Origin of the sequence: Cedecea selenatireducens (genome assembly GCF_042138895.1) — a bacterium.
GTDB classification, from domain to species: domain Bacteria; phylum Pseudomonadota; class Gammaproteobacteria; order Enterobacterales; family Enterobacteriaceae; genus Cedecea; species Cedecea selenatireducens.
Genome location: NZ_JBHIKW010000004.1, coordinates 229,282 through 284,758 on the forward strand (window position 1 = coordinate 229,282; position 55,477 = coordinate 284,758).

Here is a 55,477-nt window from a genome sequence, read left to right on the forward strand (position 1 = left end):
GGTAGATACGTTCGGCTACGGCTTCTGGTCGCTTTGGCATAGGCCTACACCGCCTCCAGCCACAGCAGCGCATCCCCCGGCCCCACCGGTCTGCCCTGCTGGCACTGAATGCGCACGACTTTGCCGTCGCACGGCGCGCTGACTAATAGCTCCATCTTCATCGCCTCCACGACGATCAGCGGTTCGCCCTGCTTTACGCTCTGGCCCGGCTCAACGAGTATTTTCCAGATATTGCCGTTCAGATCGGCGCTGACGAGCTGGCCGGCCTGTTCTTCCTCCGGCATAACCGTCGCCATCAGCGCGCTCTCCACCGCCGCGCTTTCCTGTTCCTTCCAGTGCGCCACTTCGCTCAGGAAGGCCTCCTGCTGGCGGCTACGGAAAGCGGTAATATCGTCGGCATTGTCCGCAAGGAAGCGGCTATATTCGGCAAAATCGAACTCAACCTCTTCGATCTCCACCTGTGCACGCCCTTCACGAAATGCCGTGCGGAACGTGGTCAGCTCTTCTTCACTCACCGGGTAGAAACGCACCTGGTCGAAGAACTTGAGCAGCCATGGCTCGTCGCCAAACTGTTCGTTTTTGAGGAATTTGTTCCAGATAGGCAGCGTGCGCCCCACCAGCTGATAACCTCCTGGAGAGTCCATGCCGTAGATGCACATATACATGCCGCCGATGCCCACCGTGCCTTCTGCGGTCCAGGTACGGGCCGGGTTGTACTTCGAACTCAACAGGCGGTGACGCGGGTCAAGCGGCACGGCACAAGGCGCGCCGAGATAGACATCGCCCAGCCCTAGCACCAGGTAGCTGGCATCAAACAGGATCTGCTTCACCTCGTCACGGCTTTGCAGCCCGTTGGTGCGCTGAATAAAGTCCACGTTGTTCGGCAGCCACGGGGCGTCTTCCCGCACCGTTTGCTGGTAGCGCTCCACCGCCGCCAGCGTGGCGCTGTCTTCAAAAGCCAGCGGCAGATGCACAATGCGCGAAGGAATTTTCAGGCGAGTCACATCGCCAAGCTGTTTCTCAATGCTCAGCAGCAGCGTCAGCAGCTGGTTTTGGGAGATACGCTGGCTGTCATAACGGATCTGCAGCGAGCGAACGCCGGGAGAAAGCTCCTCAACACCCGTTTGCGCCGCCTGGTTAATCGCCTTCATCAGCAAATAAATACGCAGGCGCAGCGCCAGGTCGAGCACGTTATCGCCGTATTCGATCAACACATAGTTGTCGCCCGCCTGACGGTAAACCACCGCCGGCAGGGCTCCCTGAGCAGGGATTTCCGCCAGGATCGCCGCGCTGGTCGTCGCGCCTGGCGCAATAGAAGGATGCAGGTCCGGCAGGCTTGCCCCGGCACACAGGTTGGTCACCGCCACCTGCTGGGCGATTTCCAGAGACTGCGCGTGTTCAAAGCTAATGGCGTGAAAACGAATCCGGTCACCCGGCTTCACCTGCCCGACTTTCCACAATTCCGCTTTGGCAATAGTCACCGGGCAGACAAACCCGCCGAGGCTTGGGCCGTCACGCGTCAGGATCACCGGGAAGTCGCCGGTAAAGTTCACCGCGCCGATGGCGTATTCACAGTCGTGCACGTTGGAAGGATGCAGCCCGGCCTCACCGCCGTCGGCTCTGGTCCACTCCGGCTTGGGCCCGACAAGGCGCACCCCGAGGCGGTTAGAGTTGTAGTGAACCTGCCATTCGGCGTTGAAAAAGGTTTCCATCGACTCAGGCGTAAAGAAGTCCGGCGCGCCGTGCGGCCCGTAGAGCACGCCAATCTCCCATATCTCGCCATACTGCGGGATCAGCGCGGGTTCCGGCGCCTGCGGCAGGCTAATCGGCGCAGGCGTAGTGCAGGCTGGCAGGCAAGGCTGAGAGATGGCCAGCACGTCCGCGACGCGCAATGTGCGCCCCGCATGTCCGCCAAACTGGCCGAGCGCAAAGGTAGAGCGACTGCCGAGATACACCGGCACGTCAAAACCGTTGCGTACCGCCAGATAGGTGCGGCAGCCGCTGCTGGCTCTGCCCAGGGTGAGGATCTGCCCCGCTTTCACCACCGTTGGCTGCCAGAAGGTCACCGGCTGGTCATCAAGCCGTGCCGGGCAAGGTGCGCCGGTCAGCGCGATGGTGGCTTCGCTGTGGAAGCGCAGCGTCGGCCCCTGCAGGGTAAACTCCAGCCCGGCGGCGGAAGGATGGTTACCGACGATGCGGTTCGCCAGACGGAAGGCAAAATCATCCATCGGCCCCGACGGCGGCACGCCGATATCCCAATATCCGAGGCGGCCAGGGCTGTCCTGAATGCTGCTCCAGGTGCCAGGCTCCAGCACTTCCACGGCCTGCGCCTGATAGCTCACGCTATCGAGCAGGCGCGTCCACATCACCCCGGCCTTAAACTCCGGCAGACGAACTATCTGCCGCAGATAATCCAGATTGGTGGCGATCCCGTGCAGCCTGGTCGCCGCCAGCGCGTCGTTCAGTATACTTAACGCCTGCAGGCGGTCTGCACCGTAAACAATGATCTTGGCGATCATCGGATCGTAGAAAGCGCTAACTTCGCTACCGGTGCTGACCCAGCCGTCAACCCGTACGCCCTCTGGAAAATAAACGTCGGTCAATACGCCCGGCGAAGGCTGGAAGTTTTTCAGCGCGTCTTCGGCGTAAATGCGGACTTCGATAGCCGCGCCCTCCGGCGCTTCGGCCATTTTTTGCCAGTCCGGGGAAGCCTCTGCCGCCGCCAGCACCATGCATTCGATCAGATCCAGGCCGGTTACGCACTCGGTCACCGGGTGCTCAACCTGCAGCCGCGTGTTGACTTCCAGGAAGTAGAAAGCATCGCGTGCCGCGTCATAAATAAACTCTACGGTTCCCGCGCTGCGGTAGTTAACGGATTCACCCAGCGCCACCGCCGCACGATGCAGCGCCTCACGCGTTGCCTGTGGAAGATTGGGCGCGGGCGTTTCCTCGACCACTTTCTGGTTACGACGCTGCAGCGAGCAGTCACGTTCTCCGAGGGCCACAACCTTGCCCTTCCCGTCGCCAAAGATTTGCACTTCCAGGTGGCGAGCTTTGTCGACAAAACGCTCGATAAACACGCCATCGTCGCTAAAAAACTGCGCCCCCATGCGCTTGACGCTTTCCCAGGCTTCAAGCAATGCCGTTTCGCTGTCACAGCGGGTCAGGCCAATACCCCCCCCGCCCGCCGTGGTTTTTAGCATCACCGGATAACCAATTTCCGCCGCCGCCAGCTGCGCTTCTGCAAGCGATGTCAGCAGCCCGGTGCCCGGCGTCATCGGCACGTCCACGCCGGAGGCCAGCTCACGGGCGCGGTGCTTGAGGCCGAAATCGCTGATTTGCTGCGCCGTTGGTCCGATAAATACGATTCCGGCCGCTTCGCAGGCCTCGGCAAATTCGGCGCGTTCGGAAAGAAAACCGTAGCCGGGGAAAATTGCCTCCGCGCCGCTCTCTTTTGCCGCCGCCAGTATTTTTTCGATGTTGAGGTAAGTGTCGCTGGCTTTATCTCCACCAAGCGCCATCGCCATATCGGCGTCAATGACGTGCTGCGCGCTGGCGTCCGCGTCGGAATAAACGGCCACGCTGGTAATGCTCATTTTTTTCAGCGTGCGGATAGCACGACAGGCAATTTCACCGCGGTTGGCAATTAAGACTTTGCTAAACATATTCCTCTCCTTAAGCGCCCGGTTGACGAGCCAGCCAGGCTTTCCAGCCGCCCCATGGGGTAATGTCCGTGGCGCCTTCTGTCGCGCACGGTTCACAAATAAAGCCCTTCACGCTGCGCCCGTCCTGCAAGGCCAGCGTGCCGATCCCCAGCGGAGCGGGAATTTCAGCAACAAACTCACCGAAGCGTGCGAGCGGGATATCCCAAAGCTCAACGGCAATCGGCTGCCCTTCCGTGGCGCGAACCAGGCCAGGCTTCGGCGGCTGGGTATTGGCAAGGGCATACAGGCGATAGGTATCCGCCGTGTGGGTTTCTTCGATGAACACGGCATTGCGGCTGGTTAACTGATGATTGAGCGGCATACCGCGCAGATGAGCGCCCACCACCGCTACGCGCACGTAACCATCGGCAGGCGTGCAGGTCTGAGCGGCGGGCAGTTTCAGCGCTGTTGCTCCGGCGGGGAGATCAAGCTGAGCCTGCCATTGCGCACCAAAGTGGCTAAGCGCGGCATCATGCCAGGCAGGCGCGATAAGCGTGATTCCCGCTGGCAGGCCATCGGCACGGAAATCCGCCGGCAGCGCCAGCGCGCTCAGGTCAGCAAGGTTGGTAAAGTTGGTGTAGGTGCCAAACTGGGAGTTATAGCGGACGGGCTCGTCGCGCATTTCGGCCAGCGTATGGATCGTTGGCGACGTCGGCACCACAAGGGCGTCAAACAAGGCAAGCTGCTGGTTAATACGGCGAGCCAGTTCGGCGCGGGTATATTCGGCCTGCCACGCATCGCAGGCCGTGAAGCTCAGGCCGCTGGCGACGATGCCGCGCACGGTGGGGTCCATGGCATCAGGATGTTTTTCGAGGATCTCTTTCACCGCCACGGTACGTTCAGCCACCCACGCGCCGTTATAAAGTTGTTCTGCAAGACGGGTGAAATCACTGAAATCCACGGCGACCAGCTCTGCCCCCATCGTCATTAATCTTTCCAGCGCCCGCTGAAAAGCCTCCTCGCTGAGTTTGTCGCCAAAGAAGTTCAGTCGGTCTGGAATAGCAAAGCGCAGGCGCGGGCTAAAGCGAGCCGGGGCGGTATTAGGATTGCTACGGGAATAAGGATCGAGCGGATCGTACCCCCCGGCTACATTAGCGAGCAGGGCTGCATCCGCCGCCGAGTGGGCAAAAATCGAAACACAGTCGTTGAGGCGGCAGGCCGGGACGACACCAGCGGTAGAGAGCCAGCCTTTGGTGGGTTTTAAACCGACGATATTGTTGAACCCGGCGGGTACTCGCCCGGAGCCTGCGGTATCCGTGCCCAAAGAGAAACAAACCAGCCCACGCGCCACCACGGAAGCGGAGCCTGAACTCGAGCCGCCGCTGACGTAATCCGGGTTGAAGCTGTTAACCACCGCGCCATAGGGAGAGCGAGTGCCGACCAGGCCGGTCGCAAACTGGTCGAGATTAGTTTTGCCCACCACAATGGCCCCGGCGGCGCGAAGGCGCGCAATTACCGTGGCATCGTCAGTGGGATGATAAGTAAATACCGGGCAGGCTGCGCTGGTGGGCATCCCGGCCACATCAATATTGTCTTTAACCGCAAACGGCACGCCAAATAACGGGAAATCCGCCGGCGTTTTATCCTCGTCATTAACGGCCTGCAATAAAGAATTTATTTGCGCAGTTATTTGCTGTTCGCTGGCGATATATATCCAGGCATTATCCTGCCTTGAGATATTGGCCATTAATTGCTGATAAGCCCCCATGAGCAAATGAGGCTGTTGCTGGTAATCGGTAATCCACTGCGACAAAAGAGCGACTGGCATAAGCTGGCATCCCACCTGGTATACAAGATGGAATAGATAAAGCAATTACGATGCCACGTTTCTTACTTAATGATTAGCAAGGGATTTTAATTAATTAATAAGTTTTTATTATATTTAATGCACCGTGGCGGCGCGTTATTTTAGTGCGGGCGAATAATTAAGGGGATATATTTGGCGGCGAATCAGCCTTATTGCCACTCGCCGCCAATAAGGCTATTGCCCGCTACGGCGAGCGGACACCGTGGCTAAAGCAGCCCAGTCGAGCTGTTCATCGCCGTGGGCCAGTGCATCAAGATAGTTATCCCGTAGTACGCCAGTAAATCCCATCGGCACATTTTTACTTTCTGCCGCCTGCTGCGCCAGACGCACGTCCTTCAGCCCAAGCTTCATGGTAAAACCTGCCGGGCTATAGCGCGACTCGGCAATCATCGCCCCATAGTTTTTATAGGCCGGGGCGGCAAACAAGGTGCTGGTCAACATGCCGAGGAAATCCCCCGCTGTAACGTCATAAGCGCCGACCAGAGCAGATGATTCCCCCATCGCTTCAATGGCGCTGGCCAGCATAAAGTTAGCCGCCAGTTTCACCGCCGCTGCCTGCTCCGGCCTGTCGCCAAAGCGCCAGGTTTTCTGCCCCAGCACATCAAAGATCGGCTCTACGCTGTCCAACAGTTCCGTTGGCCCGGCGGTAAGAATGTTCAGGTTACCCGCAGCTGCCACGTCCACGCGCCCCAGAACGGGCGCAGCGATATAACGCTGCCCGCCAGCGTCGGCCTTTTCCGCCATTTCATTGGTAAAGGCAACGGAAACGGTGGCCATGTTGATCCAGATAGCGCCCTTCGGCAGCGCGGCAAGCGCGCCCTGCTCGATAATCACGCGGCGGCTGGTGTCGTCGTCGGCCAGCATAGTTATCAGCACTTCGCTGTCGGTAAACTCAGCCGGGGTGGCTACAACTGTCGCCCCTTTTGCTTTTAAAGCTTCCGCAGGTGCCTGAGAACGGTTCCACACGGCAACCTGATGCCCGGCTTTCAGCAGATTTTCTGCCATCGGCTGGCCCATTCCGCCCAGCCCGATAAATCCAATACGCATAATAACTCCCGGCTAGATAATGGTGCCGCTGCGCGTTAACTGCTCGCGGCGCTCTTCGGTTTCTTCTCTGTGGTGATTGCCCTTGTGGGCAATGGCGATGCGCAGCCGTTGCTGTTGGGCATAGCGGTCTTCCCGCGTCAGCTCTGCGTCGTCGCTAAGTTCAATCAACAGTTCGTTCATGTGGGTGATGACGTCTGCGGCAATGGCCGCGTCTACACGGCTGATAACGTCTGAAAGATGTTTCATGGTGTGTTCCTTATCATGTTTTTCCCCTCACCCTAACCCTCTCCCCAGAGGGGAGAGGGAATAAGAAGAGAAACCCTCTCCCTTCCAGGGAGAGGGCCGGGGTGAGGGTTGGTACTGGTTAATCCAGCTTCGCTTTGGAGAAATCACTCCCGGCGAGGCTAACGGTATAACCGCTCACGTTGCTGCGGGTCACGTAGAAGGTTTTACCGTTTGCCAGCGCGATCCACGGCGCCTGCTGATAGTAAATTTCCTGCGCCTGCACGTAGAGCTTCGCGCGGGCGGCCGGGTCGCTGGTTAGCTTCGCCTTCTGCACCAGGGCGTCGTAGTTTTTGTCACACCAGCGGGCAACGTTCGACCCACTGGCTACGCTGCCGCATCCCAGCAGGGTATCGGCAAAGTTATCCGGGTCGCCGTTATCGGACATCCAGCCGAACAGCGCCGAGGAGTGCTCCCCTTTACGCATCCCGGCCAGATACTCGCCCCATTCAAAGGTAACGATTTTGGCGTTCACGCCCACTTTCGCCCAGTCGCTCTGGATCATCTCCGCAATGCGGCGTGAGTTAGGATTATACGGACGCTGCACCGGCATGGACCAGAGATCGGTATCAAAGCCCTTCTCCAGCCCGGCCTGCTTCAGCAGCGCTTTGGCTTTTTCCGGATCGTAGCCGTAGTCTTTCAGATCCTTGTCATAGCCCAGCATGGTCGGCGGGATCGGTGATTTTGCTACCGAGCCGGAGCCCATAAAGATAGCGTTAACGATAGCTTTTTTGTCCACCGCGTAGTTTAGCGCCTGGCGAACCAGCGCGTTATCGAACGGCTTTTTGCTGGTGTTAAACGCCAGATAACCGACGTTCAGGCCGTCAATGCTGTGCAGCGTCAGGTCTTTATCCGCCTTGATGGCGTCGAACTGCACCGGGCTTGGGGCCGGAATAATCTGGCATTCATTCTTCTGCAGCTTCGCCAGGCGGGTTTGCACGTTCGGGGTGATAGAGAAGATCAGGTGTTTGGTCGGCACCTCGCCTTTCCAGTAGTCTGGGTTGGCGACGTAGCGAATCACGGAGTCAATTTTGTAGTCCTGCAGCGCGTAAGGCCCGGTGCCGATTGGGTTGTTGTCCACCCGCTCAGGCGTGCCGGCTTTCAGCATCGAGTCCGCATATTCCGCCGACAGAATAGAGGCAAAGTCCATGCCCCAGTCGGCCAGGAACGCCGCGTTCGGTTCGCTCAGGGTGAACTGGACGTGGTAATCATCCAGCTTTTTAACGTCCACAATGAGCTTGTCGAGGCCGACGTCATTGAAGTATTCGTAGTTCGCCTGCGACACCTTGTGATACGGGTTGTTGGCGTCTTTCTGGCGCATGACCGAGAACACCACGTCATCGGCATTAAAGTCACGCGTTGGCTTGAAGAACTTGTTGCTGTTGAACTTCACGCCCTGGCGCAGGGTAAAGGTATAAGTTTTACCGTCCGGGCTGATTTTCCATTCCGTCGCCAGCGACGGTACCGGCGTATTGTCGGCCGGGTTGAAATCAATCAGGCGGTTATAAAGCGTTTGCGAGCTGGCAACAAAGCTTGGGCCGGAGCTGGCAATCTGTGGGTTAAAGGATTCAGGAGAGGCTTCGGAGCAGTAAACCAGCGTGCTGTTTGCCGCCGCCATCGCGCTTCCTGCCGGGAGGAGCGCGCTCAGCAGCAGGCCGAGGAGTGTTTTCCCTGTAGACATATTGTTTGCCTTTTATTTGCTTGCCAAATGGTTGAGCTACTTATTATTACTCACAGTAATAACAGCACAGCCTGTAGCGACAAGCAAATGGCAAGCCTTCCCTTCTCTATACAATAGTGGCGGTTAACATGGGAGACTCAGCCCATAACCTTCACGCCCTGCCCGGCAAAATCACGCCACACGCAGGTGAACACCGCGATCCCCATCAGCGCCAGTGAAACCAGCGAGAGAGCGGTAAAACCATGGTCGGTATAAAGCGGCCCGTAGCTGCTGCTGCCGGCAAATACCGCCAGATAAGTCACCGCGCTATTTAGCCCCATCAGCGTGCCACGCTTAGCCGGGTCGATTGCCGTCAGGCGCTGAATCAATAAATTCACCCCCAGATGGTTCACCAGGCCCAGCACAAACAGCAGGCAGATAACCCCCACCAGCGTGCTGCCAAACAGCGCAAGCCCAAGATAAACCGCAGCAGCAACCAGAAGAACAGGCGGCATAAGGCGTTTAGGGCCAAACCGGTCCACCATCCCGCTGAGCAATGCCGCACAGCCAAACCCTGCCCCATAGGCGATCGCCACCCCGCCGTTCGCCGTCACCGGCAGGCCGAGATCCTGATGAAGATGGTCGCCCAGATAGGCATACAGGCCGTAAAACGCTGTCATAAATGCGCAGCACACCACCAGCAATGACTTGATCCCCGGCAGGCCCAGCGCAGAAAGCGGTGACGGGGCAATGCCCGCCGCCGGGCGATCCTGCATGTTCAGCCTGAACAAAGCAATCAGCGCCAGAGCGGCAAGGCAGCTGACCGACACATACACCGCGCGCCAGCTGAACAGTTCGGCCAGCACCACGGAAAACGACACGCCGGCGATCATGCTCAGCGTCCAGCCGGTCAGCACTTTGCCGATGGTCCGGCTTTCACGTCCCGGCTCCGCGATGGCGGCCGCGCTGGCGTAAATCGCGGGCAGCGCGATACCCGAAGCAATCCCGGCAATCAGCTGGGCGGCAATAAACATCGCCACGGAAGGCGAAGCCGCGCAAAGCAACAGCGCCACGCCCAGCAGCGTCATGGTGAATTTGAGCATCCGGGCAGAGCCGACTAAGTCGATAAGCCTTGCCAAAAACAGCGCACTTGTCGCCGTGCCAAGCCCGAAGGCCGCGGCGGCCATCATCACCGTTGGCACTGTCGCGCCTATGGATGACGCCACTGCCGGAGCGATTGGCCCCAGCACCATCGAGTTAGCGCCGATAACGCCGACGCAGCCGGTTAACACATATACAGCTTTGGCGGGAGACAGAGACGGCTCTGGATGCAATTCCAGACACTGGCTGTTTTTCATTTCACTTCCTGAATAATGATTAAGCTTGACTTACATTCGATAAAAACCAATTTTATCCGAATGAAATTCAGCGTCATTAGCGAGAGTCGATATGAAAAAAGAAACAGACGGTATTAAGCAGAACGGTGCGGCAGAACGAGTTCTCGATGCCGCAGACCGAAGAATATTAGGCACGCTGGTGGAAGATGCGACCATCAGCTATGCCGAACTCGGCGAAAAAGTGGCGCTTTCTGCGCCAGCGGTACATGAACGCGTTAAGCGCCTGAAGCGATCGGGCGTGATCCAGCAGACGGCGGCGCTGCTCGACCCAAAGGCCATCAACAAATCCCTGCTGGCGTTTGTTCATATTGATACCAAAGGCTGGGGAAAAACGCCGGATCTGCTGCGCATTTCCGCCTACCCGGAAGTGGAGGAGATCCATTCCGTCGCCGGGGACACATCCATGCTGCTCAAGGTGCGCACCGAGGACTCAAGAGCGCTTGAAGCCCTCCTCGCCCATCTGTATGAGATCAACGGCGTGGTGGCGACCAGAACCTATATCGTGCTGTCGACCTATCTTGAGCGCCCTGTCCAGCCGGGCATTACCCGCGACTGGCCGGAGCAGGACTAACGTCATTTCACGATATAGCGCGTTGAGGCAAAATTATTCAGTACCTTATGGATAATAAAGGTGACGGCCAGCGTGCCGACAATTGCTACCGATACCGATGAAATACGGTACAGCGCGCTAAAAACGATATCCTGGTTCGGGTGCATGTATTGCCCGAACATCAGCGCCAGAGTGGTCAGAATAGAAAAGCCCACGCCCGGCCCGACCTTCTCAAAAACGTGAATTCGCGCGGCCAGCAGCAGGCCGAGGCTAATCAACGGCATCAGCAGGATCAGGTGACGGCTAAAATCGTAGATAACCAGCTGGACCAGAATCGCATAGAGACACCCGGCTATTACCCCGACGATGCGCCACCAGGATGAAAGAATCGCCCCACGGAAGTGCATGGGGAACAGAGCAAAGATCCCTGCCATCAGCGCGGCCAGGGAGTCATTCAGCGTGTAGACCTGGAACACGGTGAATAAGATGGTCGCCGTCAACGAGGCGAGCAGGGTTTCATGCATTACCCTTGGCCCGTCTTTTTGGATAGCAGGCGGCGGCTTGCGCGGCTCTACGTCCGGCAGCAGATAGCAGCTGAGCGCCGACAGCCCTACCGCCAGCAGGCTGCCGATGATGTTAGAAAACATCAGGTCGCTCATGTCGGTGGTCGGGTAGCTCAGGAAGTTTGCCATCACGCTTAAGCAGACCACGCCCATTGAGCCAAACAGGAAGAGCGGGCCCCGGCTCATCAGGTAGAAGCGCGTCATGTACATCAGGAAGACAATCAGCGTCATCGGCAGCGGGTAATTCACCAGCACCGCAAACAACAGCGTCATTTCCACGCAGTTAATCAGCGCATTGGCGATCATCTGCCGGGCGATATGGCCGTTGAAAACAGGCACCAGGCCGGTAAGCATGATGGGGTAAACCACATAGAACACCCCATACTGCGTATTGACCCAGCTGTAGACAAACATCCCCACGCAGCCCGCCATCACGATGCGCAGCATATGCCGGAAGTCATTGCCGCTGAACGGCGTCGGCGCGTTACGCTTCAGCGGGCCAAGAATAAATTTAATAAACATAATGCAGGTAGCTCACCAACCTGATTTGCATCCCGCCGATAAACGAAGCGAAAGCGGAAGGTGAATTGTAGAGCTGCACCGTGGCCCGCGCGCCCGCCGGCAAATCTGGCGTTTTCCCGTCTTCAAGCAGCAAATGAATGCGCATGCGCTGCGCGTCCCTCACCCAGCGGTTTGATGTTTCAGGAGCTGAAAGCTGCCCGTTAATAGCCTGCTGCCCCTGCAGGACCCCCGCATCTTTGCTGGTCACCCGGGCTTTGAAAACCTGCCCCGGAAGCCCGTCAAAAACGATGTCTGCCGTTGTCTCTGGCCGGGTTTTGCTCAGGCTTTTCTCCCGGAAGTCGGCCACGATATCGAGCCTGTCGTTGACCAGCGCCAGCGCGGGTGCGCCCGCCCCGGCATACCAGCCCTCTTTCAGCTGCAAATTACTGATAACGCCGTCGCTGCTGGCAACCACGCGGGTGTAATCCAGGTTTAGCCGGGCGTCGTTCAGCAGGTTACGGTATTTTTGCAGCGTGACGTTTTGCTCCCCGCGTTCACCCCGCGAAATCACCAGCTGCGCCAGCGACGCCTGGAGGTTGTTAACGTTTTGCACCGCGCTTTGCCAGCGCGTAAAGGCCGCGTCCAGATCCTGTTTTGAGATCAGATTCCCGCTGCTCAGGCCGTTGTAACGGTGATAGCTGCGCCCGGCATTGTCGGCATCCAACTGGGCGGCTTTGATTTTCGCCCGCGCGGCGCTGATTTGGGCATCAATTTGCTGGTTGTCGAGTATCGCTTGCTGATAAGCAATCTCCGCGCGTTCCAGCTGATTTTGGTAGGGCTTATTATCTATCTCGAACAGCACATCCCCTTTCTTCACCACGCTGTTATTGCTGACGTAGATATGCGTCACGTAGCCCGACACGCGGGATGAAACCGGGGTCACCACGCGCATCACGGTGGAGTCTGGGGTTTGCGGCACCCAGATATCGGCGGCCAGAAAATAGCAAAACATTGCGGCAAACAGCGCCAGCGTGACTTTTACCCAACGGGTAAATCGTTGTTCAGGGGTCATAACTACTCGCTAAATGAGAAATACGCCTGAATACCAGGCGTAAAAAAACTACCGAATTTTGATCATGTTGGCGGCCAGCAGATTTACCGTCTGGCTGAACTGTTCTATTTGCTGCGCCGGAATGCCCTGCGCGACCTGCGCCTGACAGCGCTCCACCGTTTCACTTACCGCTTTAATCGCTTTTTGACCTGCGGGCGTCAGCGAGATAAATTTCACCCGCCTGTCTTTTTCGTCCGGCGTGCGGGTGACATACCCTTCTTTCTCAAGCTGTGCCAGCGTGCGCGTCAGAGGCGGCAGGTCGATGCCCTGCGCCCGGGCCAGATCCGTGACGGTGATTTTCTCTCCCGCCACGCTGAGCTGCATCAGCGTCGTCCAGCTGCTTTGGGTCAGGCCGGTAAAGGCGACGGCATCATCCACGATGCCGCGCCACAGGCGTACCAGCATCGCCAGGCGCATCCCCAGCGGGCGTTCGGGAAAATCGACAATGTCGTACTTATCGTCATGCATGAGGTACTTCCCAGATAAATAGTCACCAAGTTAATTATCATGATAAGTATTTATCTGATGAATACAACTGACAATAACCAGGGGTAATTACTGAGGAAGAAGCCAAAGGCAAAAGCGCCCGCAGGCGCTTTAGAAAAGAAGAGAAACGTTAGCTCAGGCGGGCGGCAATATCGGCCACGCGGGCGCCATATTTCACGGCGGTGTCCAGGTCACCCTGGGCAATTTGCTCGGCGCTGGCATCGGCCGGGGACTGCACCAGCAGGCCTACGGAGCCGCCCAGATTGTTCGCGTCTTCACGGGTTGCCGCCAGGGTGTTAGCAGGCAGTTGCCCCAGGCTAACCCAAATGCCGCCGTGCTGGGAGGCCAGGGTTTGCATCCACTGCAGGCTAACCTGCTTGTCGCCGTTCAGGCTGGCGCTGTTGGTAAAGCCGCCGAACACTTTGTCCTGCCAGCCGCGGGTAAACCACACTTTAGACGAGGCATCGGCAAACTTCTTAAACTGCCACGGCACGTTGCCCATGTAGGTTGGCGCCCCAAAGATAATTCCTTTGGCTTCGTTCAGTTTTTGCCAGTCCGCTTCCTGAATATCACCGTTGCTGTCTACGGCGATCAGTTCGGCGTTTGCCCCTTGCGCAACGTGCTCTGCCACACGCTTAGTGTGACCGTATCCGGAAAAGTAAATAACAACGATTTTAGCCATAATGTTTCTCGACATGGTTAGAGGGAAAGCTCCGGCCTGCTGGCCGCGAAAACGGAGCCCATCGTGTCTGCCTTTTTCTTTCTGGTCAAGAAGTTACCCGCCGGTAAGTGACTTACCTGCGGGTAAGTATAGCCGCCTCATTTTATCTAATAGCCAGATAATTTACCCATTTTGCCGTCTCTTCAGCCGTTTGACTTAGGGCCGCTTCGTTAAACTGTAAAGCGTGAAGATGGCTCTCGGGTGAGCCGTTAACAGCAGGATTGATGACGTGGCAAAAACATTATTGCGCAGCGGATGCCTGGATGACTTTCTCGCGCTGGGCGAAAACGGTCAGGCGGTATTTGATTCGGCGTTTCAGATACGTGAAACCTTACGCCTTCGTAAACAGCAGGCGGTCGCCGATGCCCTGGCCATTCCCCAGCCTAACGACGAAGGTGACCGGGTAGACTGGTACGCGCCTCAGGAAGGCAGCGTCACCAGTTGGGCCGCCGCCAGCGACGAAGAGCGTCGCACCGCCCTTCGCTATCTGGATAATTGCTTATCTAACGTAGCCTCGCTCAGCGCCCGCTGCCAGCAGGCGGATAAAACTTCGATTCGCCTGTTTGGCGCGCTGCTGGAAAAAGCCCTGCAGTTCCCCGGCAGTCAGCACGTCTATCTGGTGAACGGCAAGCCGGTTATCACCTTCTGGGGTTTTGTGAACCTCAACCAGGGCGCACGGGATGACGTGCTGGAGTGCCTGCGCGTTGTTGAGCCGCGCGAGCCGGAAATCGCCTTTATCCCAGAAGAAGCCATGCCGGAGCCCGAACCGCTGCCGGTAGAAATCAGCGAGCCGGAAAAACCGCTGCTTGAAACCCCGCGAGCCGTTCAGGTATCCGAAGATTCTCCTGTTTACAGCCTCTCGACAGCCGCCATTAAGGCAGCGCCGGTTGAAGAAGAAAAAACCGCGCCACCTCCGGAACCCGTCGTCATAGCGAAAAAACCACGTCGCCGCTGGCTGCTGCCGGTCGCCGCCGTGATTGCCGTGGCCGTTGCGGCACCAGTTAGTTACCTGTTGCTTAGCGGTAATCAGGCCGAGCCTGTGGCAATGGCCCAGGCCGAAGTTCAGCCTCAGCCTATTGCGCCTGCGCCAATCCAGGCCGTAGACGCGGTAAAAACCACCCTGCCGCTGACGCCTGCCGAGGTTGTCGTCCCGGCAAAACCAGAGCCAGAACCTGCCGCAGCACCTGAGCCAGAGGCCATTGCCGTTGCGGCAGACGTGCCGAAGAATGCGTTAATTTTACCGGCTGAAGCGCTGAAAATGGGCTCCACTAAATTCCTCAACGGCACCTGGCGTGCGCAAATTAATTTCAGCGACCCAATCACCGGCAAAGCCCCAAGCCTGCGCTACCAGATTGCCAACAACAAAGGCACGGTGCGCCTGGTGCACGGCGATAACATTGTCTGTAAAGCAGAGATGTTTTCCGGCCTGCATCAGAACGGCGCGCTGATGATTAAAACCCGCGGCAGCGCTCGCTGCAGCGACGGCAGCCGCTACCCGATGCCGGAAGTGACCTGTAAAACCGGCAGCAACGGCGCCGCCGTTTGCACCGGGCGCTATGATGGCGACAAGGTCATCCCCATCACCTTCCGCAAAGTGAGTAACTGAGAATGCTGGCGACCCTTTTTCACTACAAGCCGAGCGTCACGCTCATCAAAGACAGCGGCATTCAGTTCCTGGATTTCGGCCTTGCGCCGCAGACTAACGCCGCCCACGCCGGGCGCTTTGTACGCCAGACGGCCAACGGCCCGCTGCTGCGTCTGGACTACGACGTGGTGCCGGGGAAATTTACCCTGCCGGGAGAAAACGGCGCCGCGCCAGAAGTGGTGAAACCCGAAAGCACCATTACGCTTGGCCACTCCCTGCGGGTGATGGATAAGACCTGGCTGCCGCTGCCTTTCCTGCGTTTTAACCCGCCCCGTACCTTTGTTGGTGGCCCCGATAACTGGGCGCGCGTTCAGGTTCGGGTGCTGGAAACGCCTGACCCTGCGGGCAACACCGTGCGCATTAGCATCGCCCTGGACAGCAAGATCTACGCGGATGACCACCCGGCCGCGCACCTTGCGCCAACCGAAAGCGACGTGCGTAACGGCGCTCGTTTTGCCCTTGCCTGGCATAACCACGAGATCAAAGAGTTTCTCGATCAGACCTGGGTGGACGGCTGGCTGCGCGAAACCTTTGCTCAGTTCGCCACCCGCGTTGAAGAACGCTCGGAGCGCGACCTCACCGCGGCGATGAAAGCCTTTGAGTACCAGGCTCACTACCTGAATATTCTTGAGCTTATCGGCAATCAACTGGCGGTGCCGGAAGTGAAAATCGTCACGGCGACCCTGCAATCCCCGCCGATTGACGTAGATTTAGTGCTCGACGTCGGCAACACCCATACCTGCGGCGTGCTGATTGAAGATCACGGCGAAGAGAACGATGGCCTGCGCCAGACCGCCGAGCTGCAAATCCGCTCCCTGAGCGAGCCACAGCTGATCAACGACGCGATGTTCACCAGCCGCCTTGAATTCAGCGAGGCGAAGTTCGGCAAGCAGCATTTCTCCGTCGAAAGCGGACGTGACGACGCTTTTGTCTGGCCTTCTATTGCCCGCGTCGGCGATGAAGCCCGCCGCATGGCCTGCGCTCGCTTCGGCACCGAAGGCGCCAGCGGGATCTCCAGCCCGCGCCGCTACCTGTGGGATGTCACGCCAGCCAGCCAGGACTGGCGCTTCAGCCAGATGGGCGTCAAAACCCAACGCGAGCCGCTGGCAACCGCCTTCCCGCTGATGAACCTGATGAACGATGACGGGCAGCCGCTGTACGCCCTGCCGATGGACGAGCGTCTGCCGGTGTTTTCGCCGCAGTACAGCCGCAGTTCGCTGATGACGCTGATGCTGTGCGAGCTGCTCTCTCAGGCGCTGATGCAGATCAACAGTATTGGCTCCCGCCAGAGCATGGGGCACCCGACCTCACCTCGCCAGCTGCGTAACCTGATCCTGACGCTGCCTTCCGCCATGCCGAAGCCGGAGCGCGAGCTGTTCCGCCAGCGTATGCAGGAGGCTGTAGGCCTGGTGTGGAAGGCGATGGACTGGCACCCGACCGACGACGGGTTCACCCTCGAGCGTGACAAAAAGAAAAGCATCGTGTCGGTGCCAGAAGTGCAGATGGAGTGGGACGAAGCGACTTGCGGCCAGCTGGTCTGGCTGTATAACGAAGCGCTGGTTAACTATGCCGGGCAAACCGGGCGCTTCTTTGAGAGCCTCGCCCGCCCTGACCGCGCCCTGACGCCGGACGAACCTGTCGGTAAAACCCTGCGCGTAGCCTCGATTGACATCGGCGGCGGTACCACCGACATGGCCATCACCCAGTACCAGCTGGATGACGGCGTAGGCAGCAACGTGAAAATCGCCCCGCGCCTGCTATTCCGCGAAGGTTTTAAGGTCGCCGGGGACGATATTTTGCTGGACGTGATTCAGCGCTGCGTGCTGCCCGCTTTACAGACCCACATCCATAAAGCAGGCGTAGCCGACGCGCCAGGCCTGATGACCACGCTGTTCGGGGAGTCCGGCCGCATGGATACCCGCGCCACGCTGCGCCAGCAAACCGCGTTGCAGCTGTTTATTCCGCTTGGGCATGCGGTGCTGTCATTCTGGGAAGAGAGCGACCCGGAAGAGCCGAATGCCGTACTTGAAGCCACCTTTGGCGAGCTGCTGAGCCAGCGGCCAACCCGCAACGTGATCAATTACGTTCAGCAGGCCGTGCAGCATGAGCTACCGGCCGATGCGCCGCAGTTCGACATCATGAGCGTGCCGCTGCAGGCAGAAATTGCCGCGCTGCAGGATGCCCTACTGGCGGGCCAGTTTACCCTCACCGCGCCGCTGCAGGCGTTGTGCGAGGTTATCAACCATTACTGTTGTGACGTGCTGTTAGTCACCGGTCGCCCGGGCTGCCTGCCGGGCGTGCAGGCGCTGCTGCGCCATCTCCAGCCGGTGCCGGTTAACCGCATCGTCTGGCTTGATAACTACCAGACCCATGAATGGTATCCGTTCAGCCAGCAGGGCCGCATCGGCAACCCGAAATCTACCGCCGCGGTGGGCGCGATGCTGTGCAGCCTGGCGATGGACCTGCGTCTGCCGAGCTTTAACTTTAAGGCCGCCGATATTCAGGCCTATTCCACCGTGCGCTATCTGGGCATGCTGGACGGCAACGACCGGCTGCTGAAAGACAACGTCTGGTACCGGGATATCGATCTCGACAGCCCGCAGGCGAGCCTGGACACCCGAGTCCACTTCCCGCTGCGCGGCAACGCCTGCCTGGGCTTCCGCCAGCTGGATAACGCCCGCTGGCCGGCCACGCCTCTCTACACGCTGGCGATTAACTCGCCGCAGCTGGCGAAATCTATCGCCGGAGACGGCGTGCTGAACGTACGCCTGAAACAAACCCGCGAGGCCGAGTCGTTTCACCTCGCCGAAGCCTGGCTGTCGGACGGCAGCAAAGTCCCTCTCGAACAGCTTAGTTTTAAACTGAATACCCTCGCTGGCAGCTACAGCGGGGCGACGCATTACTGGATAGACAGCGGGAGCGTTTACCAAAAATGAAGCAGCTAACTACCTCGCTCAGCCCTCTGGTGACCTGGGTTCAGATGACCCGAACTTTCTCTCCGCTGCTGGATAACGAAGCAGACAGCCTGCTGGCCCGCCTGCAGCAGTTGAGCGAACGCCAGCGCCGAATCAGCGCGCTGGAAGACGCTCCGCTGACGCTGGGAATTTATGGTCACGCTCTGGACGGCAAAAACCACCTGCTGAATACCCTGCAGGGCAGCCCGAACGGGCGCATTGATATTCAGCTCGGCGATAAGCGCCTGGACTACCTGACGCACATCAATCCGGGGCATACGCCAGCCACCATGGCGGTGCGTTTTAGCGCGCAGCACGCGCCGGAAGTGGATAATTACCCGCTGCTGTTGACGCTGTTTAGCGAAGCCGAACTGGCACAGCAGTTTATCAACCGTTATCACGCCTCTGACGCGCCTCGCCTGGCGACGTCCAGCGCGGTTGCCCTGCGCCTGACCGAACTTGAGTCCCGCCGTCAGCCCGTGCAAACGCCAGGCTTAACCAGCGAAGAAACTGCCGATCTGCTGCACGGCTACCACCGCCTCCAGCGTCGCCAGAATCACCTGGACGAGCACGTTGGTTACCAAATGGCGCAGCTTGCACCTTACCTCTGCGTAGAAGATCGGGCCGCGCTGTTCGCCCTGCTGTGGGGGGAAGATAGCGCCCTGACGGAAACCTGGCAGCGGCTGGCGCTGGCGCTGCAGCACCTCGGCAGCGTGGAGCAAGTGCTGGCCCCGGCAAGCCTGGTCGTCGACAGCTTCCTGCTCCCGACAGAGGGCTTTCTGATCCCGACTGGCCCGCAAGACGTGCCTGAACAGGCTGACGTGATGGTTTGCCCGCTGGTGGATAATCTGCCTGGCTCCCATCTGAGCCTGCCGCAAAACGATCTCGCCCAGCTGTGCGCGGAAGTCATTTTTACCCTCAGCCAGCCGTCGGCGCTGGCCAACGTAGACTTACTGGATATTCCTCCTCAGCTGCTGACCTGGTATACAACTCGCCTGCAGCCGGACACGTTGCTTGTTTGCAACGCCGTCAATGAGCGCGGTGAAGTGCAGGCGGCGGGCAAAGCGCTGGCGTGGTGGGTGGACAGCACCCAAAGTCCGGGACACAGTGCGCTGCCGGGCCTGGTCTGGGCGATTACCCCGTTTGATGCCCGCTTTACCCTGGGTACCAGCCTTGATGACGGCGTTCAGCGTCTGGTCGGCTATCCGGGTAAACGTTGGGGCACGTTACAGGCGCTGGACAGTAGAAACATGCATCGCCTGCTGGAATGGTTGACCGATGCGCTCAATACCACCCGCCGGGAGCAGCGTATTGCCGCACTGCGCAACGACCTGGACACGCAAACTGTCGCGCTGTTCCAGCGCTTTATTGACGCGCAACAGGTTACGCCCCAGCAGGCACGCCAGCAGGCCGAAGATCTTGTGCGCGCCCTGCAGGCGAGAGCCACCCAGCATGGAAATTTGCTGGCAAGCCTTGTACCGTCTCGCGATGCGCTTCAGCAGCGCTGGCTACAGCATCAACAGCAGCATCAGCCTAAGCCGGAAGGCTTTGCGCTGGAAATAGACCTGTTTGCCGACGGCACCGAGCATGAAGCCTCGCAGAGCGAGGGCATTAGCTATGCCCGTGCCGTGCATCAGCTTTGGGTTAACCACCTGCGCCTGCTGGGCCATCGCCGCGAGGCAGCGCACCAGTTTGGCCTGGACAGCGTGCAGCTTCAGGCTTTGTGCGATGTGCTGATCGTCGCCAGCTATCGGCTGGATGTGCCGCTGATGCTGGAACGCAGTATGCAAAACGGTGATTCAGGGCTTGAACTGGATATCTCCCGCGCCAGCACGGTGCTGGGTGATTTCATTGCCTGGCTGGGCTACGCCAGCGTGCCCGTTTCTGGCCGCCCGGCAAGCCGCGTGAACAAGGGCCTGGCGGTGTTTGCCCCTCCCGCACAGGCGGATATCAGCCGCCGACTGACGCAGCTCGGCGAGCAGCCCACACGCGGCAACGCCAGCTATGTTTATGACTGGCTGGTCGCGCTGTATACCCGAGCCACGGAAAATATCGGTTACCAGAACCCGCTGGATATTAACGATAAGCAGCGGCAAACGCTGTTGAAGCTGCTGGGGTAAATTGGGGAACATTATCGCTGAGTAGATCGGCACGATGCTCTATGAAGAAATGATGAAGGTTCCGTTCACTTCCAGTCCTGTTCACATGTCACCACCGAACCGGTGAACGACTCGGGGAAGTCACCGTCACTTCCCCGAGACCCCGGACTCCCGGCCAAATAAATCGACCGCTAAAGCGGCAGACCTCCGTTTTATCTCCCAGTCCTGGGTCGGCTGAGATGCGTTCCCGACGCTCTCAGCCTCCGGCCGTTCCCGACGTCCGGACCCTGGCCAGTCGGAGAGAAAACGGAGGCGATTTAAGCCGGAACCGAGCCTCGCTTCTTATTTTTTACCCTCACCCTAACCCTCTCCCTGGAAGGGAGAGGGAATAAACAATGTTTCACGTTGGCTGTTTTCCCCCTCTCCCTCTGGGAGAGGGCCGGGGTGAGGGGAAGATTTGTTCCCGGCTCTCATCGACCCCGAATGTATGGGTGATAGCCGGTGGGTTTACCGCTTCAGCGGCGATGAGCTCGCCGGGCGCCGGGGCTGTTCGGGGGATGGCGTTATCCCCCGGACACGTTCACCGGTGCAGTGGCTACATATAAATCAGCATTTGAAGTGAACGGGATATTCGCCATACCTTCGTAAACGGATCTACAGCTAGCAAGCAGGCAATCACAACAATTTCTGGCAGGTGGCAACCCGTTAACTTTCCCGCTACAATCCGCCTACCCATTCACTCAACGAATATAAGGAGGATCCCCATGATGTCTTGTGAGCGCTTTAACCGTTCGCATACTTTTGGCGATCGTCTCTGCTCAAGCGTTATCGGTTCCGTGCTGCGATAACTTCGGCTTGAGCGAAGAAACTTACTGAATCCCTTCCCTCGGGTTTACCGGGTTATCGTCAGCGTTATACGACGAGGCGTTTGCACGCCATAACTCTTGAGTAAGCACCTATGAGCACTTTATTAACCGCCCAATCTCTGCACCTCGACACCGCTTTCGGTTCGCTGCTGGAGTCCATCACTTTTACCCTGAAAAAAGGCGACCGCATTGGCCTGATTGGTCATAACGGCTGTGGCAAAAGCACCCTGCTGAAACTGCTGGACGGCACCCTTTCGCCCACCAGCGGCTCGGTTACGCGCGCGGCCACCTGCCTGATGGCAAGGGTTGAGCAGCATCTGCCGGAAAGCCTTAACGCGATGACCATGCTAGATGCGGTACTGGCGCAAATTGAGGATAACCTGCGAGATAGCGAACGCTGGCGTGCGGAAGCACTGCTGGCGAGCATGGGCTTTAGCGAAACGGACTGGCAGCTGACCTCCGGCACGCTGAGCGGCGGGCAGCATACCCGCCTGCTGCTGGCGCGAGCGCTGATAAGCAAGCCTGACCTGCTGTTACTGGATGAACCCAGCAACCACCTCGACCTGCCCACGCTGCTGTGGCTGGAGCAGTTCCTGCGCGGCTGGAGCGGCAGCTTTGTGCTGGTTTCTCACGACCGTAGCCTGCTGGATAACGTCACCAACGGCAGCTGGATTTTGCGCGATCGTTCACTGCATTTCTTTGCGCTGCCGTGTACTCAGGCACGCAGCGCGCTGGAAGAGCGCGACAGGACCGATGCCCACCGCCATCAGGCGGAGCAAAAGGAAATTGACCGCATTACCGCCAGCGCCAAACGCCTGGCCATTTGGGGCCGGGTCTACGACAACGAAGACCTTTCCCGAAAGGCCAAGCAGATGGAGAAGCGCATCGACCGGCTGAAGGACGAGCAAACCGAGCTCACGGCCGGCAGCCAGTGGCAGCTTAAGCTGAAAGGCGAAGCGCTGATTGCCGACAGGCTGCTGGAGCTGGAAGCGCTGAAGGTTCGGCCTGCGCCGGAGTGTGAACCGCTGTTCACTCTGCCTTTGCAGAGAGTGAAAAGCGGCGACCGCGTGGCGGTGATAGGCCGTAACGGCTGCGGCAAGTCATCTCTGCTGCGCCTGCTTTGGCAGCAATATCAGCAGCCAGAACGCGAGGAAGGCATTCACCTGCATCCTCGTGTGCATCTGGGATATTACGACCAGACGCTGCATCAGCTTCACGACGGCGACTCGCTGCTGGCGGCGCTGGAGCCTTTTGCCCCGCTCAGCGAGCAGGACAGGAAAATGGCGTTAATCAGCGCCGGATTCCCGTGGCTGCGGCATCAACAAGCCGTCAGTACGCTGAGCGGCGGTGAACGTTCACGGCTATTGTTTGTGGGGCTGACGCTGGCCCGCTATTCCCTGCTGATGCTGGACGAGCCGACCAACCACCTGGACATGGAAGGCAAAGAGGCGCTGGCGGAAACGCTGCAAACCTTTGAAGGCGGCGTGCTGCTGGTGACCCACGATCGTGAGCTGATAGCCAAAAGCTGTAACCGCTTCTGGCTGGTAGATAACGGCGTGTTAAGCGAATGGCACGACCTGGACGCGCTGTACGCGCTGCTGACCGCAGAGGAAACCGGGCAACCGGTGGCCGACGCGAGCCCACAGCCCGAGCAAACCGTAGCTCAGCCCTCGGGTGAAAGTGATGTGCTACTGGAGCGGCTTATCGAGCTGGAGGAAAAGCTGGCGGAGGACACAGCCCGCAAGCAGAAGCACCAGAAACCGGCGCTGCAAAAACAGTGGCGGGCAGAGATAGAGGCGCTAAATAAACAGTTAGCGATTTAAACCTAAAGCCATCCTTCGGGATGGCTTTTTGGATAGAGATTACTTCAGGGGTTCGGGCAGCTTAATTACCCAGAAATCGTTCTGCGATTCAGGTTTTTCCAGCGGTTTCAGCTCGATTTTGGTCTCCACTGCCGTGCCGTCTTTCAACAGATGACCTTTCCCGTCAACCTGGTAGTCATCGGCGTTTTGCAGCACAGCCTGCAGGCCAAAGTCGTTGTCGTTGATCACGGTAATCGTCTGGTTATCAATCAGCGCCATACCTTCGGCTTTTTCCTGCTGCCAGCCCAGCTTGCGCAGGTCGACGACCTCTTTTTTGCTCGCCAGCTTGATGCCGCGCGCCTTCAGTTGCTCAGCATCATCAAACTCAGGGGCTTTTTCTTTATCGAACCCAGCCAGGTCGGACGCGCCGTTCAGATCGACCACATACACCAGGTTGCGCATCTGCTTGTTCTTGTCGCCGCCTTGCTCAATCAGCAACAGCCGGTGGTTATCCAGCGCCACGATGTCGCCAATTTTGGCATCTTTGGCTTTTTTATAGACCTCCACGTCTATCGGGTAGCCGTACATTTCTGTTTTACCGGTCGCCGGGTCGAGACTCACCAGGCGGGTAAATTGCGCGCTGTTTTTGGTTTTGCCGTCAATATCCAGCGTGCTTTGCACCGCTGCAATAATACGGCCATCCGGCATACGGGTTATGCCTTCGAACCCACGGTTAGGCTGGCGCCATTTGACAATATTTGGCAATCCGCCCGCCACGCCCTGTTCACCTTGCTCAGCCTGCGGACCATATTTTTTCAGGATTTTGCCGTCAGCATCCACATGGATAACGAACGGACCGTACTCGTCGCACAGCCAGTAACCGCCTTTGCCGTCCGGCGTTACGCCTTCGGTATCCAGCCCGCGCTTGTCGCTCTTCAACTGCTGCAGCGTATCGCTCAGGGCAATTTCATTGGTAGCGCCGATGAGCCCTTCAGGCAGCGGCAGCCCGCTAACTGGCCCTTGCTCATCATGCAGCGGCTTCGCGTCTATAGCTTCGGCCTTGCCTTTGCCAACGCGGAGGGTCATCAGCAGCGGCGTGAAGTCAGGGTTTGCAAAAATCTTGGACTCTTTTTTCCCGGCTTTCGGCGAATCGGCGTTTGGCCCGCGATCCGTCACGGTGGTAAAGATCAGGTCGTCGCCCTGCTTGCCCATAAAGGTCAGGCCGGAACCTACGCCTACCGGCAATCCATGAGGGAAGTTAGCGGCGTATTCTCCTTTGTAGGCCACGCTATCCCCCTGAGGGAACGTGACAATGTAACGTTCTACCTGCGCATCCGCAGCGTAAACAGCCAGAGGGAAAACGGTACTGAAAAGTAAGGCAAGTGTTTTTAATTTCATGGTTTTTATACATATCGGTGGTTGAGGTACCGGAGTTATAAAATAGCCAGATGACAGTAAGATTACACTTTGTGCTCTATATTCGCCGTTCGGTAAATATCCCCTTCGCGCTGCCGATAACCCTACAGCCAGCAGTGTTGAACTTCTTAGCGGCTGGCTGGGATGAGAATATTTTACCGAATTAAGGATGTACTATGTCAGTCAGGCGTTTTTCGATTTTGGTTTTCAGCACGCTATTGTTTATTTTTCTCGCCAGTACGGCGTCCAACATTTGGTCCCTTACCCGCAGCAATCACGCCCTCAATGACGTAAACAGTGAAATCCGCGTCGTGTTATCCGTAATTGACCCGATTAACCACAGCCGCACGATGCGCGTTCGCGCCATGCAGGCGATTCAGGAGATGGATTCAGGCAACGCCACAGGGGCAAGCCAGAGTCTGGAAGGTGCAAAGGAAGCGCTGGGCAAAGCTGACTCAAGTTTCCAGGGTTACCAGGCGGCGGTGAAGCAGCCCGGAGAACAGGCGCTGGCGGATGAGTATAAAGCTGCCTGGCTTGCCTATCGTGACGGTGGCCTGCAGCTCCTGCTGGACGCCGCCAAAGCCAATGACAAAACCCGCAGCGCTGAACTGGTCACGACCACCATCCCTGCGCTCGATCGCGGGTTCGAAATCACGCTGGATAAGCTGCTGGCGTTCAGAGAACAGCACGCGCGTCAGCTAAATGAAGATGCGCAGGCGGGCTTCCACTCCAGCTTTGTTGCCATCGGCCTGTTTGCCGCGCTGTTTATCGCGATCCTCGCCGCCGTGTTTATTTTGCTGAAGGTTCGCGTTCTTAAAGAGCTGGATACCGCGAAGTCGCACTGCGCTGAAATCGCCAACGGCCTGCTGCATCACTCGATTGATATCAAATCCAATGATGAAATCGGCCAGATGATGCACAGCCTTGAGCAAATGCGCCTGTCGCTGACCGACATCATTGGCCAGGTGCGTGACTCCAGTACCACCGTGGCTTATGCCGCAGAAGAGATAGCGGCAGGCAATACCGACCTGTCTGCCCGCACCGAAGAACAAGCGGCCTCTCTGGGCGAAACGGCGGCCAGTATGGAACAGCTTACCGTCACGGTTAAACGGACGTCGGAAAGCTCGCATCAGGCCAATACGCTGGCTAACGGTATGCGCGCGGCGGCGAGCGAAGGTCAGCAAATCGTCGACCAGGTGATAGGCTCCATGCGCAATATCGAAACCAGTTCCGGCAAAATCGACAGCATTATCTCCATCATTGAAGACATTGCTTTCCAGACCAATATTCTTGCCCTTAACGCAGCGGTAGAAGCCGCACGAGCGGGTGAACAAGGCCGTGGTTTTGCGGTGGTCGCCTCCGAGGTGCGCAACCTTGCCCAGCGCTCCTCCGTGGCGGCAAAAGAGATTAAAGATCTGATTGAGCTGTCCGGCCAGCAGGTTATCAACGGCAGCGAGCTGGTTAACCGCGCGGGGGAAAGCATGAAGCGCATCTCATCTTCCATAACGCAAGTCACCACGCTAATGGCGGAAATTGCCGTGTCTACCGACGAGCAAAGCCGCGGCATCGAGCAAATTAACCAGGCCGTGCTGCAAATGGATGTGGTTACGCAGCAAAACGCCGCGCTGGTTGAGCAAGCTTCTGCCGCTGCGCTTTCTCTGAAGGATCAGTCTCAGCGGCTCAACGAAGCCGTCTCGGTGTTCAAACTCGCCTGATAGCCTCTTCAGGCCACCTTCTGCCGTTCTGGGGTGGCCTGTTGTTAATATTCTGTAGTGATAAATGTTGATCTGCGTCACGGTCTGCCGTTAAATACAGGCTCTTGTTACTATTCTGTTACTCATCATGATCGTTCGCCCGCATCAACACTGGTTGGCTCGCCTGTTCGTCTGGCATGGCTCGGTACTGGAAAAAATTTATTCCCGCCTGCTGCTGAATCTTGCTCTTTCGATTAGCGTTATTTTCTTTCTGCCGTGGTATGAAACCCTCGGGATAAAGCTCACCATCGCACCGTTCAGCATCCTCGGCGTGGCCATCGCTATTTTCCTCGGGTTCCGCAACAGCGCCTGTTACGCGCGTTTTAACGAAGCGCGTTTGCTGTGGGGGCAACTGGCTATCACCTCCCGCTCTTTGCTGCGTGAGGTGAAAACGCTGACGGGCGACCAGCCTGAAGCCGTGCAGCATTTTGTGAATTTGCAGGTGGCCTTCTGCCACAGCCTGCGCATGACGTTGCGCAAAAAGCCGCAGCAGGAAACGCTTAGCCGCTACCTGCGCCCGCAAGATCTGGCCTGGGTCAGCGAAAGCCACGCCCCGTGCAACCGCATTCTGATGCTGATGGGCAGTTGGCTGAACCAGCAGCGCGAACGAGGCGTTATTTCTGACGTGCTGTGGCGCAGTCTGGACAACCACCTGAACGAACTGTCGGCGGTTTCCGGCGGCTGCGAACGTATTATTTCTACCCCGATGCCGTTCGCCTACAGTCTTATCCAGCACCGCACGGTGTATATCTTCTGCATCATGCTGCCGTTTGCCCTGGTGACCGACCTGCACTACATGACGCCGTTTGTTTCGGTGTTTGTTTCCTACACCTTTATCTCTCTCGACTCGCTGGCCGAAGAGCTGGAAGATCCGTTTGGTACCGAGGATAACGACCTGCCGCTGGATGCAATTTGCGTGGCAATTGAGCGTGATTTGCGGGATATGAACGACGAGGCGGAGAAGCCCGAGGCGCTGAAGCCTAACAGGCATTATCGGTTGAGCTAGATTACCCTCACCCTAACCCTCTCCCTGGAAGGGAGAGGGGAAACAACCAAGTGCCAGACAGTCTGTCAAAGCGTCACTCCAAATATCCCCGCCAGCTTGCGCTTACCGCTCGCCGACACGTGCAGCTCGCGGCTGACTAAATCCCGCCGCATCCAGCCTTTTTGCTCACAGGCATGCAGCAACGCTTTCCCTAACTGCCCGCCCAGGTGTTCACGCCTTTCGCACCAGTCCAGACAGCCGCAGGCATAGCGACGGCGGGACGAACCGGCCTCCGCGCTTACCCCAAGAAGCAACAGCTGCTCTTTACCGTGAGCGGTGACCGCGTACTCTTCACCTTCCAGCCAGTTAAGACGAAACAGCGCGTCGTGCAGCGCCACCGCAATTTCACCCGCCATATGGTCGTAGCAGGTTCTGGCGTAGCGAAGGTTGCTGGGCGTTTTAGTGCGTAATGCGGCGTCATCGCGGCCAACCAGCCCCATTAATCCCTCCAGCGCGCTGGCGATTTGGATGCTATAAAGCCGATAGTAGCGGTGCCGCCCCTGCTGTACGCAGGCAATAAGCGATTGCTCCATCAGCTTTGCCAGATGGCTACTGGCGGTCGATGGCGCCACATCAGCCATAATGCTTAATTCGGTTGCGGTCCATGCCCGGCCATCCATGAGTGCACAAAGCATGCTGGCGCGGGTTTTATCTGCAATGGCGGCGGCAACGCCGGCAAGGCGGGATTCCAGAAAATGTGTTTCCATATTTCGATGCTCAGCGAAGCGTCCTGTCTGACGATGAATTAGGGTTAGCAGGAGATAACCATAAGGAGCAACCTGATGATCGCCGTAATCTTTGAAGTCCTGCCTGCAGAAGGTCACTATAGCCGCTATCTTGAGCTGGCGGCAGAGCTTAAGCCGCTGCTGGCAGAAATTGAGGGGTTTATCTCCATTGAGCGTTTTCAGAGCCTTAGCGAGCCGGGGAAAATTCTCTCGCTTTCGTTCTGGCGCGATGAGGCCGCCGTGCAGCAATGGCGCAACCAGGAACTGCATCGCAGCGTCCAGCAACAGGGCCGCTGCGCGGTCTTTACCGATTACCGGCTAAGGGTCGCAGGCGTGATTCGGGATTATGGCATGTTCGACCGTGAACAAGCTCCGCAGGACAGCCGTGACGCGCACAAGGAAAACGCTGATGAGTGATATCACGCTAAGCCTGGCGATTGCCGCCACGTTTGTTCTCGCAGGAACCGTGAAGGGCGTCACCGGGATGGGTTTACCCACCGTGGCGATGGGCATTTTAGGATCGCTGATTTCCCCGGTTGCGGCGGCCGGCATGCTGCTTCTGCCCTCTTTCCTGACCAATATTTTCCAGCTCTATGAAGGCGGTAACCTGGCCGCATTGCTCAGGCGCCTGTGGCCGATGATGCTGACCATCGTGCTGGGTACCATCGCCAGCAGCAGCCTGTTAGCTTCGGGCAGCAGCCACGCGACCACAATTGCGCTGGGCATTGCGCTGATTATCTATGCGTTATGGACGCTTTTTGCCAGACCGCTGCACGTGCCTGCCCGCCATGAACGCTGGCTTTCACCGCTAATAGGCTTACTCACCGGGTTGTTGACCGGCGGGACCGGCGTGTTTGTGATCCCCGCCGTGCCGTATATTCAGTCGCTTGGCCTCGAGCGCGATGAACTGGTTCAGGCGCTCGGGCTTTCCTTCACCTTTTCTACCCTGGCACTGGCGGCCGGGCTTTGGTGGCACGGCGCGCTGCAGGAAATCGCTATCAGCACGTCAGTCATGGCGGTGGCCGCCGCGCTTATCGGCCTGTTCGCAGGCCAACGTATTCGCAGGCGCATCAGCCCATTAGCCTTTAAACGCGGCTTCCTGGTTTGCCTGGTTCTGCTCGGCGGCGATATGGTTATCCGGGCGCTGATTTAGCCGAACGCCAGGCCTTCATCTGCCCAGCCGGTAATGCCTCCGGGCATAACCTTCATTAACCTGCCGAGCTGCGCAAGTTTTAATGCGGCGCGGTCGGCACCGTTGCAGTGTGGCCCTGCGCAGTACACCACAAACAGCGTGTCTGCGGGCCATTCGGCCATGCGGGCTTCGGTGATAAGCCGGTGCGGTAAATGAATAGCACCCGGCAGGTGCCTGCGAGCAAATGCCTCGTCAGACCCCACCACGTGCAGCAAAACAAAGTCGATATCACCGCTGTGAATCGCCGCGTTGACGTCTGCACAATCGGTTTCAAGCGACAGTTTTTGCAGGTAATGCGCCGTGACGATTTCTGGGGCAGCAGCCTGGTAATCAGTGACATAGCTCATACGCTTCTCCTTTTGGTTTGAGCTTTGATTCTGAAACAACCGCGCCGGCTTGACAGCTGGCATAAATGACGATTAGCGTAAAGATTATGACAAAATTATCCGTTACCTCTGATTCTCCGCTCGTTGTGGCGCTCGCCTACGACGGCCTTTGTACGTTTGAATTCGGCGTGGCCGTCGAGGTTTTTGGCCTGCCGCGCCCGGAGATGGGCGAAAATTGGTACCGGTTTGCCGTGGCCGGTATCGAGTCCGGCGAGCTTCGGGCGATGGGCGGTATTCGGCTGGCCGTTGACGGCGGGCTGGATTTGCTGGCTGAAGCCAGCCTGATTGTCATCCCCGGCTGGCGCGGTATTGATGCACCTGTCCCGGAGGCGCTGATCGAAGCCCTGAGGGCAGCGCACATGCGCGGTGCCCGCATTATGTCCATCTGTTCTGGCGTATTTGTTCTGGCCGCGGCTGGCTTGCTTAATGGCAAACGGGCAACCACCCACTGGCGCTACACGGCTGCGCTGCAGGCGCGTTATCCGGACATCGACGTTATTCCGGACGTGCTTTACCTCGACAACGGTGACGTTTTAACCTCTGCAGGAAGCGCGGCCGGCATCGATCTTTGCCTGTATCTCGTCCGCCGTGATTTCGGTGCAGCGGCCGCGAACAGCGTTGCGCGCCGATTGGTCGTACAGCCGCATCGCGACGGCGGGCAGGCTCAGTTTATTGAACAGGCCGTCCCCGTAGAATACGAAGGCGAACGATTTGCGCCGCTGTTTGATTATCTTCAGCGCACGCTTAGCGGCCAGCATTCCGTGGCAAGCCTCGCCGCTTTTGTCGGCATGAGCCCGAGGACTTTTTTACGCCGCTTTGAGGCCGCAACGGGCGTTACGCCTGCCCGCTGGCTGCTACAAACACGCCTCAAGCGCTGCCGGGAACTGCTGGAAAACAGCGCGTTGTCGGTAGAGCTTATTGCCGAACAAACGGGATTTGGTTCAGCGGCAACGCTGCGGCATCACTTTCGGAAACACTTGCGTACTTCTCCCGGCGCTTATCGAAATTCATTTACTTCACAAAACGAATAATTTACCTGCGGTTAGTCATTGTTTAAGTTGTGTACGGTATGATGGCGTCACTCATCTGAGTAAACCCTTTTTTATCACGCGAGGTATTTCTATAGAAATGCAGTAATCTGGAGGATTAACTATGTTAGGGAACATGAACGTATTTATGGCAGTACTCGGATTCATCTTGTTTTCCGGTTTTCTTGCCGCCTGGTTTAGCCACAAATGGGATGACTAATGAACGGTGACCTTCCCCCACCTACCACGCCTCTCGCGAAATACACTTTCCGGGAGGCGTTTTCTTTTCTGCCGCCGGTTACGGTGGAGGATTTGCTAACAAAAAAATACAGCGCGAAATGAGTAAATCGGCACAATTTGTTGTCTTCCTATTCGGGACCAACAAAAGCAGACTGGATTCACTCTGGAGAATTTATGCGCAAGTCAACAAAAGTAGCGGTATTAATGGCGGTATGGCTCGCGGGCGCGCTGCCCTCTCTGGCCTTTGCCTATTCAGGGGATAAGCAGCTGAAAGCGACTGCGCCCGGCACGTCTACGCAGTCCTATGAACTAAAAGAATTCTCCTCAGATTTCAAAATGTACAAAATCGGCGACATCGCGCCGGACATCTACCGCACGGAACCCTATAACATCAAAAGCTGGCAGCTTCGCCATCTTCCTGCGCCACAGGCCGGCAGCCACTGGACCTATATGGGCGGCAATTACGTATTAATTACCGACGCCGAAGGAAAAATTCTTCAGGCACTGGCCGGCGATATATTTTATCAGCACTAAGGATAATCCAACCCTGAGGCTGGATTTCCTTAAGACCTTCAGGGTTTAATTTAATAAGTTCCTCAGGGGATCGATTTCGGCATAGTGATTATCGATCTCCAGTTGCCCTGCAATATCCAATACCTGCCTGTATTCTTCAGGGCTAATGCGCACCTGATAATTTGCGATATGTCCACACAGCGTTTCAAAAGCCAGTACGTTCTCTGAAAAGTCGATATATTCCAGCGCGAAGTCAATAAGCGATGAATCGAGCCGGTTTTTAAGAGCCTCACCAAAGGTTTTAATTTTTTCGTTGATATCCATGTTGACCACGTAAAGTTAATTGTTATTTGCGTGCCATCATTGCGTATAGAGTCGGCATCCTGCCGAAATACATCCCTTTGGATATCGGATTGCGAGGAAATTTCTTGAGGGGTAAGCGTAATAGTTATTTTAAATGGCTACCTGGCGCTAACTTTTTGCCAGCCATTTCGCGTAATGCTCGGGCCATTTCACCGTGGGTGTCCCCGGTTTACCCATGCCGAAACCGTGGCCGCCGCTGCTGTAGCGGTGCATTTCTACCGGAACATGCTGCTGTTCGCAGGCTGCCGCCATAATCAGCGTGTTTTGAGGGTCAGAAACCGGATCGTCTTCCGCCTGAACCAGGAAGAACGGCGGCGAATGCGGCGTGAGGTAATTCTGCACCGACCATGCGGCGTTTTCGGCAGACGAAGCGTCTTTGCCGACAAGAATCTTATGGGTGGAAGTATGCTCGTAAGGTTTTTCCAGCGTAATGACCGGATAAATTAGCGCGGCGCGGTCAGCGAATGCCGGTTTGTCGTCTAAACGATCCTGCTTTGGATAGGAACGATAGTCGGTACGCGTGGCGGCCAGGCCAAGCAGATGCCCCCCGGCGGAAAACCCCAGCACGCTGACGTTGTTTGCTCGTTCACGAACAAGTCTCAACGCTCGTTGCGCATCCTGGAATGCAACCAGATTACCGTCAACCCATGCTTCCGACGGCAAACGGTAACTCAGCACATACGCGGTATAACCTCTCTCCACCAGCCATTCTGCCGCCGGCCAGGCTTCTGACCCCATTTCAATGCGCTTGTAGCCGCCGCCCGCGGCCACCAACACGGCGTGGCCATTAGGTGACTCGGGTTCAATCACGGTCAGAATGGGAAACGCAATATTGCTTTGCGCCCCTCGGGCCGAGGTCTGAATACTCCCGGCTGGCCCACCGCCGCCGGGAGGCGTGCCTTTCCACAGCGGAATAACCGAACGCTTAACGCCTGCGGAAGCAAAAGAAACGCCCGCCTTCGCGGCAAGTAGCCCGGCGGTAACACAGGTAATAAAATGGCGACGATCCATAGTAAACTCCTGACAGCACAGGCTAATCAATATGCCAAAAGAGTGTGTCTAAACTAGTCGTCCAGCTCACCCAGAGCGTAACTAACCGTTTCGCTTCTGATAATTATGGAGAGAAATAGCGGAGTGGAAAGATTGAAGCAGCATCGTGAAAAAATTACCCGGCCTGGTGCCGGGTAACTGATGTTATTTACGCAGTGCCCTGACCTGCGAAAAACCGTGCTCAAACACGCTATCTGCGGCACAGATAATGACGATAACGTCGCCCCCGGACGCTTCCTCCAGCAAACGCGCCAGCTCCGAGTCCAGCTCTCGGTTCATCTTCGGCATCGCAAGGTGCATTTCACCCGGATAATCCTCGTCTTCGTCAGGCGGCATATCTTCAATGCGGCTACCTTTAACCACATAAATCAGCAGGTCATTGTCATTATGGGTGAGCTCTAGTCTCAAATATTTGCCAACCGGATGTTTAGCCATGCGTTACCTTCAATAGCGTATAAAATAATTTGTCGGCAATGTTAGCAAAGCAACGAGGATAAAACGATGCAGGACTGGAACCCCGCTCTCTATTTGCAGTTTGAAGCTGAACGTACCCGCCCGGCCGCCGAATTGGTTGCCCGAATCAACCACCCCGGCGCAACGACCTTTACCGATTTAGGCTGCGGCCCCGGCAACTCCACGGCCCTGCTGCGCAATCTGGCGCCGAAAGCCACCATTACCGGGCTTGATAATTCTCCTGCTATGCTGCAAAAAGCCAGCACCGCGCTACCCGACTGCCGTTTTGAAGAGGCGGATATCGCCACATGGCAACCCGAGGTCAGGCAGGACGTGATTTTTGCTAACGCTTCCCTGCAGTGGATTGCTAACCATAAGCAGGTCTTCCCGCATCTCGCCGCGCAGCTGGCCGATGGCGGCGTGCTCGCGGTGCAAATGCCCGACAACTGGCAGGAACCCACGCATACTTTGATGCGCCAGGTTGCAGACGAACTGGGGATCTCGCGCTCAAGCCGCGAAGCCTTGTTGACGGCCCAGGAGTATTACGATCTGCTGGCCGAAAGCGGCTGTACGGTCGATATCTGGCGCACAACCTATTTCCACGTCATGCCGTCTGCCCGCGCGATTATCGAATGGTTAAGCTCAACCGGCCTGCGTCCTTACCTGAACGGGCTCGACGCGGTTCAGCATGAGGCGTTTATTGAGCGCTATCACCAGCTGCTGCAGCGCGCCTACCGCAAGCAGCATGACGGTAACGTATTGATGCCGTTCCCACGCCTGTTTATCGTGGCGCGGAAAACGGCCTAAAGCGAAGTGCCCTGCTGGCGCAGGGCGTCAATGTCCTGCAGCGGAGAAGCGCCAAACGCGCGGCGGTACTCCCGATTAAACTGGGAGGGGGAATCATAGCCCACCTTCCAGGCAACGCTTGCCACATCCCCTTCACGGCTTAATAAGCGACGGCGTGCCTCCAGCAGGCGAATTTGTTTTTGGTACTGCAGCGGGCTCATGATAGTCAGGGCTTTAAAGCGGTGATGCAGGCTGGATGCGCTCATGCCAACTCGTTTTGCCAGCTCGTCGATGACCAGCGGCTCGGCGTAGTTTTCTTTTATCCAACTGATGGCTTCCCCCACGCCTTTGCCCTGCGCCCAGCCTAATGCCTGTTTCCAGAAAGATACCCCGGCGGGGGCAATAACCAGCCGGTAGAGAATTTCTTGTTTGATCAGCGGCGCGAGGGCATGCAGATGCTGCGGGCTGTCCAGCAGCGTGACCAGGCGCAGGAACGCGGCCTGGAGTTCTTCTTCGGCGGCGGCCACCCAGGCCCCGGTTTTCTCGCCGTTGCCGTCCGGCAGCACGACGTTCATGTTCACTACCAGGTCGGCTATTTCTTTGCCGTCGAGATCGATGCGCACCCCGTAGTAAGGTTGTTCTTCGCAGGCCTGAGTAACCTGGCCGGAAACCGGCATATCCACGGCCGCCAGCGAATAGCTGCCCGGCCCGTATTCCGTGACGTTGTCACCTATCAGCATCTTTTTGCTGCCCTGCAGCACCATGCACATCGACGGCGAAAGCATGCCCCGGTTCAGCAATGTAGGCTGGTCTATGCGGATAAAGCTGAGCCACGGCAAAGCGCAGCTGAGCTCTTTCACGCCGCTGCCGCCCGCCGTGTAGCGACGGGCCACGCGCTGGCACAGCTCTTCGATAATGCGGCCCGCAGGCCGCTCAGGTGGTTGCATATTACAGTCCCATAATGGCTTTGGGTTCAAGATACGCTTCCAGCCCGTAGGTGCCAAATTCGCGGCCAAGACCGGACTGTTTAAAACCGCCAAACGGCGCGAGCGGCTCATCGTAAACGCCGTTCACAAACACGCGCCCGGCAATAAGCTGACGGGCAACGGCGGCGGTTCGCTCGGCGTTTTTACCGCTGACGTAGGCCTGTAGCCCGTAAACCGTATCGTTGGCAATCTGGACCGCTTCGGCATCATCGCGGTAGGTAATCACCGACAGCACCGGGCCAAAGATTTCCTGCTGGGCGATGGTCATCTCATTGCGAACGTTAACAAACACCGTCGGTTTAACAAAGTAGCCGCTTTCAAGCCCCTCAGGACGCCCTTCACCGCCGCACAGAAGCTCCGCGCCTTCGGCAAGCCCGGTACGAATATAATCCTGCACTCGCTCGTACTGACGCGCTGTCACAGCCGCCCCAATCGTCGTTTTTGCGTCTCGCGGGTTGCCCGGGACCAGAATAGCCAGGTGTTTAAGGATCTGCGCTTTCACGGCTTCCAGTTTGTCTGCCTGCACTAACAGGCGCGTACCGGCTATACAAGCCTGGCCGCTGTTCCAGCTCATCACCTGCAGCGCCAGCGGAATGGCGGTCTCGAGATCGACATCATCGAGCAGCACGTTGGCAGACTTGCCTCCAAGTTCAAGGGTTACGCGCTTCATGGTTGCCGCCCCGTCGCGAGCGATAGTTTTGCCCACCGCCGTTGAGCCTGTGAAAGAGATTTTAGCCACGTCCGGGTGGCGGGTGATTTCTGCCCCAACTACGTTACCCAGGCCGGTGACAATGTTAATCACCCCGTTTGGCAGACCGGCATCGTGCAGGCATTCGGTAATGATAGCCGTCTGGCGCGCACTCAGTTCGCTTGGTTTAATAACTGCGGTACTGCCGGAGGCAATCACCATCGACAGCTTACCGGCGATGAAGCCATAGTTGGCGTTCCACGGCGTAATCAGGCCGACCACGCCCAGCGGCTCCATGACCACTTTCGCCATCCCCACCTGGGTTTCAAACGAGTAGTCCTTTAGCAGATCGATCGCCTGCAGGAAGCTGTTGTAGGCGCGAGTCACGGTGCTCCGGGCAAAAGCCAGCGGGCAGCCGTATTCGTCCACCATGGTTTCAACCAGCTCTTCTTCGCGTGCTTTGACGGCATCGTGCAGGTGTTGTAGCCAGAGAATCCTTTGCTGCCGGCTGGAAAGACGCATTTGCGGGAAAGCCGTTTTGGCGGCGGCAATGGCGAGGCGGGTGTCTTCTTCGTCCGCCAGGCGAACCTGTGCGACGGGTTGCTCGCTGACCGGATGAATTAAGGTCAGCACCTCGGTGCCGTGCGGCGTGACGTGCTGACCGTTAATATAAAGCGTGTCGAGGGTTTTCATTTTTTTGCGCTCCAGGGGGTTGTGTCTGACGCTTAAAGTGTCGGCGAACACGCCCGGTTTCCTGTAGCGCAATCCTGTTTGATGCTTGCACAATCCTGCAAATCAGGACTGTTTTTTCATCTCTCTGCTGGTTGCGCTTTGAAAGCGTTTGGCGCGCAGCCAGTCGTAGCACCAGTTATAAACCACGGTGTACGGCAGGAAGAACAGGAAGAAGCCAATCTCTACCATCAGCGCCTGCAGCAGCGTGACGTTCAGCATCCACGCGGCGAGCGGCAGGCCAATCAGAATAAAGCCGCCTTCGAAGCCCAGCGCGTGAGCAATACGCAGCGGCATCGTGCGCTTGCGTGACGGCGGGTAAAATTTATCAAACCCGGTGTTATAAATAATGTTCCAGACCATCGCGACGGTGGACAGCATGATGGCCAGAGCGCCCATCTGGAACAGCGGTTTGTTCATCAGCCAGGCGGCGGTTGGCGCACAGATACCAATGGCGATGACTTCGAAGCCGACGGCATGCACGATGCGCTCAGACAGGCTTCTGTTGTTTTGCGATTTCATTTTGATGACTCCTTTTTCACAAGGTCGCCATTATCATCGCAATTATTGATATAATATAGCTAACAGCCATCGATAAAAGCGATAGTTCATGCGTTACTCTCCGGAATCACTGGAAGCCTTTTTGCAGGCCGTTGAAACGGGCTCTTTTTCCGCCGCCGCGCGCAAGCTGAAAAAGAGCCAGTCAACCATCAGCAGCGCCATTGCCAATCTGGAGGCAGATCTTGGCGTGACGCTGTTTGACCGCCACGCGCGGCAGCCGACGCTGACCCCACACGGACAGCGAGTTTTGCCCTACGTGCAGGCAATTTTTGCCGCCAGCGAGCGGCTGGATGAAGTTTCCGTCAGGCTGGCGGACAACGTCGAGCCTCTGCTGACTTTTGTCTTGTCTGACATGTGGCAAACCGCCCATCACGAATCCATCCTGAAGCAGTTTTCCGAGCGCTACCCGGATATCGAGTTCGAGTGCATCATTGCCGAAGATGAAGACGTGATTGATAGCCTGCAGATTGGTCGTGCCCACGTCGGCGTGCTGCGGGTTCAGGAGAGTTATCCGCCGGATATCACCGTCGCCCGCCTCCAGGTTGGCGCAGAAATGACGATATTCATCCATCGCGATCATAGGCTGGCAAAACAAAAAGAGGTCCGCATGGATGAGCTGCATACCGTGCGCCAGCTGGTGCTTAAAACCTTTGTCCGCCCTGGCAACGTGGCGGCACACGGCCCCGTCTGGTCGTCTCCTTCTTTACTGCTGCTGCTTGAGATGGCGGAGCAGGGATTTGGCTGGGGCATTTTACCGAGCTGGCTGGTTGAACAGTTCGGGCACGGCGTGCTTAAGCCGCTGAATGTAGACGGCTGGCCGCAAATGCTTGAGGTGGACGTGGCGTGGTCGAACAAAACGCCGCCAGGGCCAGCGGGCCGATGGATGATCGACAGGCTGCGCGAGCGGCGGTAATAAATCGGCACACACTTGCGGTTGTCACCCTGTGCGCTTTCAGGTTAAAAAATTGTTTTCCAACCAACAGGATCCCGTAGATGAGCGCCATCACCACCCTTTTCGCTATCACCGCCACCGTTACCCTGGGCGCAATGAGCCCTGGCCCAAGTTTTGTTTATGTCGCCCAAAATGCCGTGGCACGCTCCCGGGCACACGGGCTGGTGACCGCGCTGGGCACAGGCGTGGGTGCGGCCGCTTTCTCACTGATGGCGCTGCTGGGGCTACAGGCCTTTTTGCTGGCGGTGCCGGTGGCATATACCGGGATCAAGATAGCCGGGGGGCTTTATCTGCTGTGGCTGGCTTATAAGATAATCAAGCACTCGCGCGAGCCGCTGCACGTAGGCGCGGTGGGGAAAAGCGATAAAAGCATGATGGCGACGTTCCGCGACGGGCTGTTCACCCAGCTAAGCAACCCGAAAACCGCCGTGGTGTTTGCCAGTATTTTTACCGCACTGCTGCCGCGCGAAATCCCGGCGTTTTATTACGTCGTGCTGCCGGTGCTGTGCTTTGTGATTGATGCGGGATGGTATTCGATTGTGACGCTGGTTCTTTCTTCGGAAAGACCGCGCAACGCCTACCTGCGCTTTAAAACCGTGATTGACCGCTTAGCGGGCGGCGTGATGGGGATTTTGGGGCTGAAGCTGATTTTCTTTTCACGCTAAAAACAGAAAGCCACCGCGAAGGGTGGCTCTTAAGCAGCACTGCTGACAGAGAGGGATCAGTGAATCCCCAACCGGTGCGCATGGGAGATTTCTTCACGCAGCTCAAGGTGGGTTAAACCCAGCAGATCGGCAAACTCCAGCTTTAACTGCTGCAGGCGGATCAGGAATTGTGCGGGGGTTAACTGCTCTTGTTCGCGGCGGAGAAATTCAAACGCTAAGGTGGCTGGGGTTATCTCGGTGTCCATGGTATTCCTCTGTTTGGTTGTGAAATCGAGGCTATTGTACCACTAACGCACTGTGCAAAAAACAGCCAGAGCAGCGTTTTCTGGCTGGCAAAACTTTTTACCTACATAACATCAGGACAGCTATATGTTTTCTAAGCATTATGAAGTTGATGAAAGCCATATCGATTTTCAGGGCGTGGTAGACGGCCTGTACTATCCGTTTTACATGGAGTGGACTCGCCACGCCTACATGCGTGAGGCGCTGGGTATTGATATCGAGGAAGAGTTCCGCCAGGGCAAGCTTTATATGGTGCTGGAGTACTCGCTGCGCTTTCGTAAAAGCCTGCAAAAGGGCGACAACGTTGAGGTCACCTGCCAGCTTGAGCGTAACGAAAAACGCAATCGCGTAAACTTCGCCCAGCAGATCAAGGTCGACGGCGTGGTTTATGCCGAAGCAACGTTTGTGGCAACCTGCCTGGCTAACGGCCGCCCTTCCATGCCGGAAGCCGTGCTGAACGAGCTGGAAAAACTCTAAATCCCATTAGCGAAGGGCAAACCGGCTCTTCGCTACTCATTCCCACGCCCTGCGTCCCCCTCCCAAACATCAGTATCTTTACTTATTTATGGTGATTCCGCGCCCTTAATCCTGCTACCCTTTGGCAAAAAATAAGTACGTTTCAGGAATATCGCTATGCAAGAATTTATCCGGCCAGTTTTACAACTGCCTAATAACGAAAAGAAACTCCTGCTGCACTCCTGCTGCGCCCCCTGCTCGGGCGAAGTCATGGAAGCCATACACGCGTCCGGTATCGAATACACCGTATTCTTTTACAACCCTAATATTCATCCGCAGAAAGAGTACCTGCTGCGCAAGGATGAAAACATTCGTTTTGCGGAACAGCACGGCGTACCGTTTATCGACGCGGATTACGACACCGACAACTGGTTCGAGCGGGCGAAAGGCATGGAGTGGGAACCGGAGCGCGGCGTCAGATGCACGATGTGCTTCGATATGCGTTTCGAACGCACCGCGCTGTACGCGCACGAAAACGGGTTTAACGTCATCAGCAGCTCGCTGGGTATTTCGCGCTGGAAGAACATGCAGCAGATTAACGACTGCGGGCATCGCGCCGCGGCGCCTTATGAAGGCATGAGCTACTGGGATTATAACTGGCGTAAACAGGGCGGCTCCTCGCGGATGATAGAGATCAGCAAGCGCGAACAGTTTTACCAGCAGGAGTACTGCGGCTGCGTCTATTCCCTGCGCGACACCAACCTGCACAGAAAAGCGAATGATCGCCCGCTGATCAAAATTGGCAAGCTTTTCTACGGCAAAGACGACGAGTCAACGGAAGCGTAACGCGGAAGGTGAAAATCCGGGAGCCTGCCGACATCGATCAGGCCCCGTAATTATTCAAAGTAACCCAGAAGCACCCTGCGTTTTCCCGAGCAGGTTAGAAATTTATAGCCATCAACCCTGCACAATGCACGGATATATTCTGTTTGATTTTTAAGGCACTTAACGCAAATCAGGGCTTTGCAGTTTGCGTTAAGTGCGATTTCACTGTGGCTACACTAGTGAGAGCGCTTTCTTCGACATTATTCCTCGGCCAGACCTCGATTTTTCAGCATTGGTTCGCTGCGCGGATCGTGTCCTCGCCAGTCACGGTATAACGCTTCCAGATCGCTACTGTTGCCGCGTGAGAGAATCGCTTCGCGGAAGCGCTGGCCGTTTTCTGCCGTGAGTCCGCCCTGCTCCACAAACCACCGATAGCCGTCATCCGCCAGCATTTGCGTCCAGATATAGGCGTAATAACCCGCCGCGTAACCGCCGCCAAAAATGTGGGCAAAATAGCTGCTGCGGTAGCGTGGCGGGACTTCTGCCAGATTAATATGTTCTTTTTCCAGCGCTTCGGCTTCAAAACGCGTCACGTCGTCAATTTCCGCATCTGGCGCCAGGCTGTGCCAGTTCATGTCCAGCAGCGCCGCCGCCAGCAGTTCGGTCATGTCGTAGCCTTTGTTGAACTGCGCGGAGCGGAACAGCTTGCCGCGCAGCGACTCGGGCATCGGTTCGCTGGTCTGGTAATGACGGGCATAGTTAGCAAAGACCTCTGGATGGCTCGCCCAGTGCTCGTTGATTTGCGACGGGAACTCCACAAAATCACGCGGCGTGTTGGTGCCTGAAAGACTCGCATAACGCTGCGTAGCAAACAGGCCGTGCAGCGTATGGCCGAACTCGTGGAACAGCGTCACTACGTCATCCCAGGAAATCAGCGCGGCCTCGCCGGAAGCGGGTTTCGTATAGTTGCAGACGTTGTAGATAACCGGCATTGCGTCAAACAGCGTGGACTGCTCAACAAAATTCCCCATCCACGCCCCGCCGCCTTTGCTATCGCGGGCAAAGAAATCGCCGTAAAACAGTGCCATACCACGGCCGTCTTTGTCGAAAATTTCCCAGGTACGCACATCCGGGTGATAAGTCGGGATATCAAAGCGCTCCACAAAACGCAGCCCGAAGAGCTTGCTGGCGGCCCAGAAGACGCCATTGGTCAGCACGCCGTTAAGTTCAAAGTAGGGTTTGATTTGCCCTTCGTCGAGATCGTACTTCGCGCTACGCACCTGTTCGGCATAGAACTGCCAGTCCCATGTCGCAGCCTGGAAGCCCCCTTTTTGAGCGTCAATCACGTCCTGAATGTCTTTCAGCTCGCGGCGGGCACGCCCGGTTGCGGCAGGCACGATGTTCCGCATAAAGCGTAACGCCGCGTCAGGCGTTTTCGCCATCTGGTCGGCCATTTTCCATGCGGCATAGTTTTCAAAGCCTAAGAGGTTTGCCTGAGCGGCTCGCAGCGTGGCCAGACGAGCGACAATAGCGCGAGTATCGTGGGCATCATTACGCTGGGAACGCGTCCAGCCAGCCTCAAAAAGCGCCTGTCGCGTTGCCCGATTGCTCAGGCTTTGCAGCGCCGGCTGCTGGGTAAAGTTGAGCAATGGAAGTAACCATTTCCCCTCGAGACCTTTGTCGGCAGCAGCCTGCGCCGCCGCCGCAATTTCCGCGCTGCTTAAGCCTTCAAGCGCCTCAACGCTTTCCACTACCAGCCCACCGGCTTTATCTGCCGCATGCAGGCGGTTATTGAACTGGCTTGTCAGCTGTGCGCTCTCTTTATTCAGCGCTTTCAAGCGGGTTTTGTCCTGCTCGCCGAGCGTAGCGCCCGCCAGCTTGAAATATTGCCAGGTAACTTCCACCAGCCGCAGGGATTCTGCATCAAGATTAAGATCGTGGCGCTGCTCATAAACGCTATTAAGACGAGAGAATAAGACGTCGTTCAGGCGAATTTCATCCGCCAGCTCGGCCAGTTCGGTGGAGAATTCTTCGTCCAGCTGCTGGAGGAAATCATTGGTGTGCGCCGAAGTCATCGCGTAGAAAACGGTGGTGACACGCCCGAGCATCGTGCCAGTTTTCTCCAGAGCCAGGTATGTATTGTCAAACGTCGGGGCTGCCGGGTTACCGGCGATGGCGGCAACTTCTTCACGCTTGACTCGCTTACCTTCGTCGAAGGCCGGGCGGTAATGCTCGTGGGTGATCTCATCGAAATGCGGCGCCTGATAAGGCAATAAGCTCGGCTGGAAAAACGGGTTGCTGTGCAACATCCTCTACTCCCGGTAACCTGAAATGTGGGTTAGTTATAGCGTATTTCGACACGTTTCTTAAAAGAAAACTAAGATTACCGAGGCCCGTTAGCGTGCTAAGGTAGTGCAGGACAAAAGCGTTGAGGAACAGAGAGATGATTGTACTGGTTACGGGTGCTACCGCGGGCTTTGGCGAAAGCATTACCCGCCGTTTCGTTAAAAATGGCCACAAGGTTATTGCCACCGGCCGCCGTCAGGAACGCCTGCTTGAGCTTAAAGAAGAGCTGGGCGACAACCTGCTTACGCTGCAGCTGGATGTACGCAACCGCGCCGCTATAGAAGAAGCGCTGGCTAGCCTGCCTGCCCAATGGCAGCAGATTGATATTCTGGTCAATAACGCCGGGCTGGCGCTGGGCATGGAGCCTGCGCATAAAGCCAACGTCGACGACTGGGAAAACATGATCGATACCAACAACAAGGGCCTGGTCTACATGACCCGCGCCGTATTGCCGGGGATGGTCGAGCGTAATCGCGGCCATATTATTAACATCGGTTCTACGGCGGGAAGCTGGCCTTACGCTGGCGGCAACGTGTACGGAGCAACCAAAGCCTTTGTGCGTCAGTTCAGCCTTAACCTGCGTACCGACCTGCACAAAACCGCCGTTCGCGTGACCGATATCGAACCGGGCATGGTCGGCGGCACCGAGTTTTCCAACGTGCGCTTTAAAGGCGACGATGACAAAGCCGGGAAAACCTACGAGAACGCCAACGCGCTGACGCCGGAAGACGTTACCGAGGCGGTCTGGTGGGTGGCAACATTACCGAAACACGTCAATATTAATACCCTGGAAATGATGCCGGTTAGCCAGTCGTTTGCCGGATTGAGCGTGCACCGCGAAGGATAATTCTTGCGGTATAAATAGAAACGGAGCCGTTGCAGCTCCGTTTTTTTATTCTCTTTTTTGCTATTCGCGGCGAATAAATTCAGGCCCGGCCCCAGCCCGCAACAATGATCAACATACCGCAGAAGGCAATTGCGGCTCCGGTCCAGTCATAAATACTCAGCTTCACGCCGTCCACAACGCGCAGCCAAAGCAGCGCGGTGACAACATATACTCCGCCATAGGCAGCATAGACCCGCCCGCTGGCGGCAGGATGCAGCGTCAGCAGCCAGACAAACATCGCCAGCGACAGCGCTGCCGGCAGCAATAACAGCGGCGAGCCGTTACGCTTGAGCCATAGCCACGGCAGGAAGCAGCCAATAATCTCCGCCAGCGCGGTAGCAAAAAATAGCAGCGTTGTTTTGATCATATTGTCTTTTCTTCAGTAATAATGGTGTCCATGAAAGGCGCAATTAGGCGCTAATCAAGCCCAATGATATGATTAGTAGCGTTAAACCTAAAAGGAAATCTTAATGAACTCAATCCTTCGTAAGTCTCTGTCATGGATGCCGTTAGCCTTGCTGGGTGCCGCATTCATTGTTTCCGTACCGGTTCAGGCAGACACCAACGTTGTCGTTGTTCAGGGGGCCGGGAACGGCGTCGGGGGACAAGAGAACTCTCTGACCCGCCAGCGTGCGGCGGAAGAAAAAGAGCAGTGGAACGACACCCGCGGCCTGCGCCAGAAAATCAATCGCCATAACGAAAAGGTCTTTGACCGTGAATCTGCACGTGGCGATAAAAACTGGGATAAACAGGATGCCGCGCAGGATACCTTCGACAAATGCCAGCAGAGCGCCAACGTGAACGCCTACTGGGAGCCGAACACCCTGCGCTGCCTGGATCGTCGCACCGGCCGCGCCGTTAATCCATAATCATCCCTACCTCTACGAGGCTTCTGCATAAGAAGCCTCGCCACCATCTGCGCAAGGATTTGCTATGAGTAACCCACCGCCTATCCGACTTCGCCCCCTTGAGCGCGAAGATCTTCGTTTCGTCCATCAGTTAGACAATAACGCCAGCGTCATGCGCTACTGGTTTGAAGAGCCTTACGAAGCATTCGTTGAGCTTTCGGACCTGTATGATAAACACATCCACGATCAGAGCGAACGTCGCTTTGTTATCGACTGCAACGGCGTGAACGCGGGCCTGGTTGAGCTGGTAGAAATCGACCATATTCACCGCCGGGCTGAGTTTCAGATAATCATCACCCCGGAGTTTCAGGGCAAAGGGCTCGCCTCTCGCGCCGCCAGGCTGGCGATGGACTACGGCTTTACCGTGCTCAACCTCTACAAGCTGTACCTGATTGTCGACAAAGAGAACGAGAAAGCGGTCCATATCTACAAAAAGCTGGGCTTTATCGTCGAAGGCGAGCTGATCCACGAATTTTTTATCAACGGTCAGTACCGCGATGCCATTCGGATGTGCATTTTCCAGCAGCAATTCCTGGCGCAGAAAACCCCGGAGAATACCCTGCTGAAACCGACTGCTCAGTAACCGCTCTCCACGGATGAGCGCCACCCTGGGTGTGCGTTCATCTGTCCCCTCTTGCCTCTCCAGCCAGCACGCTTCCGCTTCGTTTATTTTCCAGACAATCAGACGGGTTTTTCCTGCAAATCAACCAATCAGAACTAAAATTATAGGGTCGTAAAATTTTGCGTTTAAAAGGTAATGGCTATCAAATTCGTAGGCCCATCCAGATATTAATTATCGATCGTACAGACTATCGTTAGCGGGCATACATATAACGGAGAGCAAAATGAGCAATTCTACTGACTTACACGACGCTTCCTCAGCGGGCGCAGGAAAGTGCCCATTTCACCACGGCCAGAGCACGGATATCGCCGGCGAAGGGACCAGCAATCAGGACTGGTGGCCGCATCAGCTGCGCGTCGACCTGTTGAACCAACATTCCAACCGCTCTAACCCGCTGGACGGCAACTTCAGCTACCGCAAAGAATTTAGCAAACTCGATTACTACGCCCTGAAAGGCGACATCAAAGCAGTGTTGACAGATTCTCAGTCCTGGTGGCCTGCCGACTGGGGCAGCTATATCGGTCTCTTTATCCGTATGGCGTGGCACAGCGCGGGCACCTATCGCTCCCGCGACGGCCGCGGTGGTTCCGGCCGCGGTCAACAGCGTTTTGCTCCGCTGAACTCCTGGCCAGATAACGTCAGTCTCGATAAATCCCGCCGCCTGCTGTGGCCTGTTAAACAAAAATACGGCCAGAAAATTTCCTGGGCTGACCTGATTATTCTTGCCGGTAACGTGGCGCTGGAAAACGCGGGCTTCCGTACCTTTGGCTTCGGTGCCGGTCGTGAAGACGTGTGGGAACCAGACCTCGACGTGAACTGGGGTAGCGAAAAAGAGTGGCTGGAGCACCGCCACCCGGAATCTCTGGCTCAGGCCCCGCTGGGCGCCACCGAAATGGGCCTGATTTACGTGAACCCGGAAGGCCCTGAGCACAGCGGCGATCCGCTTTCTGCGGCGCCTGCTATCCGCGCCACCTTTGGCAACATGGGCATGGACGACGAAGAGATCGTCGCGCTGATTGCCGGCGGCCATACTTTAGGTAAAACGCACGGCTCTGCCGCCGCCACCCACGTGGGCGCAGATCCGGAAGCTTCCCCGCTCGAATCGCAGGGTCTTGGCTGGGCAAGCAGCTACAACAGCGGCGTCGGCGCAGATGCCATCACTTCCGGCCTGGAAGTGGTCTGGACGCAAACGCCAACCCAGTGGAGCAACTACTTCTTTGAAAACCTGTTCGGCTATGACTGGGTGCAAACCCGCAGCCCGGCAGGCGCCATTCAGTTTGAGGCGACCAACGGCCCGGATATCATTCCCGATCCGTTTGACCCGGCTAAAAAACGTAAACCAACGATGCTGGTGACCGACCTTACGCTACGCTTCGATCCGGAGTTCGAGAAAATTTCTCGCCGCTTCCTGAACGACCCACAGGCCTTCAACGAAGCCTTCGCCCGCGCCTGGTATAAACTGACGCACCGCGATATGGGGCCAAAAGCACGTTACATCGGGCCGGAAGTACCAAAAGAAGATCTGATTTGGCAGGATCCGTTACCGCAAGCCACCCACGCACCGTCCAGCGCAGACATTGACTCGCTGAAGAACGCTATTGCTGATTCAGGCCTGTCCGTCAGCGAACTGGTGTCTGTCGCGTGGGCTTCAGCCTCAACCTTCCGTGGCGGCGACAAACGCGGTGGCGCGAACGGTGCCCGACTGGCTCTGGCTCCACAGCGTGGTTGGGAAGTAAACGCCGTTGCGGCTCGCGCCCTGCCGGTGCTGGAAGCGATTCAAAAGGCCTCCGGTAAAGCGTCTCTGGCCGATGTTATCGTGCTGGCCGGCGTGGTGGGTATTGAGAAGGCCAGCCACAGCAAAGTGCCGTTTACGCCGGGTCGCGTTGACGCCACTCAGGAGCAGACCGACATCGAATCCTTTGAGCTGCTGAAACCGGCCGCCGATGGCTTCAGAAACTACCGTCGCGTCGCCAACGCTACGTCAACCGAAGCGCTGCTGATCGACAAAGCGCAGCAGCTGACGCTGACCGCGCCTGAGCTGACGGTGCTGATTGGTGGTTTGCGTGCGCTGGGGGTTAACTACGATGAAAGCCAGCACGGCGGGTTAACTTCTCGTCCGGGCGAGCTGACCAACGATTTCTTCGTCAATCTGCTGGATATGCGCACCGAGTGGAAAGCCACCGACGCAAGTTCTGAACTGTTTGAGGGCCGCGACCGCCTCAGCGGGGAAGTGAAATACACCGGCACCCGTGCCGATCTGGTCTTTGGCTCTAACGCCGTACTGCGCTCGCTGGCCGAAGTTTATGCCAGCCAGGATGCGGAAGAGAAATTCACCAAAGACTTTATCGCCGCATGGACGAAAGTCATGAACCTTGACCGTTTCGACCTGCAACAATAAACAAAAGGGAGGCTTTTAGCCTCCCAATGTTGTCGCTCAATACGGGAAGGCACTAAGCCTTCCCTTTTTACTGCTTTTACGGCTTATTCTTCGCCGAAGTGGATCACGGTCCGAATAGATTTGCCTTCGTGCATCAGATCAAATGCTTCGTTGATCTTATCCAGCGGCATACGGTGAGTGATGAACGGATCGAGATTGATTTTACCCACCATGGCGTCTTCCACCATGCCCGGCAGCTGAGTACGGCCTTTAACGCCACCGAACGCCGAGCCACGCCATACGCGGCCGGTCACCAGCTGGAATGGACGGGTTTTAATTTCCTGACCTGCGCCAGCCACACCGATAATTACGCTCTCACCCCAGCCTTTATGGCAGCATTCCAGCGCAGCACGCATCACGTTCACGTTGCCGATGCATTCGAAGCTGTAATCCACCCCGCCGTCGGTCAGCTCGACGATCACATCCTGAATTGGCTGCTCGTGATCTTTCGGGTTGATGCAGTCGGTCGCGCCCATTTCGCGGGCGAGAGTAAATTTCTCCGGGTTGGTATCAATGGCAATAATGCGCCCGGCTTTTGCCTGCACCGCGCCCTGAATCACCGCCAGGCCGATCCCGCCGAGGCCAAATACCGCGACGGTATCGCCTTCTTTCACTTTCGCCGTATTGTGCACTGCGCCAATGCCGGTGGTTACGCCGCAGCCAAGCAGACACACTTTATCCAGCGGCGCCTGAGGGTTTACCTTCGCCAGAGAAATCTCCGCCACAACGGTGTATTCGCTAAAGGTGCTGGTGCCCATGTAGTGATAAATTGGCTCGCCCTTGTAGGAGAAGCGGGTCGTGCCATCCGGCATCAGCCCTTTACCTTGAGTAGCGCGTACCGCCTGGCAGAGGTTGGTTTTGCCGGACTTACAGAACTTACACTCGCGGCATTCTGCGGTGTACAGCGGAATGACGTGGTCGCCCGGCTTCAGGCTGGTCACGCCCTCGCCCACTTCAACCACGATGCCGCCGCCTTCGTGGCCCAGCACCGCCGGGAACACGCCTTCCGGATCATCGCCGGACAGCGTAAAAGCATCGGTATGGCAAACGCCGGTGTGGGTGATTTTCACCAGCACTTCACCTTTTTGCGGTGGCGCGACGTCGATTTCAACAATTTCTAAAGGTTTACCCGGCCCAAAGGCCACCGCAGCACGTGATTTCATCGTTTTATTCCTTTTGGTGGGGGTGTTTTTATTTTAGATAAGAGCGCAGCAAATTCCCGACTTCCGCCATCCGCAGCGCACGCTGCTCTTCAGACGTGTCGCCGCTGACCAGCTCATCTTTAAGGTGAATTTCCATCATTTCGCCCATCAGGCCGTTGGCCGCGCCGCGAACGGCGGCGATCTGCTGCAAAATGGCGAGGCACGGATCGCCGTTTTCCAGCGCGCGCTCAAGCGCCTCCGCCTGGCCGCGAATGCGCCTGACGCGGGTCAAAATGCGTTTTTTGTCTTCCGGAGAGTGTGGCATAACCGCCCCTTTGGTACTGTAGGGGGGTATAGTACCGTAATTTTTAGGTTATTGATAATCTTATATTTTATATAATTATCAGCCACTTGAAAGGAACTAAAAACAGACACCTGGGGACATATACAGTCATTGACATGCCCCCAAATCTGCCCCCAAACGCGATTTTGCCCCCAAATTTGCCCCCAAAATCGGACCTAAATCGGATTTGAAAAGGCACTTTTTTTGACAGGAAATTGACACCAGGATGATTTTTTTCGATACTCGCCGTGCACCAGCAAAATCTGGTGCCGGGATTGGCGTCCCGGACTACATCACGACGCATAGCCGCGTTTGCGGTTTTTTTATGCGCTAAGCACAGCCGCACCCAAATTATGGTGGGGTGTGCAAGGGAGCCGAAAGGCTCGCCGGGTTTCGTGATGACCGGTTACGCCAACCTTGTACGCCTCACCACCCACTGATTGGCGTCAGTAGTGGTGATTATCCTTACTTACAAGGAATTTCATCATGAGCGATCTTCTATCTTCAGTAACACCTGAAATCACCGTCAACAATAACCGCGCCGTTACCACCTCGATCGCCGTTGCCAACTTCTTTGGCAAAGAGCATAAAAACGTTTTACAGAAAATTAGGCTGCTTGATTGCTCGGCAAACTTCACGACGGCTAACTTTTCAGCCGTCGTAGTAAATGCCCAGGCAGGCTTTGACGAACGCGAGATCGAAGCCTACGAAATGACACGTAACGGCTTCTTCTTCCTGGTGATGGGATTTACTGGCAAAAAGGCAGCGGCATTTAAAGAAGCCTACATTGCCGAGTTCGATCGCATGGAGAACCAGCTGAGAGAATATACCGCGCCACCTTCCCTTCCCACTCTGCCAATGTTCCCTGCCGGCAGCGCCTTTCGCTATATCACTGATGTGAACGATCGGGGCCAGGTGGTAGCAATGAACGCATTACGCCCTGAAGAGCTTGTGGCCACCGTTGATGGTCACACGGAAATGCTGCGTCGGTGTGGTTATGTGGTGATCGGGCATGACAATCTTAAAAACCTGACCATTGAAGAGATCATGAGGCTGGGAGAGGTGGCGCGGCAAGAGAGCTTACGCTGGGAAAAAGATTGCCGATGCATGGCGTCATTAGCTTAAAATTTACCGCCCTGTTACGGCGGGGCAGCTTAGCTCTTATGTAGCTATCACCCTCACATAACTTCGTTTAGTTACAGCCGGTTACATTACGGCGAGCTAGTTCCTACTTTGATGGCAGGACAGGCGGTCAGATAACGAAGTGAGTTGATTGTGAGTAGATATGAGAGAGTCCGCTGAGATAAAAACCCCCAGCCAAGCTGGCCGGGGGATTTTAGTTATCTTCAGCAGTTCGGGTAAGAACGGAAGTGTTGACGAACATTTTCGAGTTCACCGAAACGGACGCGGCAGTAGCTGCGGACATAAACCGGCTTGTCGTGTTCGTAGATGAAGTCATTACGATTTGCATCATGAGCCATGATTTTTCTCCTGTTTTTGTATACAGCCTGTTTACCCGTACAGGTTGTAGTTTATTTGGAGAACCGCTATCCTAATTCCGTTGATATATAGGTGTAGCGGTGGGCAATCCTCCATACACTCCGGAAATATTTGCAGTATTTCCGACCCTAAAAGCCCCGTTTGCAGCGGGGCTTTTTTACTATTTGATGGCAAATGACTTGATGATAGTAGCTATGCGTTCGGCCTCATCAAAGCTCAAATCCATTGGCATATTTTCAATTCTAAGAATCAACCCATCGCGAATAGGTATAGGGAGCGCAAATGTTTTTATCGCTTCCAAAGCATTCTCGTGTTTACCATCTACTCGTTTGCGACGCTTTGGTTTAACTGATTCTTCTTGAGGAATGCTCTCCATCACTACCCCATATTTTAATTGTTGGAATTCAACGAATTTCTGAATGGCGGAAAGTAATCGGCTTTTATATGACTGAATAGTTGCACGTGAAACATCCACTGACGAAAACATTTTATAATCTCCCACCACTTCGTTAACGTCTAAGTCGCGAATATCAGTTTCAGGAAGTGGCGAGGTGACATTAAACAACCGAAGGGACGATTCTTTCAAGTTTCGGGCAGTCGCCTCAGGAACAATACCCAAGTCCGGTAGAGCCTGGAGGAAGCCATAAAACTCTGCGTAACTAAAGATATTTTTCGACATTGGCTTACCTCAATCTGGTGATGATCAGAATATACAATGATCGACAGAACCAATCAAGAAAAATCAAACGATCGGCTCAAGCTATGGATTTTCCTTGATTACACCCCCTAAAAACTTGATTTTTTTTCTACCTAATTTCTTGATGCGCTTGAGTTCCAACCGGACAAAATACACCATAACCGATTGTATGTAATATATATTTCATCCCAACCACCGAGCCGTTTTTTTTGTTGTCTGCGATAAGATGTGGGGTACTGTGCAGCATTGTTAATAAAGTTATGAGGACAAAACTGGAACACACGTCAGCCACGGCAACGCAGCCTTGAAACAGTACATCGATGGGTCAGAGAGGGGCGCATTTTCCCGCCATCGATTAAGGATGGTCGAGGGCACGTATTCCGGGATAACACCGTAAAGGTAGATATCAATCAACCAGCGACAGGAGGGCTTTTGAAGAGGATTCGAGATGGGCGGATGACGAACTTATACCCCTAACTAAACTATCCAAATGTTGATGCCCAGATAAAAGTCCAAACCATCATTTGACTTAGAGATTTATTGGGGAGAAATGGGGAAATCACTGCCAGCACATAGCAACATTATTTTACCTTAGGCAAGTCAACAAAACGTGTAGTGTAATGAGGTGAAAGCATATCTCTCTTCATCCTCCATGCCTGCTGGACACCCTGCCCGGCGAAGTACAACGTCCCTCTTCCGTCCTTCGCATTAAGATGGTCCAGCACCTTCATCAGTTGCTCGCTGTTGGGCCTGGGTGCGTTATCGTCGAACAGGTTTAACTGAGCCACGCCCTGGCTGAAAAAATCTCCCAGCATGATCCCTGCTTTCTGAAATCGGTGGCCATCCTGCCAGATAGCATCCAGGCACCTGCAGGCGGCCGCGATAATATCCCGCGTGTCCTGCGTTGGCGTGAGTAATTTCGTTGATGCATGGTTGCCGTAATATTGTTCATTCACTGCAAACGGACTCGTTTTTACGAATGCTGAAACATACCTGCAGTATTGATGCTCACCGCGAAGCTTTTCTGCACCCCGGGCAGCATAACTGCATATAGCCTGGCGCATCTGTTCGTACTCTGTGACGCGTTCACCAAAGGAACGGGAACACACAATTTCCTGCTTCGTCGGGGCGAACTCTTCCAGCCCGAGGCAAGGCTCACCACGTAGCTCGCGAACCGTACGCTCCAGTACCACATTGAAGTGCTTCCGGACAAATCGAATGTCGGTGTCCGCAAGCTGGAGAACGGTATTGATGCCCATAGTTTCCAGCTTTTTTGATATGCGCCGGCCGACGCCCCAAACCTCGCTAACCGGCAGCGCAGCCATCAGCTTCCGCTGCCTGTCCGTGTTAGATAAATCAACCACGCCTCCCGTCTGCTTTTGCCATTGCTTCGCAGCATGATTCGCCAGCTTGGCCAGGGTTTTTGTTTGCGCTATGCCTACGCCGACCGTCATTCGCGTACGCTGCAAAACTGCCGCACGAATCTCCCTTCCGAAGTCGGTTAAATCCCGGCAGTTTCTGACTCCGGCCAGGTCGCAGAAAGCCTCATCGATGGAGTAAATCTCACAGCGGGGAGACATATCTTCCAGCGTAGTCATCACGCGGTTGCTCATATCAGCATACAGCTCATAGTTGCTGCTGAAGCACACCACGCCGTAGCGCTGGAACAAATCCCGCTGTTTGAAATACGGTTCTCCCATCTTGATACCGAGCACTTTGGCTTCCGCACTCCGGGCAATCACACAGCCGTCGTTATTCGACAAAACAACGACAGGTTTACCCCGCAGATCTGGCCTGAATACTGTCTCGCACGAGGCGTAAAACGAATTAACATCAACTAGCGCAAACATCGACGATTCACATACACGGGTTATCATCAAACTCGTCGGTTCGCGCATCATTGATGATGTACGTCACGACGCCAAACACCTCTACGCCCTCTCCGGCATCTCCGTAATGCTCCCTCACTCCGGTATCCATCCGCTCTAGGCATTTCCGCGGATAGAGACGTAAGCGCCGCAGTTGGAACCCACCTTCCAGCTCGCAGACCAGAATTGAACCATCACATGCTGTTACCGAGTTATCGATAACGAGCAATGCGCCCTTCACTATCCCTGCCCGCAAATGCGTTTCCATAGCCCGCATGAAGTAAGTCGCTGCAGGATGGCTGATCAGCTGCCGATCGAGAGAAATCCGGCTTTCGGCGTAATCAGCAGCTGGGGATGGGAACGCCATAAAACCTCCAATAAATACTGTTTATACATACAGTATATTTTGGAATTTTCGGGAATCAATAGAAGAACTGCGGCGATCCGCTAAGGCTTTGGTGGAGGGTGAATTTATTTTTTGCTGCCAAAAGAAGGGAAAGACGACCTGTCCATCTACAAAATCATCGAAGGGACACTCCGTTTATACTGAGTGGCATGCTGTAACTCTATGAAAAATAATCCGGCCCCGATTTCTTTTCTTCCTTCCCTTTTTTTCCCTGCGGCTTGATATCCGTCGCCAGGCTAAAATCCACGGTCATGCCGCCAGTGCTGAGCGAAAAGCTCACAGATTCAGTCAGCCAGGTATGATCCTCTCGAACACCAAAACCGCGGGTAGTGACTCTCGACTCTGCAGTAATGGGCAGTAATGACGGCCTGCAGGGCATCGTGATAGACATTTTCCGACCGTTGCGCTTCATCTGTGTAGCCTTAGCCTTTGCGCTCGCCTGCGCTGCATCCTTGCTCGGCTGCGTGTACGGATGCTGCTTATCTGAGCCGCCGGGATGTTCCGTCTGTGTCGTTTTTGTCTCGCCGGTTGAAGGGTCAAAGTAATTCACGCTGACTTTACCTGATTTGCTGCCCTTCGCAGCGCCGTCTCGCTCTCCCTCGATATAGTTCCAACGGCCGCCCTTATCTGGCGTTATCGTTATCGATGCCAGCTGCTTGCCGCTGACCGTCGTTCCATCGCCCTGCGGCAGGAAAAGCCAGTATCCCCCGCTCGGCTTACTCACGGCGTCATATTGTTTCGCGAGGCGGCTCAGCAACGCCGCGTCCGACTCCCGGACCTGGTCAATATGGGCGATTTTAATGTCGCTCAGTGCTTCCGCTATCTTCGCCTGCAGGCCATTGTCGGTGGCCAGCGTTTTTACGATATCCCCCAGAGTTACATCGTCGAATGACCGCGTTTTTTGGCTTGTTACATCACCACTTTGCTTTGCACTGTTCATCGGCGCGGCAGTGGCGCTGATCGTTATTTGTCGGGGCGGGCCACTGCTCTGCACCTTGCTCACAACAAACCAGCCTTTGTCCTGCATTTTGTCATTAAATCCCAGCCCCAGACGCAGCCGGGCGCCCTTTTTCGGGAGCGTCAGTGTTTCGGAATAAAGCGTGATATCAAGAGTATCGCTCTTGCCCGTGGCGCCGCCGTAGTCCGTCAGTTTGATATTACTGAGCCCCCGCGCTATGGCCTGCGTAATATCTTTACCTTCAGCTGTAAGGGTGAATGTCGGTTTATATTCCATGCCTTAATCCCATAAACTCACGCTGCTTTCCTCTGCTTCTGCGGTCCATGCCGGCAGCGTAATTTCAACGCCAGCAGGATAAATAGCCCCCAAATCAGCCAGCCCCGGATTCGCATCGAGTACCGCCGCCAGCGACTGATTAAGCCCTGCATCGCCGTAATTTTTCACACAAATTGCGTCTAAAACATCGCCGTCAGAGGTTGTCCAGATCGTCGCCATAATGTTGTATTGTCACCGAAAAAGTTTTATGCCGCGCCGCGCCGCCCGGCAGAAGGCTGGTTATCGTGTCCGTAAATTCTTTTACTACCCAATAGCCCATCACATCCCCTTCACTCGTCACTAAAAGCTGAGGCTCGGCGAGGTCACCCAGGTCATAAAGATCGTCGATAGCCTCTACGCCGTTTCTAAACGAACAGTGCGCCTCGCCTTCCAGTTTTACTGTGCGCCCCGGCTTGCCAGTGTATTGCAAGAGGTCTTGCTTGCCCGTTCGTTGCTGCTCAGCCCATCGCCAGCTCGCCTCTCGCGTCAGCGTCTTGTATGCTGCGGTATCTATAGAGAACTCAAACGAGCCAAAGCTAAGCATAATGCGCGGCGCATCGCTGGGGGCCGGGCCAGTGTTTGCGGAGTCGGCTTGATAAAAGGCATCCAGAATTTCGCTCATTAGCCCCAGCCCTCGATCATGTCGCCCATAATGTTATGGCCGTTATACATATCCTGGCTTCTGTTCGTTTCGGCAATGCGCTGCGCAAGTGCATCCTGCGACTCGCCCGGCTGCTGATAGATTTCAATGGTCGTTTT

At 56.2% G+C, this 55,477-nt stretch carries 55 protein-coding genes and 1 pseudogene (2 of these 56 running past the window's edge); 23 read left to right on the top strand and 33 right to left on the bottom strand.

All coding sequences use genetic code 11. The annotated features are described in order from the left end of the window. The 7 genes from ACE38U_RS08880 to ACE38U_RS08910 form a co-directional block, all read right to left on the bottom strand. Positions 1-40, bottom strand: the beginning of a protein-coding gene (locus tag ACE38U_RS08880) for a GntR family transcriptional regulator (protein WP_375529543.1). 641 nt of this gene lie to the left of the window's left edge; only the first 40 of its 681 coding nucleotides appear in the window; the start codon lies at positions 38-40; its stop codon lies off the left edge, out of view. Positions 41-44: 4 nt separating this feature from the next. Continuing rightward, positions 45-3,665, bottom strand: a complete 3,621-nt coding sequence (gene uca / locus ACE38U_RS08885; protein ID WP_375529544.1) for an urea carboxylase — start codon at positions 3,663-3,665, stop codon at positions 45-47. Between the two features lie 10 nt (positions 3,666-3,675). Beyond that, positions 3,676-5,472 (bottom strand): allophanate hydrolase, encoded by a 1,797-nt coding sequence (atzF, locus tag ACE38U_RS08890; RefSeq protein WP_375529545.1) that lies wholly within the window; start codon positions 5,470-5,472, stop codon positions 3,676-3,678. A gap of 213 nt (positions 5,473-5,685) precedes the next feature. Beyond that, positions 5,686-6,558, bottom strand: a complete 873-nt coding sequence (locus tag ACE38U_RS08895) for an NAD(P)-dependent oxidoreductase (RefSeq protein ID WP_375529546.1) — start codon at positions 6,556-6,558, stop codon at positions 5,686-5,688. A gap of 12 nt (positions 6,559-6,570) precedes the next feature. After that, entirely contained in the window at positions 6,571-6,804 is a 234-nt protein-coding gene (locus tag ACE38U_RS08900) for a DUF2526 family protein (RefSeq protein ID WP_375529547.1), read from the bottom strand. A 118-nt stretch (positions 6,805-6,922) separates the two neighbouring features. Further along, positions 6,923-8,521 (bottom strand): ABC transporter substrate-binding protein, encoded by a 1,599-nt coding sequence (locus tag ACE38U_RS08905; RefSeq protein WP_375529548.1) that lies wholly within the window; start codon positions 8,519-8,521, stop codon positions 6,923-6,925. Between the two features lie 137 nt (positions 8,522-8,658). Then, positions 8,659-9,858, bottom strand: coding sequence for an MFS transporter (locus tag ACE38U_RS08910; protein WP_375529549.1), 1,200 nt, complete (start codon positions 9,856-9,858; stop codon positions 8,659-8,661). Between the two features lie 91 nt (positions 9,859-9,949). On the opposite strand from ACE38U_RS08910, the gene ACE38U_RS08915 reads away from it, so the two are divergent. Beyond that, positions 9,950-10,468, top strand: coding sequence for an Lrp/AsnC family transcriptional regulator (locus ACE38U_RS08915; RefSeq protein WP_375529550.1), 519 nt, complete (start codon positions 9,950-9,952; stop codon positions 10,466-10,468). A gap of 2 nt (positions 10,469-10,470) precedes the next feature. On the opposite strand, the gene ACE38U_RS08920 is transcribed toward ACE38U_RS08915, so the two are convergent. The 4 genes from ACE38U_RS08920 to ACE38U_RS08935 form a co-directional block, all read right to left on the bottom strand. Continuing rightward, a complete protein-coding gene (locus ACE38U_RS08920) occupies positions 10,471-11,532 on the bottom strand; it encodes a DUF2955 domain-containing protein (protein ID WP_375529551.1) in 1,062 nt (353 codons plus the stop codon). Further along, the gene (locus ACE38U_RS08925) at positions 11,522-12,583 is read right to left on the bottom strand and encodes an HlyD family secretion protein (RefSeq protein WP_375529552.1); all 1,062 of its coding nucleotides are present in this window, start codon (positions 12,581-12,583) and stop codon (positions 11,522-11,524) included. Before ACE38U_RS08925 ends, ACE38U_RS08920 begins: the two co-directional genes overlap by 11 nt. A 48-nt stretch (positions 12,584-12,631) precedes the next feature. Continuing rightward, complete coding sequence (locus ACE38U_RS08930) at positions 12,632-13,090, bottom strand: MarR family winged helix-turn-helix transcriptional regulator (protein ID WP_038472508.1); 459 nt, start codon at positions 13,088-13,090, stop codon at positions 12,632-12,634. A 148-nt stretch (positions 13,091-13,238) separates the two neighbouring features. Then, a complete protein-coding gene (locus ACE38U_RS08935) occupies positions 13,239-13,790 on the bottom strand; it encodes a flavodoxin family protein (RefSeq protein WP_375529553.1) in 552 nt (183 codons plus the stop codon). 268 nt (positions 13,791-14,058) lie between these two features. Between ACE38U_RS08935 and ACE38U_RS08940 the strand changes: the two genes are divergently transcribed. From ACE38U_RS08940 to ACE38U_RS08955, 4 genes are all read left to right on the top strand, one after another. After that, a complete protein-coding gene (locus tag ACE38U_RS08940; RefSeq protein ID WP_375529554.1) occupies positions 14,059-15,435 on the top strand; it encodes an SrfA family protein in 1,377 nt (458 codons plus the stop codon). A gap of 2 nt (positions 15,436-15,437) precedes the next feature. Next, positions 15,438-18,410, top strand: coding sequence for a virulence factor SrfB (locus ACE38U_RS08945; RefSeq protein ID WP_375529555.1), 2,973 nt, complete (start codon positions 15,438-15,440; stop codon positions 18,408-18,410). Then, a complete protein-coding gene (locus ACE38U_RS08950; protein WP_375529556.1) occupies positions 18,407-20,548 on the top strand; it encodes a virulence factor SrfC family protein in 2,142 nt (713 codons plus the stop codon). Before ACE38U_RS08945 ends, ACE38U_RS08950 begins: the two co-directional genes overlap by 4 nt. A 937-nt stretch (positions 20,549-21,485) precedes the next feature. Beyond that, positions 21,486-23,216, top strand: a complete 1,731-nt coding sequence (locus ACE38U_RS08955) for an ABC-F family ATP-binding cassette domain-containing protein (protein WP_375529557.1) — start codon at positions 21,486-21,488, stop codon at positions 23,214-23,216. 39 nt (positions 23,217-23,255) lie between these two features. On the opposite strand, the gene ACE38U_RS08960 is transcribed toward ACE38U_RS08955, so the two are convergent. Then, positions 23,256-24,593, bottom strand: a complete 1,338-nt coding sequence (locus ACE38U_RS08960; RefSeq protein WP_375529558.1) for an esterase-like activity of phytase family protein — start codon at positions 24,591-24,593, stop codon at positions 23,256-23,258. A 194-nt stretch (positions 24,594-24,787) separates the two neighbouring features. On the opposite strand from ACE38U_RS08960, the gene ACE38U_RS08965 reads away from it, so the two are divergent. Further along, positions 24,788-26,326, top strand: coding sequence for a methyl-accepting chemotaxis protein (locus ACE38U_RS08965; RefSeq protein WP_176982667.1), 1,539 nt, complete (start codon positions 24,788-24,790; stop codon positions 26,324-26,326). 127 nt (positions 26,327-26,453) lie between these two features. Then, positions 26,454-27,371, top strand: a complete 918-nt coding sequence (locus tag ACE38U_RS08970) for a bestrophin family protein (RefSeq protein WP_176982668.1) — start codon at positions 26,454-26,456, stop codon at positions 27,369-27,371. A 65-nt stretch (positions 27,372-27,436) separates the two neighbouring features. Here the strand turns inward: ACE38U_RS08970 and ACE38U_RS08975 are convergent, their stop codons facing one another. Further along, entirely contained in the window at positions 27,437-28,117 is a 681-nt protein-coding gene (locus ACE38U_RS08975) for an ArsR/SmtB family transcription factor (protein WP_375529559.1), read from the bottom strand. A 75-nt stretch (positions 28,118-28,192) separates the two neighbouring features. Between ACE38U_RS08975 and ACE38U_RS08980 the strand changes: the two genes are divergently transcribed. Beyond that, positions 28,193-28,552: an antibiotic biosynthesis monooxygenase family protein gene (locus ACE38U_RS08980; protein WP_375529560.1), complete on the top strand. Its 360-nt coding sequence runs from the start codon at positions 28,193-28,195 to the stop codon at positions 28,550-28,552. Beyond that, complete coding sequence (locus ACE38U_RS08985) at positions 28,545-29,288, top strand: sulfite exporter TauE/SafE family protein (RefSeq protein WP_375529561.1); 744 nt, start codon at positions 28,545-28,547, stop codon at positions 29,286-29,288. Before ACE38U_RS08980 ends, ACE38U_RS08985 begins: the two co-directional genes overlap by 8 nt. Here ACE38U_RS08985 and ACE38U_RS08990 read toward each other — a convergent pair. Beyond that, the gene (locus tag ACE38U_RS08990; protein WP_375529562.1) at positions 29,285-29,674 is read right to left on the bottom strand and encodes a rhodanese-like domain-containing protein; all 390 of its coding nucleotides are present in this window, start codon (positions 29,672-29,674) and stop codon (positions 29,285-29,287) included. The genes ACE38U_RS08985 and ACE38U_RS08990 overlap by 4 nt on opposite strands. Positions 29,675-29,739: 65 nt before the next feature. Between ACE38U_RS08990 and ftrA the strand changes: the two genes are divergently transcribed. The 3 genes from ftrA (at position 29,740) to ACE38U_RS09005 (ending at position 31,515) form a co-directional block, all read left to right on the top strand. Then, positions 29,740-30,744 carry a transcriptional regulator FtrA gene (ftrA, locus tag ACE38U_RS08995; RefSeq protein ID WP_375529563.1) on the top strand — a complete coding sequence of 335 codons (1,005 nt, stop codon included), beginning with the start codon at positions 29,740-29,742 and terminating at the stop codon, positions 30,742-30,744. Positions 30,745-30,865: 121 nt separating this feature from the next. Further along, a complete protein-coding gene (gene mgtS / locus ACE38U_RS09000) occupies positions 30,866-30,961 on the top strand; it encodes a protein MgtS (protein WP_008459108.1) in 96 nt (31 codons plus the stop codon). A gap of 194 nt (positions 30,962-31,155) precedes the next feature. Next, entirely contained in the window at positions 31,156-31,515 is a 360-nt protein-coding gene (locus ACE38U_RS09005) for an RcnB family protein (protein WP_038472558.1), read from the top strand. A gap of 45 nt (positions 31,516-31,560) precedes the next feature. Here the strand turns inward: ACE38U_RS09005 and ACE38U_RS09010 are convergent, their stop codons facing one another. From ACE38U_RS09010 to ACE38U_RS09020, 3 genes are all read right to left on the bottom strand, one after another. Next, positions 31,561-31,818 (bottom strand): MafI family immunity protein, encoded by a 258-nt coding sequence (locus tag ACE38U_RS09010; protein WP_038472561.1) that lies wholly within the window; start codon positions 31,816-31,818, stop codon positions 31,561-31,563. A 147-nt stretch (positions 31,819-31,965) separates the two neighbouring features. After that, positions 31,966-32,868: an alpha/beta hydrolase gene (locus tag ACE38U_RS09015; RefSeq protein WP_375529564.1), complete on the bottom strand. Its 903-nt coding sequence runs from the start codon at positions 32,866-32,868 to the stop codon at positions 31,966-31,968. 183 nt (positions 32,869-33,051) lie between these two features. Beyond that, positions 33,052-33,342: a hypothetical protein gene (locus ACE38U_RS09020; protein ID WP_038472566.1), complete on the bottom strand. Its 291-nt coding sequence runs from the start codon at positions 33,340-33,342 to the stop codon at positions 33,052-33,054. A gap of 66 nt (positions 33,343-33,408) precedes the next feature. Between ACE38U_RS09020 and tam the strand changes: the two genes are divergently transcribed. Then, on the top strand, positions 33,409-34,167 hold the full coding sequence (gene tam, locus ACE38U_RS09025) for a trans-aconitate 2-methyltransferase (RefSeq protein WP_375529565.1): 759 nt from the start codon (positions 33,409-33,411) through the stop codon (positions 34,165-34,167). Here the strand turns inward: tam and ACE38U_RS09030 are convergent. From ACE38U_RS09030 to ACE38U_RS09040, 3 genes are all read right to left on the bottom strand, one after another. Beyond that, entirely contained in the window at positions 34,164-35,093 is a 930-nt protein-coding gene (locus ACE38U_RS09030) for an AraC family transcriptional regulator (RefSeq protein ID WP_375529566.1), read from the bottom strand. The genes tam and ACE38U_RS09030 overlap by 4 nt on opposite strands. A gap of 1 nt (position 35,094) precedes the next feature. Next, a complete protein-coding gene (locus ACE38U_RS09035; RefSeq protein WP_375529567.1) occupies positions 35,095-36,513 on the bottom strand; it encodes an aldehyde dehydrogenase family protein in 1,419 nt (472 codons plus the stop codon). Positions 36,514-36,615: 102 nt separating this feature from the next. Then, positions 36,616-37,071 carry a multidrug/biocide efflux PACE transporter gene (locus tag ACE38U_RS09040; RefSeq protein WP_038472577.1) on the bottom strand — a complete coding sequence of 152 codons (456 nt, stop codon included), beginning with the start codon at positions 37,069-37,071 and terminating at the stop codon, positions 36,616-36,618. An 88-nt stretch (positions 37,072-37,159) separates the two neighbouring features. Here ACE38U_RS09040 and ACE38U_RS09045 point away from each other — a divergent pair, with 88 nt between their 5' ends. Together ACE38U_RS09045 and ACE38U_RS09050 are read left to right on the top strand one after the other, a co-directional pair. After that, positions 37,160-38,023 (top strand): LysR family transcriptional regulator, encoded by an 864-nt coding sequence (locus ACE38U_RS09045; RefSeq protein WP_038472580.1) that lies wholly within the window; start codon positions 37,160-37,162, stop codon positions 38,021-38,023. An 80-nt stretch (positions 38,024-38,103) separates the two neighbouring features. Next, complete coding sequence (locus ACE38U_RS09050; protein WP_038472583.1) at positions 38,104-38,727, top strand: LysE family translocator; 624 nt, start codon at positions 38,104-38,106, stop codon at positions 38,725-38,727. A 56-nt stretch (positions 38,728-38,783) separates the two neighbouring features. Here ACE38U_RS09050 and ACE38U_RS09055 read toward each other — a convergent pair whose 3' ends face one another. Next, on the bottom strand, positions 38,784-38,972 hold the full coding sequence (locus ACE38U_RS09055) for a YdiH family protein (RefSeq protein WP_038472586.1): 189 nt from the start codon (positions 38,970-38,972) through the stop codon (positions 38,784-38,786). A gap of 124 nt (positions 38,973-39,096) precedes the next feature. On the opposite strand from ACE38U_RS09055, the gene ACE38U_RS09060 reads away from it, so the two are divergent. Continuing rightward, on the top strand, positions 39,097-39,486 hold the full coding sequence (locus tag ACE38U_RS09060; RefSeq protein ID WP_038472589.1) for an acyl-CoA thioesterase: 390 nt from the start codon (positions 39,097-39,099) through the stop codon (positions 39,484-39,486). A 156-nt stretch (positions 39,487-39,642) separates the two neighbouring features. After that, a complete protein-coding gene (locus ACE38U_RS09065; RefSeq protein WP_176982680.1) occupies positions 39,643-40,311 on the top strand; it encodes an epoxyqueuosine reductase QueH in 669 nt (222 codons plus the stop codon). A gap of 239 nt (positions 40,312-40,550) precedes the next feature. On the opposite strand, the gene dcp is transcribed toward ACE38U_RS09065, so the two are convergent. Further along, positions 40,551-42,599, bottom strand: coding sequence for a peptidyl-dipeptidase Dcp (dcp, locus tag ACE38U_RS09070; protein ID WP_375529568.1), 2,049 nt, complete (start codon positions 42,597-42,599; stop codon positions 40,551-40,553). A 134-nt stretch (positions 42,600-42,733) separates the two neighbouring features. On the opposite strand from dcp, the gene ydfG reads away from it, so the two are divergent. Further along, entirely contained in the window at positions 42,734-43,483 is a 750-nt protein-coding gene (gene ydfG, locus ACE38U_RS09075) for a bifunctional NADP-dependent 3-hydroxy acid dehydrogenase/3-hydroxypropionate dehydrogenase YdfG (RefSeq protein WP_038472597.1), read from the top strand. Between the two features lie 79 nt (positions 43,484-43,562). Here the strand turns inward: ydfG and ACE38U_RS09080 are convergent, their stop codons facing one another. After that, positions 43,563-43,889 (bottom strand): YnfA family protein, encoded by a 327-nt coding sequence (locus tag ACE38U_RS09080; protein ID WP_038472600.1) that lies wholly within the window; start codon positions 43,887-43,889, stop codon positions 43,563-43,565. Between the two features lie 103 nt (positions 43,890-43,992). On the opposite strand from ACE38U_RS09080, the gene ACE38U_RS09085 reads away from it, so the two are divergent. The 3 genes from ACE38U_RS09085 to katG all read left to right on the top strand — a co-directional run bounded on the left by ACE38U_RS09085 (position 43,993) and on the right by katG (position 47,450). Beyond that, entirely contained in the window at positions 43,993-44,391 is a 399-nt protein-coding gene (locus ACE38U_RS09085; protein ID WP_038472602.1) for a DUF1283 domain-containing protein, read from the top strand. Positions 44,392-44,455: 64 nt separating this feature from the next. After that, positions 44,456-45,013: a spermidine N1-acetyltransferase gene (speG, locus tag ACE38U_RS09090; RefSeq protein ID WP_038472605.1), complete on the top strand. Its 558-nt coding sequence runs from the start codon at positions 44,456-44,458 to the stop codon at positions 45,011-45,013. Between the two features lie 262 nt (positions 45,014-45,275). Further along, positions 45,276-47,450, top strand: a complete 2,175-nt coding sequence (katG, locus tag ACE38U_RS09095) for a catalase/peroxidase HPI (RefSeq protein WP_038472608.1) — start codon at positions 45,276-45,278, stop codon at positions 47,448-47,450. Between the two features lie 83 nt (positions 47,451-47,533). Here katG and ACE38U_RS09100 read toward each other — a convergent pair whose 3' ends face one another. Next, positions 47,534-48,652, bottom strand: a complete 1,119-nt coding sequence (locus tag ACE38U_RS09100) for an S-(hydroxymethyl)glutathione dehydrogenase/class III alcohol dehydrogenase (RefSeq protein WP_375529569.1) — start codon at positions 48,650-48,652, stop codon at positions 47,534-47,536. Positions 48,653-48,680: 28 nt separating this feature from the next. Further along, positions 48,681-48,956 carry a metal/formaldehyde-sensitive transcriptional repressor gene (locus tag ACE38U_RS09105; protein ID WP_038472613.1) on the bottom strand — a complete coding sequence of 92 codons (276 nt, stop codon included), beginning with the start codon at positions 48,954-48,956 and terminating at the stop codon, positions 48,681-48,683. Between the two features lie 504 nt (positions 48,957-49,460). Here ACE38U_RS09105 and ACE38U_RS09110 point away from each other — a divergent pair. Then, the gene (locus ACE38U_RS09110) at positions 49,461-50,099 is read left to right on the top strand and encodes a Rha family transcriptional regulator (RefSeq protein WP_052048939.1); all 639 of its coding nucleotides are present in this window, start codon (positions 49,461-49,463) and stop codon (positions 50,097-50,099) included. Positions 50,100-50,320: 221 nt separating this feature from the next. On the opposite strand, the gene ACE38U_RS09115 is transcribed toward ACE38U_RS09110, so the two are convergent. Both ACE38U_RS09115 and ACE38U_RS09120 read right to left on the bottom strand, forming a co-directional pair. Continuing rightward, the gene (locus ACE38U_RS09115) at positions 50,321-50,455 is read right to left on the bottom strand and encodes a hypothetical protein (RefSeq protein ID WP_268747018.1); all 135 of its coding nucleotides are present in this window, start codon (positions 50,453-50,455) and stop codon (positions 50,321-50,323) included. Positions 50,456-50,634: 179 nt separating this feature from the next. Then, the gene (locus tag ACE38U_RS09120) at positions 50,635-51,153 is read right to left on the bottom strand and encodes a hypothetical protein (protein WP_038472616.1); all 519 of its coding nucleotides are present in this window, start codon (positions 51,151-51,153) and stop codon (positions 50,635-50,637) included. A gap of 297 nt (positions 51,154-51,450) precedes the next feature. Here ACE38U_RS09120 and ACE38U_RS09125 point away from each other — a divergent pair. Then, positions 51,451-51,648: pseudogene (locus ACE38U_RS09125) on the top strand (excisionase); the annotation flags it as partial. A 104-nt stretch (positions 51,649-51,752) separates the two neighbouring features. Here ACE38U_RS09125 and ACE38U_RS09130 read toward each other — a convergent pair. From ACE38U_RS09130 to ACE38U_RS09155, 6 genes are all read right to left on the bottom strand, one after another. Beyond that, entirely contained in the window at positions 51,753-53,021 is a 1,269-nt protein-coding gene (locus tag ACE38U_RS09130; RefSeq protein ID WP_038472619.1) for a Y-family DNA polymerase, read from the bottom strand. Between the two features lie 7 nt (positions 53,022-53,028). Further along, the gene (locus ACE38U_RS09135) at positions 53,029-53,406 is read right to left on the bottom strand and encodes a HumD family translesion DNA polymerase (protein WP_227317424.1); all 378 of its coding nucleotides are present in this window, start codon (positions 53,404-53,406) and stop codon (positions 53,029-53,031) included. A 199-nt stretch (positions 53,407-53,605) separates the two neighbouring features. After that, positions 53,606-54,679 (bottom strand): contractile injection system protein, VgrG/Pvc8 family, encoded by a 1,074-nt coding sequence (locus tag ACE38U_RS09140; protein WP_038472624.1) that lies wholly within the window; start codon positions 54,677-54,679, stop codon positions 53,606-53,608. 3 nt (positions 54,680-54,682) lie between these two features. Continuing rightward, entirely contained in the window at positions 54,683-54,898 is a 216-nt protein-coding gene (locus ACE38U_RS09145) for a tail protein X (protein WP_038472627.1), read from the bottom strand. Beyond that, complete coding sequence (locus ACE38U_RS09150; RefSeq protein ID WP_038472630.1) at positions 54,873-55,340, bottom strand: phage tail protein; 468 nt, start codon at positions 55,338-55,340, stop codon at positions 54,873-54,875. Before ACE38U_RS09150 ends, ACE38U_RS09145 begins: the two co-directional genes overlap by 26 nt. Continuing rightward, positions 55,340-55,477 carry the 3' portion of a phage tail tape measure protein gene (locus ACE38U_RS09155; protein WP_375529570.1) on the bottom strand. Its footprint extends 1,500 nt past the window's final position, so only the last 138 of its 1,638 coding nucleotides appear in the window; its start codon lies off the right edge, out of view; the stop codon is at positions 55,340-55,342. The genes ACE38U_RS09150 and ACE38U_RS09155 overlap by 1 nt, the downstream gene beginning before the upstream one ends.

What these genes read in the sequence shown, in the direction of transcription:
- ACE38U_RS08895 (WP_375529546.1), bottom strand. Translation starts at nt 6,558, where the DNA reads ATGCGTATTGGATTTATCGGGCTGGGCGGAATGGGCCAGCCGATGGCA.
- ACE38U_RS09030 (WP_375529566.1), bottom strand. Translation starts at nt 35,093, where the DNA reads ATGCAACCACCTGAGCGGCCTGCGGGCCGCATTATCGAAGAGCTGTGC.
- ACE38U_RS09110 (WP_052048939.1), top strand. Translation starts at nt 49,461, where the DNA reads ATGAGCGATCTTCTATCTTCAGTAACACCTGAAATCACCGTCAACAAT.
- mgtS (WP_008459108.1), top strand. Translation starts at nt 30,866, where the DNA reads ATGTTAGGGAACATGAACGTATTTATGGCAGTACTCGGATTCATCTTG.
- ACE38U_RS09020 (WP_038472566.1), bottom strand. Translation starts at nt 33,342, where the DNA reads ATGGCTAAACATCCGGTTGGCAAATATTTGAGACTAGAGCTCACCCAT.
- ACE38U_RS08975 (WP_375529559.1), bottom strand. Translation starts at nt 28,117, where the DNA reads ATGGAAACACATTTTCTGGAATCCCGCCTTGCCGGCGTTGCCGCCGCC.
- ACE38U_RS08905 (WP_375529548.1), bottom strand. Translation starts at nt 8,521, where the DNA reads ATGTCTACAGGGAAAACACTCCTCGGCCTGCTGCTGAGCGCGCTCCTC.
- ACE38U_RS08915 (WP_375529550.1), top strand. Translation starts at nt 9,950, where the DNA reads ATGAAAAAAGAAACAGACGGTATTAAGCAGAACGGTGCGGCAGAACGA.
- atzF (WP_375529545.1), bottom strand. Translation starts at nt 5,472, where the DNA reads ATGCCAGTCGCTCTTTTGTCGCAGTGGATTACCGATTACCAGCAACAG.
- ACE38U_RS09150 (WP_038472630.1), bottom strand. Translation starts at nt 55,340, where the DNA reads ATGAGCGAAATTCTGGATGCCTTTTATCAAGCCGACTCCGCAAACACT.
- ACE38U_RS09140 (WP_038472624.1), bottom strand. Translation starts at nt 54,679, where the DNA reads ATGGAATATAAACCGACATTCACCCTTACAGCTGAAGGTAAAGATATT.
- dcp (WP_375529568.1), bottom strand. Translation starts at nt 42,599, where the DNA reads ATGTTGCACAGCAACCCGTTTTTCCAGCCGAGCTTATTGCCTTATCAG.
- ACE38U_RS09015 (WP_375529564.1), bottom strand. Translation starts at nt 32,868, where the DNA reads ATGGATCGTCGCCATTTTATTACCTGTGTTACCGCCGGGCTACTTGCC.
- ACE38U_RS09065 (WP_176982680.1), top strand. Translation starts at nt 39,643, where the DNA reads ATGCAAGAATTTATCCGGCCAGTTTTACAACTGCCTAATAACGAAAAG.
- ACE38U_RS08945 (WP_375529555.1), top strand. Translation starts at nt 15,438, where the DNA reads ATGCTGGCGACCCTTTTTCACTACAAGCCGAGCGTCACGCTCATCAAA.
- tam (WP_375529565.1), top strand. Translation starts at nt 33,409, where the DNA reads ATGCAGGACTGGAACCCCGCTCTCTATTTGCAGTTTGAAGCTGAACGT.
- ACE38U_RS09115 (WP_268747018.1), bottom strand. Translation starts at nt 50,455, where the DNA reads ATGGCTCATGATGCAAATCGTAATGACTTCATCTACGAACACGACAAG.
- ACE38U_RS08950 (WP_375529556.1), top strand. Translation starts at nt 18,407, where the DNA reads ATGAAGCAGCTAACTACCTCGCTCAGCCCTCTGGTGACCTGGGTTCAG.
- ACE38U_RS08930 (WP_038472508.1), bottom strand. Translation starts at nt 13,090, where the DNA reads ATGCATGACGATAAGTACGACATTGTCGATTTTCCCGAACGCCCGCTG.
- uca (WP_375529544.1), bottom strand. Translation starts at nt 3,665, where the DNA reads ATGTTTAGCAAAGTCTTAATTGCCAACCGCGGTGAAATTGCCTGTCGT.
- ACE38U_RS08990 (WP_375529562.1), bottom strand. Translation starts at nt 29,674, where the DNA reads ATGAGCTATGTCACTGATTACCAGGCTGCTGCCCCAGAAATCGTCACG.
- ACE38U_RS09035 (WP_375529567.1), bottom strand. Translation starts at nt 36,513, where the DNA reads ATGAAAACCCTCGACACGCTTTATATTAACGGTCAGCACGTCACGCCG.
- ACE38U_RS09085 (WP_038472602.1), top strand. Translation starts at nt 43,993, where the DNA reads ATGAACTCAATCCTTCGTAAGTCTCTGTCATGGATGCCGTTAGCCTTG.
- ACE38U_RS09105 (WP_038472613.1), bottom strand. Translation starts at nt 48,956, where the DNA reads ATGCCACACTCTCCGGAAGACAAAAAACGCATTTTGACCCGCGTCAGG.
- ACE38U_RS08970 (WP_176982668.1), top strand. Translation starts at nt 26,454, where the DNA reads ATGATCGTTCGCCCGCATCAACACTGGTTGGCTCGCCTGTTCGTCTGG.
- ACE38U_RS09005 (WP_038472558.1), top strand. Translation starts at nt 31,156, where the DNA reads ATGCGCAAGTCAACAAAAGTAGCGGTATTAATGGCGGTATGGCTCGCG.
- ACE38U_RS09010 (WP_038472561.1), bottom strand. Translation starts at nt 31,818, where the DNA reads ATGGATATCAACGAAAAAATTAAAACCTTTGGTGAGGCTCTTAAAAAC.
- speG (WP_038472605.1), top strand. Translation starts at nt 44,456, where the DNA reads ATGAGTAACCCACCGCCTATCCGACTTCGCCCCCTTGAGCGCGAAGAT.
- ftrA (WP_375529563.1), top strand. Translation starts at nt 29,740, where the DNA reads ATGACGATTAGCGTAAAGATTATGACAAAATTATCCGTTACCTCTGAT.
- ACE38U_RS09060 (WP_038472589.1), top strand. Translation starts at nt 39,097, where the DNA reads ATGTTTTCTAAGCATTATGAAGTTGATGAAAGCCATATCGATTTTCAG.
- ACE38U_RS08965 (WP_176982667.1), top strand. Translation starts at nt 24,788, where the DNA reads ATGTCAGTCAGGCGTTTTTCGATTTTGGTTTTCAGCACGCTATTGTTT.
- ACE38U_RS09145 (WP_038472627.1), bottom strand. Translation starts at nt 54,898, where the DNA reads ATGGCGACGATCTGGACAACCTCTGACGGCGATGTTTTAGACGCAATT.
- ACE38U_RS08955 (WP_375529557.1), top strand. Translation starts at nt 21,486, where the DNA reads ATGAGCACTTTATTAACCGCCCAATCTCTGCACCTCGACACCGCTTTC.
- ACE38U_RS08920 (WP_375529551.1), bottom strand. Translation starts at nt 11,532, where the DNA reads ATGTTTATTAAATTTATTCTTGGCCCGCTGAAGCGTAACGCGCCGACG.
- ACE38U_RS09135 (WP_227317424.1), bottom strand. Translation starts at nt 53,406, where the DNA reads ATGGCGTTCCCATCCCCAGCTGCTGATTACGCCGAAAGCCGGATTTCT.
- ACE38U_RS08935 (WP_375529553.1), bottom strand. Translation starts at nt 13,790, where the DNA reads ATGGCTAAAATCGTTGTTATTTACTTTTCCGGATACGGTCACACTAAG.
- ACE38U_RS08985 (WP_375529561.1), top strand. Translation starts at nt 28,545, where the DNA reads ATGAGTGATATCACGCTAAGCCTGGCGATTGCCGCCACGTTTGTTCTC.
- ydfG (WP_038472597.1), top strand. Translation starts at nt 42,734, where the DNA reads ATGATTGTACTGGTTACGGGTGCTACCGCGGGCTTTGGCGAAAGCATT.
- ACE38U_RS08925 (WP_375529552.1), bottom strand. Translation starts at nt 12,583, where the DNA reads ATGACCCCTGAACAACGATTTACCCGTTGGGTAAAAGTCACGCTGGCG.
- ACE38U_RS08910 (WP_375529549.1), bottom strand. Translation starts at nt 9,858, where the DNA reads ATGAAAAACAGCCAGTGTCTGGAATTGCATCCAGAGCCGTCTCTGTCT.
- ACE38U_RS09130 (WP_038472619.1), bottom strand. Translation starts at nt 53,021, where the DNA reads ATGTTTGCGCTAGTTGATGTTAATTCGTTTTACGCCTCGTGCGAGACA.
- katG (WP_038472608.1), top strand. Translation starts at nt 45,276, where the DNA reads ATGAGCAATTCTACTGACTTACACGACGCTTCCTCAGCGGGCGCAGGA.
- ACE38U_RS08900 (WP_375529547.1), bottom strand. Translation starts at nt 6,804, where the DNA reads ATGAAACATCTTTCAGACGTTATCAGCCGTGTAGACGCGGCCATTGCC.
- ACE38U_RS09040 (WP_038472577.1), bottom strand. Translation starts at nt 37,071, where the DNA reads ATGAAATCGCAAAACAACAGAAGCCTGTCTGAGCGCATCGTGCATGCC.
- ACE38U_RS09045 (WP_038472580.1), top strand. Translation starts at nt 37,160, where the DNA reads ATGCGTTACTCTCCGGAATCACTGGAAGCCTTTTTGCAGGCCGTTGAA.
- ACE38U_RS09100 (WP_375529569.1), bottom strand. Translation starts at nt 48,652, where the DNA reads ATGAAATCACGTGCTGCGGTGGCCTTTGGGCCGGGTAAACCTTTAGAA.
- ACE38U_RS08980 (WP_375529560.1), top strand. Translation starts at nt 28,193, where the DNA reads ATGATCGCCGTAATCTTTGAAGTCCTGCCTGCAGAAGGTCACTATAGC.
- ACE38U_RS09080 (WP_038472600.1), bottom strand. Translation starts at nt 43,889, where the DNA reads ATGATCAAAACAACGCTGCTATTTTTTGCTACCGCGCTGGCGGAGATT.
- ACE38U_RS09120 (WP_038472616.1), bottom strand. Translation starts at nt 51,153, where the DNA reads ATGTCGAAAAATATCTTTAGTTACGCAGAGTTTTATGGCTTCCTCCAG.
- ACE38U_RS08960 (WP_375529558.1), bottom strand. Translation starts at nt 24,593, where the DNA reads ATGAAATTAAAAACACTTGCCTTACTTTTCAGTACCGTTTTCCCTCTG.
- ACE38U_RS09050 (WP_038472583.1), top strand. Translation starts at nt 38,104, where the DNA reads ATGAGCGCCATCACCACCCTTTTCGCTATCACCGCCACCGTTACCCTG.
- ACE38U_RS09055 (WP_038472586.1), bottom strand. Translation starts at nt 38,972, where the DNA reads ATGGACACCGAGATAACCCCAGCCACCTTAGCGTTTGAATTTCTCCGC.